47 protein-coding genes, 3 tRNA genes, 3 pseudogenes and 1 riboswitch (2 of these 54 cut by a window edge) are annotated in these 57,671 nt (G+C 34.8%); of the genes and pseudogenes, 24 read left to right on the forward strand and 29 right to left on the reverse strand.

The features are described 5' to 3' along the window. Window positions 1–648, reverse strand: partial view of a helix-turn-helix domain-containing protein gene (locus HMPREF0528_RS06960; protein ID WP_004896207.1) — the 5' portion only. The gene continues 279 nt to the left of window position 1, outside the view; the window shows 648 of its 927 coding nt (coding positions 1–648); it begins with the start codon at window positions 646–648; its stop codon lies beyond the left edge, outside the window. Between the two features lie 95 nt (window positions 649–743). Then, a riboswitch (TPP riboswitch) is annotated at window positions 744–834 on the forward strand. A gap of 49 nt (window positions 835–883) precedes the next feature. Between HMPREF0528_RS06960 and HMPREF0528_RS06965 the strand changes: the two genes are divergently transcribed. From HMPREF0528_RS06965 to HMPREF0528_RS06975, 3 genes are read left to right on the forward strand one after another with little or no spacing between them, the layout of a single operon-like run. Then, on the forward strand, window positions 884–1,447 hold the full coding sequence (locus HMPREF0528_RS06965; protein WP_004896208.1) for an ECF transporter S component: 564 nt from the start codon (window positions 884–886) through the stop codon (window positions 1,445–1,447). Further along, a complete protein-coding gene (locus HMPREF0528_RS06970) occupies window positions 1,422–2,768 on the forward strand; it encodes an ATP-binding cassette domain-containing protein (RefSeq protein ID WP_004896217.1) in 1,347 nt (448 codons plus the stop codon). Before HMPREF0528_RS06965 ends, HMPREF0528_RS06970 begins: the two co-directional genes overlap by 26 nt. 11 nt (window positions 2,769–2,779) lie before the next feature. Next, entirely contained in the window at window positions 2,780–3,433 is a 654-nt protein-coding gene (locus HMPREF0528_RS06975; protein WP_004896219.1) for an energy-coupling factor transporter transmembrane component T family protein, read from the forward strand. On the opposite strand, the gene rlmH is transcribed toward HMPREF0528_RS06975, so the two are convergent. From rlmH to yycF, 7 genes are all read right to left on the reverse strand, one after another. Further along, window positions 3,434–3,913, reverse strand: a complete 480-nt coding sequence (rlmH, locus tag HMPREF0528_RS06980) for a 23S rRNA (pseudouridine(1915)-N(3))-methyltransferase RlmH (protein ID WP_004896221.1) — start codon at window positions 3,911–3,913, stop codon at window positions 3,434–3,436. A 511-nt stretch (window positions 3,914–4,424) separates the two neighbouring features. Then, entirely contained in the window at window positions 4,425–5,645 is a 1,221-nt protein-coding gene (locus HMPREF0528_RS06985; protein ID WP_004896223.1) for a S1C family serine protease, read from the reverse strand. An 83-nt stretch (window positions 5,646–5,728) separates the two neighbouring features. After that, window positions 5,729–6,526, reverse strand: a complete 798-nt coding sequence (locus HMPREF0528_RS06990) for an MBL fold metallo-hydrolase (protein ID WP_034525301.1) — start codon at window positions 6,524–6,526, stop codon at window positions 5,729–5,731. A 5-nt stretch (window positions 6,527–6,531) separates the two neighbouring features. Further along, window positions 6,532–7,353, reverse strand: a complete 822-nt coding sequence (locus HMPREF0528_RS06995; protein WP_004896227.1) for a two-component system regulatory protein YycI — start codon at window positions 7,351–7,353, stop codon at window positions 6,532–6,534. After that, window positions 7,343–8,671 carry a two-component system activity regulator YycH gene (gene yycH, locus HMPREF0528_RS07000; protein WP_034525302.1) on the reverse strand — a complete coding sequence of 443 codons (1,329 nt, stop codon included), beginning with the start codon at window positions 8,669–8,671 and terminating at the stop codon, window positions 7,343–7,345. The genes HMPREF0528_RS06995 and yycH overlap by 11 nt, the downstream gene beginning before the upstream one ends. Next, window positions 8,661–10,511, reverse strand: a complete 1,851-nt coding sequence (gene walK, locus HMPREF0528_RS07005) for a cell wall metabolism sensor histidine kinase WalK (protein ID WP_034525359.1) — start codon at window positions 10,509–10,511, stop codon at window positions 8,661–8,663. The genes yycH and walK overlap by 11 nt, the downstream gene beginning before the upstream one ends. A 46-nt stretch (window positions 10,512–10,557) precedes the next feature. After that, window positions 10,558–11,265: a response regulator YycF gene (yycF, locus tag HMPREF0528_RS07010; RefSeq protein WP_004896231.1), complete on the reverse strand. Its 708-nt coding sequence runs from the start codon at window positions 11,263–11,265 to the stop codon at window positions 10,558–10,560. Between the two features lie 125 nt (window positions 11,266–11,390). Here yycF and HMPREF0528_RS07015 point away from each other — a divergent pair. The 10 genes and pseudogenes from HMPREF0528_RS07015 (at window position 11,391) to bsh (ending at window position 20,092) form a co-directional block, all read left to right on the forward strand. Beyond that, window positions 11,391–11,463: transfer RNA gene (locus tag HMPREF0528_RS07015), tRNA-Lys, on the forward strand. A 137-nt stretch (window positions 11,464–11,600) separates the two neighbouring features. Further along, window positions 11,601–11,673: transfer RNA gene (locus HMPREF0528_RS07020), tRNA-Lys, on the forward strand. A gap of 67 nt (window positions 11,674–11,740) precedes the next feature. After that, window positions 11,741–12,517, forward strand: a complete 777-nt coding sequence (locus tag HMPREF0528_RS07025) for a 1-acyl-sn-glycerol-3-phosphate acyltransferase (RefSeq protein WP_034525303.1) — start codon at window positions 11,741–11,743, stop codon at window positions 12,515–12,517. A gap of 1 nt (window position 12,518) precedes the next feature. After that, the gene (locus tag HMPREF0528_RS07030; protein WP_004896233.1) at window positions 12,519–13,343 is read left to right on the forward strand and encodes a glycosyltransferase family 8 protein; all 825 of its coding nucleotides are present in this window, start codon (window positions 12,519–12,521) and stop codon (window positions 13,341–13,343) included. Between the two features lie 25 nt (window positions 13,344–13,368). Continuing rightward, a complete protein-coding gene (locus HMPREF0528_RS07035; protein WP_004896234.1) occupies window positions 13,369–14,319 on the forward strand; it encodes a glycosyltransferase family 8 protein in 951 nt (316 codons plus the stop codon). 12 nt (window positions 14,320–14,331) lie between these two features. Then, entirely contained in the window at window positions 14,332–15,282 is a 951-nt protein-coding gene (locus tag HMPREF0528_RS07040) for a glycosyltransferase family 8 protein (protein WP_004896235.1), read from the forward strand. Beyond that, window positions 15,279–16,139: a lysophospholipid acyltransferase family protein gene (locus HMPREF0528_RS07045; protein WP_004896236.1), complete on the forward strand. Its 861-nt coding sequence runs from the start codon at window positions 15,279–15,281 to the stop codon at window positions 16,137–16,139. The genes HMPREF0528_RS07040 and HMPREF0528_RS07045 overlap by 4 nt, the downstream gene beginning before the upstream one ends. Window positions 16,140–16,388: 249 nt before the next feature. Beyond that, window positions 16,389–17,748 (forward strand): annotated as a pseudogene (locus tag HMPREF0528_RS07050) (conjugated bile salt MFS transporter). 23 nt (window positions 17,749–17,771) lie between these two features. Continuing rightward, window positions 17,772–19,127, forward strand: coding sequence for a conjugated bile salt MFS transporter (locus HMPREF0528_RS07055; RefSeq protein WP_004896244.1), 1,356 nt, complete (start codon window positions 17,772–17,774; stop codon window positions 19,125–19,127). Window positions 19,128–19,141: 14 nt separating this feature from the next. Beyond that, a complete protein-coding gene (gene bsh / locus HMPREF0528_RS07060) occupies window positions 19,142–20,092 on the forward strand; it encodes a choloylglycine hydrolase (protein ID WP_004896245.1) in 951 nt (316 codons plus the stop codon). Between the two features lie 153 nt (window positions 20,093–20,245). Here bsh and HMPREF0528_RS07065 read toward each other — a convergent pair whose 3' ends face one another. The 7 genes from HMPREF0528_RS07065 to HMPREF0528_RS07095 form a co-directional block, all read right to left on the reverse strand. Continuing rightward, entirely contained in the window at window positions 20,246–21,160 is a 915-nt protein-coding gene (locus HMPREF0528_RS07065; protein ID WP_004896247.1) for a prolyl aminopeptidase, read from the reverse strand. A 32-nt stretch (window positions 21,161–21,192) separates the two neighbouring features. After that, window positions 21,193–21,915: a bifunctional demethylmenaquinone methyltransferase/2-methoxy-6-polyprenyl-1,4-benzoquinol methylase UbiE gene (ubiE, locus tag HMPREF0528_RS07070; RefSeq protein ID WP_034525361.1), complete on the reverse strand. Its 723-nt coding sequence runs from the start codon at window positions 21,913–21,915 to the stop codon at window positions 21,193–21,195. Window positions 21,916–21,977: 62 nt separating this feature from the next. Beyond that, window positions 21,978–23,342, reverse strand: a complete 1,365-nt coding sequence (brnQ, locus tag HMPREF0528_RS07075) for a branched-chain amino acid transport system II carrier protein (RefSeq protein ID WP_004896253.1) — start codon at window positions 23,340–23,342, stop codon at window positions 21,978–21,980. Between the two features lie 90 nt (window positions 23,343–23,432). Further along, entirely contained in the window at window positions 23,433–25,283 is a 1,851-nt protein-coding gene (locus HMPREF0528_RS07080) for a flavocytochrome c (protein ID WP_004896255.1), read from the reverse strand. Between the two features lie 131 nt (window positions 25,284–25,414). Continuing rightward, window positions 25,415–26,341 carry a LysR family transcriptional regulator gene (locus tag HMPREF0528_RS07085; protein WP_004896257.1) on the reverse strand — a complete coding sequence of 309 codons (927 nt, stop codon included), beginning with the start codon at window positions 26,339–26,341 and terminating at the stop codon, window positions 25,415–25,417. 185 nt (window positions 26,342–26,526) lie between these two features. Then, on the reverse strand, window positions 26,527–27,954 hold the full coding sequence (locus tag HMPREF0528_RS07090; RefSeq protein ID WP_004896261.1) for an APC family permease: 1,428 nt from the start codon (window positions 27,952–27,954) through the stop codon (window positions 26,527–26,529). 121 nt (window positions 27,955–28,075) lie between these two features. Beyond that, complete coding sequence (locus HMPREF0528_RS07095) at window positions 28,076–30,730, reverse strand: mucin-binding protein (protein WP_004896262.1); 2,655 nt, start codon at window positions 30,728–30,730, stop codon at window positions 28,076–28,078. A gap of 256 nt (window positions 30,731–30,986) precedes the next feature. On the opposite strand from HMPREF0528_RS07095, the gene HMPREF0528_RS07100 reads away from it, so the two are divergent. The 3 genes from HMPREF0528_RS07100 (at window position 30,987) to guaB (ending at window position 33,880) form a co-directional block, all read left to right on the forward strand. Next, on the forward strand, window positions 30,987–32,000 hold the full coding sequence (locus HMPREF0528_RS07100) for a D-2-hydroxyacid dehydrogenase (protein WP_004896265.1): 1,014 nt from the start codon (window positions 30,987–30,989) through the stop codon (window positions 31,998–32,000). Window positions 32,001–32,076: 76 nt separating this feature from the next. Then, complete coding sequence (locus HMPREF0528_RS07105; protein ID WP_034525305.1) at window positions 32,077–32,652, forward strand: SGNH/GDSL hydrolase family protein; 576 nt, start codon at window positions 32,077–32,079, stop codon at window positions 32,650–32,652. A 73-nt stretch (window positions 32,653–32,725) separates the two neighbouring features. Beyond that, window positions 32,726–33,880 (forward strand): IMP dehydrogenase, encoded by a 1,155-nt coding sequence (gene guaB / locus HMPREF0528_RS07110; protein ID WP_004896274.1) that lies wholly within the window; start codon window positions 32,726–32,728, stop codon window positions 33,878–33,880. A 44-nt stretch (window positions 33,881–33,924) separates the two neighbouring features. On the opposite strand, the gene HMPREF0528_RS07115 is transcribed toward guaB, so the two are convergent. After that, window positions 33,925–35,259, reverse strand: coding sequence for a dihydrolipoyl dehydrogenase family protein (locus tag HMPREF0528_RS07115; RefSeq protein ID WP_004896275.1), 1,335 nt, complete (start codon window positions 35,257–35,259; stop codon window positions 33,925–33,927). A 208-nt stretch (window positions 35,260–35,467) separates the two neighbouring features. Next, on the reverse strand, window positions 35,468–36,517 hold the full coding sequence (locus tag HMPREF0528_RS07120) for an AI-2E family transporter (RefSeq protein ID WP_004896277.1): 1,050 nt from the start codon (window positions 36,515–36,517) through the stop codon (window positions 35,468–35,470). Window positions 36,518–36,647: 130 nt separating this feature from the next. Between HMPREF0528_RS07120 and HMPREF0528_RS07125 the strand changes: the two genes are divergently transcribed. After that, a complete protein-coding gene (locus HMPREF0528_RS07125) occupies window positions 36,648–36,881 on the forward strand; it encodes a DUF3923 family protein (RefSeq protein WP_004896279.1) in 234 nt (77 codons plus the stop codon). A gap of 36 nt (window positions 36,882–36,917) precedes the next feature. Here the strand turns inward: HMPREF0528_RS07125 and HMPREF0528_RS07130 are convergent, their stop codons facing one another. The 7 genes from HMPREF0528_RS07130 to HMPREF0528_RS07155 form a co-directional block, all read right to left on the reverse strand. After that, window positions 36,918–37,805, reverse strand: a complete 888-nt coding sequence (locus tag HMPREF0528_RS07130; protein ID WP_034525306.1) for an alpha/beta hydrolase — start codon at window positions 37,803–37,805, stop codon at window positions 36,918–36,920. Window positions 37,806–37,893: 88 nt separating this feature from the next. Next, window positions 37,894–40,743 (reverse strand): DEAD/DEAH box helicase, encoded by a 2,850-nt coding sequence (locus tag HMPREF0528_RS07135; protein WP_004896288.1) that lies wholly within the window; start codon window positions 40,741–40,743, stop codon window positions 37,894–37,896. Window positions 40,744–40,805: 62 nt separating this feature from the next. After that, window positions 40,806–41,633, reverse strand: coding sequence for an exodeoxyribonuclease III (locus HMPREF0528_RS07140; protein ID WP_004896290.1), 828 nt, complete (start codon window positions 41,631–41,633; stop codon window positions 40,806–40,808). A gap of 136 nt (window positions 41,634–41,769) precedes the next feature. Next, entirely contained in the window at window positions 41,770–42,036 is a 267-nt protein-coding gene (locus HMPREF0528_RS07145; protein WP_004896291.1) for a GlsB/YeaQ/YmgE family stress response membrane protein, read from the reverse strand. A gap of 39 nt (window positions 42,037–42,075) precedes the next feature. Beyond that, window positions 42,076–42,237 (reverse strand): CsbD family protein, encoded by a 162-nt coding sequence (locus HMPREF0528_RS09115; RefSeq protein WP_004898353.1) that lies wholly within the window; start codon window positions 42,235–42,237, stop codon window positions 42,076–42,078. A 326-nt stretch (window positions 42,238–42,563) separates the two neighbouring features. After that, on the reverse strand, window positions 42,564–43,838 hold the full coding sequence (locus HMPREF0528_RS07150) for an MFS transporter (RefSeq protein WP_004896296.1): 1,275 nt from the start codon (window positions 43,836–43,838) through the stop codon (window positions 42,564–42,566). A gap of 189 nt (window positions 43,839–44,027) precedes the next feature. Next, window positions 44,028–44,894 carry a helix-turn-helix domain-containing protein gene (locus HMPREF0528_RS07155; RefSeq protein ID WP_004896297.1) on the reverse strand — a complete coding sequence of 289 codons (867 nt, stop codon included), beginning with the start codon at window positions 44,892–44,894 and terminating at the stop codon, window positions 44,028–44,030. 100 nt (window positions 44,895–44,994) lie between these two features. Here HMPREF0528_RS07155 and HMPREF0528_RS07160 point away from each other — a divergent pair. Both HMPREF0528_RS07160 and HMPREF0528_RS07165 read left to right on the forward strand, forming a co-directional pair. After that, window positions 44,995–46,942, forward strand: a pseudogene (locus tag HMPREF0528_RS07160) (M13 family metallopeptidase). Between the two features lie 316 nt (window positions 46,943–47,258). Next, complete coding sequence (locus tag HMPREF0528_RS07165) at window positions 47,259–48,593, forward strand: ClC family H(+)/Cl(-) exchange transporter (protein ID WP_080545358.1); 1,335 nt, start codon at window positions 47,259–47,261, stop codon at window positions 48,591–48,593. Between the two features lie 253 nt (window positions 48,594–48,846). Here HMPREF0528_RS07165 and HMPREF0528_RS07170 read toward each other — a convergent pair whose 3' ends face one another. After that, window positions 48,847–50,766 carry a GTP-binding protein gene (locus tag HMPREF0528_RS07170; protein WP_004896304.1) on the reverse strand — a complete coding sequence of 640 codons (1,920 nt, stop codon included), beginning with the start codon at window positions 50,764–50,766 and terminating at the stop codon, window positions 48,847–48,849. A 209-nt stretch (window positions 50,767–50,975) separates the two neighbouring features. Here HMPREF0528_RS07170 and HMPREF0528_RS07175 point away from each other — a divergent pair, with 209 nt between their 5' ends. Together HMPREF0528_RS07175 and HMPREF0528_RS07180 are read left to right on the forward strand one after the other, a co-directional pair. Further along, window positions 50,976–51,161, forward strand: coding sequence for a hypothetical protein (locus tag HMPREF0528_RS07175; RefSeq protein ID WP_004896308.1), 186 nt, complete (start codon window positions 50,976–50,978; stop codon window positions 51,159–51,161). 119 nt (window positions 51,162–51,280) lie between these two features. After that, the gene (locus HMPREF0528_RS07180) at window positions 51,281–52,120 is read left to right on the forward strand and encodes a DegV family protein (protein WP_004896310.1); all 840 of its coding nucleotides are present in this window, start codon (window positions 51,281–51,283) and stop codon (window positions 52,118–52,120) included. Window positions 52,121–52,152: 32 nt separating this feature from the next. Here HMPREF0528_RS07180 and HMPREF0528_RS07185 read toward each other — a convergent pair whose 3' ends face one another. Beyond that, entirely contained in the window at window positions 52,153–52,860 is a 708-nt protein-coding gene (locus HMPREF0528_RS07185; RefSeq protein ID WP_004896312.1) for a YjjG family noncanonical pyrimidine nucleotidase, read from the reverse strand. Between the two features lie 131 nt (window positions 52,861–52,991). Here HMPREF0528_RS07185 and HMPREF0528_RS07190 point away from each other — a divergent pair, with 131 nt between their 5' ends. Continuing rightward, window positions 52,992–53,681: a DUF975 family protein gene (locus HMPREF0528_RS07190; RefSeq protein ID WP_004896313.1), complete on the forward strand. Its 690-nt coding sequence runs from the start codon at window positions 52,992–52,994 to the stop codon at window positions 53,679–53,681. 49 nt (window positions 53,682–53,730) lie between these two features. Here HMPREF0528_RS07190 and HMPREF0528_RS07195 read toward each other — a convergent pair whose 3' ends face one another. Beyond that, window positions 53,731–54,378 carry an NAD(P)-dependent oxidoreductase gene (locus tag HMPREF0528_RS07195; RefSeq protein ID WP_004896314.1) on the reverse strand — a complete coding sequence of 216 codons (648 nt, stop codon included), beginning with the start codon at window positions 54,376–54,378 and terminating at the stop codon, window positions 53,731–53,733. Between the two features lie 131 nt (window positions 54,379–54,509). On the opposite strand from HMPREF0528_RS07195, the pseudogene HMPREF0528_RS07200 reads away from it, so the two are divergent. Then, window positions 54,510–55,370 (forward strand): annotated as a pseudogene (locus tag HMPREF0528_RS07200) (1-acyl-sn-glycerol-3-phosphate acyltransferase). Between the two features lie 36 nt (window positions 55,371–55,406). Here HMPREF0528_RS07200 and HMPREF0528_RS07205 read toward each other — a convergent pair. Both HMPREF0528_RS07205 and HMPREF0528_RS07210 read right to left on the reverse strand, forming a co-directional pair. Further along, window positions 55,407–56,570: a GNAT family N-acetyltransferase gene (locus tag HMPREF0528_RS07205; protein ID WP_004896317.1), complete on the reverse strand. Its 1,164-nt coding sequence runs from the start codon at window positions 56,568–56,570 to the stop codon at window positions 55,407–55,409. A gap of 129 nt (window positions 56,571–56,699) precedes the next feature. Further along, window positions 56,700–56,772, reverse strand: a tRNA-Thr gene (locus HMPREF0528_RS07210). 335 nt (window positions 56,773–57,107) lie between these two features. On the opposite strand from HMPREF0528_RS07210, the gene HMPREF0528_RS07215 reads away from it, so the two are divergent. Then, a protein-coding gene (locus HMPREF0528_RS07215) for an APC family permease (protein ID WP_004896318.1) crosses the window boundary here: on the forward strand, window positions 57,108–57,671 show its beginning. It continues 789 nt past the right edge of the window; 564 of the gene's 1,353 nt are visible here — the first part of the coding sequence; the start codon lies at window positions 57,108–57,110; its stop codon lies off the right edge, out of view.

Raw genomic sequence — 57,671 nt, forward strand, 5'->3', positions numbered from 1 at the left:
TAGCGTAATGTCATTATAGTGCTGGTCAATGTACTGATCTAAGGTTTCATCCTTAAACTTATTTTCTCTTCTTTCACTCAATTTAAAGTTCTGCTCACGTAAATTGCGCAAAATCACTACTTTAAGTAACTCTAATCCAATTGTGCTATTAAATGCCGCATGATTAAGATCATCTTGCACTATCTCTCTGATACTTTGGCTACTCCACATTACTGACGTTGTTGTAAATAAAAAGGCTTTATCCTGAGATAAATTCTTTAAAAATAGGGTACTTATTTTCTCTTCAGTGGGAGTATCAATTGTTACGTTTTCTATTTGCTCTTCCCATGAAAAATCGCTACTCAGCTTAAATTTTATAATTACTGTATTCTTGTCACTAAGCTTGATTGCATAAGCGCTATCTTTTTCAATTAATAAGATGTTTCCACTTGTTAAAGAAAAGCTTTGCGTTCCTATCTTTACCTCGCATTTACCAGTAAGACAATATAGCACTTGACTGCTTCCGGACTGATATTCAATAAAGTCATAATGCATCCCCTCTAAATAAAGACGGTAGGACAAAAAATTCTGGGTTCGAAGCTCTACTTCACTAGCTTGATTATTTTGCATTAAACTTAATAAATAATTTTTTAATGTAGCTGTTGCCATCTCAATCAGTCCCCTTTGATTTTATTCTGTTTTAATTATAACCTTTTTATTATTTTTAATTGTCTTTTAGTCTTATTAAGCGTAAGCTTAGACTGTAAATACATCTGGGGTGCCCATCTGGCTGAGAATATACCCATTGAACCTGTTTGATTAATATCAACGTAGGGAAAATGATTATTTTTAGACTTTATTTAAGTCACCTCTTTGAGGTGGCTTTTTATTTTTGGAGGAAAAAATGAAAAAATTACATGTAAGAGATATTATCTTAATTGCCTTAATTGCTATTATTTTCGGTTTTATTTATTTAGCTAGTGACAGCCTCTATAATGCTCTAACCGCTCTCCTAACTCCAATTGGCTATGGGATGTTAGCAAATGATATTATGATGGGAATCTGGTGTATGGCAGGACCATTAGCCGGCTTTCTTGTTCGCATTCCTGGCTCTGCTTTCTTAGGAGAGTTCTTAGGTTCCTGCGTTGAATTGATTGCCGGAGAACAGTGGGGAGCTGTTAATTTAATTTCTGGTGCTGTTCAAGGGCTAGGTAGTGAATTAGGTTTTACCTTTACTAGCTACCGTCGATACGATTGGTTTACTCTTTTCTTATCTGCTACAACCACGACTATTGTCACTTATTTGTACGATTTCATAAAAAACGGCTATAGCTATTTTTCAACCTTTAATATGATTCTCTACTTTGTAGTTCGCTGGATCTCCATGCTCCTATTTACCTGTGTATTAGTAAAATTAATCGTAAACCTTCTAGAAAAAGCCCATGTCATCCAAACAAATCAAAATTAACCAACTTTCCTTTCAATACCAAGACAAATTAATTTTTAAGAATTTAGATTTTACTATTAACCAAGGCGATTTTGCCTTATTAACTGGTCCAAGTGGCTGCGGAAAATCTACACTTTTAAAATTAATTGCTGGCCTTGAGCCTACTTCTAACTGCAAAATTACTACTGGTTCTTTAAATCAGCCCTTTACTAATTGGGGGATGGTCTTTCAAGACCCTAATCGTCAATTCACGATGGCAACTCCAAGAGAAGAATTAATTTTTGCTTTAGAAAATAAACTAATTGATCGAGTTACTGCTCAAAAGATTATCGATGAAGTTAGCCATAAAACGAATATTTCGCATTTGTTAGACCGTCCCTTCCTTTATCTCTCAGGCGGTGAAAAGCAGCGTGTAGCCTTAGCCGTCTTAATTGCAATGCAAAGTGATCTCTTCTTATTAGATGAGCCATTTGCTAATTGCGACTCTCATAATCGAAACTTTCTGCTTAACTGTTTAGATTCACTCTATCAAGAAGGTAAAACGATTTTGATTAGTGATCATAACTTTGCTAATTATGAAAAAATTGATCCCAAAGTTTTTGCTATCAAAAATCAAAGAATTCAAACTACTCCTCTACCTTCTCAAGAAGAAGTAGTAACCAATTTTTCTCTTCCTCATACAAATCAAGAATCAGTATATTCTTTTAATTCTTTTTCCCTATCATTCCCAGAAAAAGAGTTACTTTCTTCAACTAATTTAAAAATCTATTCCGGAAAAGCAACCCTCCTAACTGGAGAGAATGGTAGTGGTAAAACTTCTTTATTTAAGGCCTTAAGCAAGGTTATTACTTATCAGGGAGAACTACTCTTTAAAGATAAAGAGGTTAAAAAATGGCGTCGCCGGCCTTATTTGTCAAAAGTAGGACAAATTTTTCAAAATTCAGACGATCAATTCTTAAATGTTACGGTAAAAGAAGAATTAGATTTTAGCTTAAAACACAATCAAAATCCTTCTCTCAATGAGTCTAAGCTTCAGTCTATCCTAACTAAACTCAATTTAGAAAATATGGATGAACAAGTTGTTTATTCTCTCTCTGGTGGTCAAAAAAGGAAGCTTCAAATTCTCGTCATGTTAATGGCCTATCCGGACGTTTTATTACTAGATGAACCATTTAGTGGTTTAGATCAAAAAAGCGTCTCAGAAGTCATTTTTTTACTAAAGAACTACTTCTTAGATGAAAAGCATAGCTTAATCGTAATTAGTCACCAGCTCGATCAGATTCAAAATCTATGTGACTATCATCTTGTTTTAAAAGGCCAACAACTTTTCTACGCTAAATAGAGGTAAATAAAATGAATCCCGGACTAAAATTATTTTTAATCTTAATTATTTCTCTGGAAATATCACTTGTGCCTAATTTAGGAGCAAATCTCATTATCATTGGGGTTTGCCTTCTCTATCTTCTGTTTAAGCACATTAACCTTAAGAAGCTGTTTTTATTATTTATCATTCCCTTATTCGCGGGTTCCGTAGTTTTTATTACAATTTACTACTTCACTCCTAGCCGTAGTCTTTATAAAGCTTGTGTCTTATTTACGAGAATTTACGCCTATGTCTTTTTAGGAGCCGCTTTCACTGAAACTACTTCTTTTCTTGCTCTAGCTCGCTCACTAGAACAAAATTTTAAATTACCTAGTAAGTTTGCTTATGGAACTCTAGCTGCCTTTAATGTTATTCCAAAAATTCATGTCGAAGTGAATCGAATCCGCCTAGTTGGGGATATGAGACACTACCACTTATCTTTCTACTCACCGGCCTTATATTTTAAAGCAATTTTAGCCGCAATTTCTTGGTCTAATAGTTTAGCTGATGGAATGATTTCACATGGCTATCGTGAAGACAAAGAAAGGAGTATAATTGTTCCGATCGCCTTAACAAAAAAAGATTGGCTTATTTTTAGTAGCATCATAGTACTACTTCAACCAATCTTGTTTCTTCTCAAATAATTATTTATGGTATGGACTGCCGCTATTAATCATAAATGCACGGTAAATTTGTTCAATTAAAACCAAGCGCATTAATTGATGAGGCATTGTAAATTTACCAAAACTGATTAAATCATCTGCTCGCTTATTTACTGCGTCACTTGTACCGAGACTTCCTCCAATAACAAAGGTAATGTCAGAATGCCCATAAGTAGTTAAATTCGATAGCTCTTTCGCAAAAGCCTCGCTAGTTCTTTCTTTCCCCTTAATCGCAGTTACATAAACATATTCTTTATCTTTTATCTTATCTAAAATTCTTTTTCCCTCGATTTCTTTGACCTGTTCCATTTCAGCAGGACTTAGTTTTTCGGGGGCTTTTTCATCTGGAACTTGAACTATTTTTACTTTTGCAAAACGACTCATTCTCTTTACATATTCTGCAATTCCATCTTTAAAATACTTTTCCTTTAATTTCCCTACACAGACAATTTTTATATTCATGCTAATTTATCCCTTTCACACATCTAGCTTTTTATTTTATCCCCTAATTGACATAGCGTCCACATGAGTTTTCCCCTGGCTGTGGATTACTAAAAACTATATTTAGTAGTTCGCTCAATTACTTCTCAACAAATTGTGGTTTATAAAAAAGTGGATAACTTTTTTATAAAATTTATTCCACATTTTTATAAATTTGATTAATTTTCCAAACTTTTCCCTCTATCCCTTACAGACTAGGCTTGAACAGCCGTTCAACTTTTATAAAATTAGGACTTTATTTACACACAATTCACAAGTTTTCCACATTTTTTATTTTTATTATCACCAACTTATGCACAATCCACAGAGTTTTCCACATTTTCCCACAACCTATTCGATAATTCTAAGATCTTGACAATTTTAAAATACGAACTTTATTAGGTTTCACACTTTAAATATTAAGAAAAAGCTATGATTACCGCTTACAAATCGTATAATCATAGCTTTTTTATCTCTATTTAATAATATTCAATTAACTTAAGGTAACTTTGATGTATTGTGATTTTCCATCTCTAACCACTTGAAGGGTTACTGTATCGCCAATCTTATGTGCATAAAGAGCTGTATGTAGTGAAACAACGCTATCCACATCTTTGCCATCAATCTTAGTAATTACATCACGAGCCTTGATACCAGCCTTCTCTGCACTACCATTCTTGGTCACACTAGCAACATAGACACCAGACTTAACACTGTCAGGCAAACCAAGTTTCTTGCGGCCATATTCTGTTAATTCATCAACGGATACAATTCTTATGCCTAATTTAGGACGCGTAATTTTACCATTCTTAACCAATTGATTAATAATTGAAACAACTTCATCACTAGGAATTGCAAAGCCCATTCCTTCAACGGCAGTCCCATCACTAGAAGAGGACAATTTCATTGAGTTAATACCAATTACTTGACCAGACATATTAACTAATGGACCACCTGAATTACCAGGGTTAATAGCTGCATCAGTCTGAATAACGGTTGCCTGGTTAGTTACTTGGCCAGATGAATTAGTTACATCTACTGTTCTATTCTTAGCAGAAATAATACCTTGGGTTACACTAGTTGCATATTCGCTCCCAAGTGGAGAACCAACAGCAATTACTTGTTGACCTGGCTCTAAGTTCTTAGAAGATCCAAATTGGGCAGTTTGAGTAACATATTTACCATCAATAGTTAAGACAGCCAAGTCTGTTTCTGCATCAGTTCCGACTTTTTTAGCCGTTACCTTTTTACCATTACTTAAAATAACTTGGATTTCATCACTTCCAGAAACCACGTGATTATTGGTTACAATGTAGCCTTTACCATTAGATTTCATGTAAATAACTCCAGAACCTTCACTGTAAGTTTCTAAATCTGATTTAGAATTCTTCTTTGAAGAGCTGGAACTATCAGACCCAAAAATACCAAATGGATCACTAGTTGAAGAAGAACTTTGTCTCTTCAAGTTTACAACAGAAACAACAGAATTCTTTACCGTATTAAAGGCATTAGTCATCTGACTGCTGTTCTTACTTTTAGACTTCTCAACCTTAGCTGTTGGCGCAACAGTTGTTTGTGGAGCATTCTGTCCGTTAATTTGTGACAAACCTGCATAAGCTACTCCACCACCGAGTAATCCTGCAACCACTCCTACAATACCAGTTTTAATTAGAGCATTATGCTTATTAGAGTTCTTAGTATTATTTTCTGCCATAAAAATTCTCCTTTTCTATTCACTCTAGCCTAATCACAAATTTTGAATTTTTTATGAATTCAAGTCAAATTATTTGCTAAAAATTATATTTCTGTGAGTGATCCGGCTTCTAGTGGATTGGTATCAATAATTTTAACATCTGCGGGCAGATTTGCATCCCCCGCAACCAATAAATCATGTGCAGTCTCATGAGCTAAATACTGAGTATTATTATGTTGACTACGGTGGGCCAAAAAGATGTTTTTAGTTTTTGGAGAAACAACATCAAGTAGCGTATCAGCTGCCTGATCATTTGAAAGATGTCCAACATCCGACATAATCCGATGCTTTAAAGACCAAGAATACGGTCCATTTCTAAGCATCATATCATCATAATTAAACTCCATTAAATAGCCATCTGCATCCTTAATTTCGCCTTTAACAGTGCTTGAAACATATCCTGTATCCGTTAAACAAGCAAATCTTTTACCGACACTGCTAAAAACATAATATTGGGGTTCAGCTGCATCATGACTAGTAGCAAAACTAGTCACATCTAAGTCACCAAAAGTTTTCGTTACCCCAGATTCAAAAGTATTGATCTGTTCAACAGGCAAGTTACCGATTTTCTTACTTTCAATTAAATAATTCCAGGTACCTGAATTTGCATAAGCTGAAATTTGTGGATACCGTCTCATTAAGACTCCTAAACCTCCTGAATGATCGGTATGGTCATGACTAATAAAAATCATATCAATATCTTTAATATCAACCCCGACTTGAGCTAGTAAGTCCTTGGTCTTTTTTCCAGATAAACCTGCATCCATCAAAATTTTGTGTTGCTCAGTTTCTATTAAAGTAGAATTACCTGTTGATCCGCTTGATAAAACTGATACTTTCACATTTTTCACTCCTTAGAATCATCAGTCGTAACATTATTTTGAATAATTGTTCCTGTAAATGCATTTACCCGCTTCAAAGTAACTGTCTTAGAAGTATTATTTTCAATTGCTGCTAACCAAGTTGGAATATAAATAGTATTTCCCTTAACTGTTAATAATTTAGTATAAACTTGCTTCAACAAGATAACCTTAGAATTATTTGGTAATTCACTGTAAGTATATAACGAGTCAACCGCTGCTTTTGAACTAATTGTATTTTGTCGCTCACGAACAGGATTTAAGTCATCAACATAGCTTTGGGAATAAGAGACAATTTGATTATCTTTTACAATAATATGAAGCCGAGCTGTTGCAGCAAAGAATTCTCCATATTTAGTTTTTTGGTTAAAAATATAATCGTCCCCCTCAAATAATTCTGAAAGGTAAGTATAATTTTTACCTTGATATACATTTTGGCTGTCATCCTTAAAACGCATCACTTGTCTCAGGGCTTCTTTTTTATTTTTAGATAAAGTAATTGGCTTATCTAAATGAACATAAATAAGATTTTCACTTGAATTATTTTCTACTTGTCCCTTTACCTGCTGAGTAGCTTTTTTGATCCAAGAATTATCAGTCTTGGCAGCCAAATAATATCCATCTTCTTGTTTATCGTTAACCTTTGGAATAGTAATTTGATCAGCACTTGTTTCGCTCTTAATATCAGTCTGAGCCGGAGTAGAACCAGCAGATAAGAGTGTTGGCGTTTGCCATAATTCAATTCCCAAAAAGATATTAATTCCGATAAATACAATTAAAAATATCCATTCAATTCTTTTAAAGTCCATCTACTAGTCCCTCCTTTCCTGCATTGTCTAACTGATTATTTGTATTAAGCCACTCATCTAAGGTCTTCCACTGCTTATTAATCTTTACATAGTAAGCAGGCTCTAAATCTACTAGTTTCTTATTTTTACTGTTAGAAGATTTAGCCGTATAGCCAATAATAATTCTTTCGATATCTTTTCGGTGATATCCCTTTTGGTATAACTCATCCATGGCTACAGTAGTTGGAATTAAAGTTTTCTTTTCTCCATTAGTTGGAATTGGAATCTGTAAGTCTAAACTATTGAAGTTAATCGTCATCCCATTAGATGCAAATTTCACCTGTGCTCGCATCTTATATTTTCCTGGTAAAAAGATTGGATATTCTTCGACATAATTTTGATAAATAACTGTATTATCATCCGCATCAAAGAATCTTAAATCTGGTTCTGATAAACCAATCTTTCGCACGAAATACAAACTATCATTTAATTTACGACTAATTGTCTTAGGAATTTGATCTTGTTGATAATCAGTATATTCATAGTTATGAGTATGTTTAGCAGCAATTAAACGCTCATATACTCCATTAGAGTATGTAATCGTATCGCCATTACTATGCTGGGTAGGATTGTTTGATCCTAACAAACGATAAACAAAATATGAATCAGATTCCTCATTAGTTAAGTAGCTATAAACTGGTAAGCTTAGATTTTTTTCATAGAAAGGTAAATAGTCATCATGCACCTTTTCAAGAGTGACTGGCATTTGAGTTTGAGCGTTTCTAATATGCCCAATTAGGGTCTTAAATGAAACATCGTTTAAACGAACACGATAGATTGTATGGTTCTCATCATTACCTAAATAAATGTAGTCACTAGAAGTCGTTGAGACAAAAAAGCGATTAAATTTCCAACTATCAGTTTTTCTTACATTAGTTAAAAATAATGAGATCGTTATTTGATCTGAGTATGTTAGCTGAATATAGTTTGGATTTCTCAACATTTTTTCATACTTAGTTTGACTAGACCAGATTCGGATTGGCAAAAGCGGTCTTAAAGACTGAGTTAATTTAGAAAACTCCAAAGGTAAATTATTCTTTGTATCATAGACTTGATACATCTGTTTATTTTTAAAATAAAAAGTTTGCGTTGGTAGATAGATATCTCTTAAAGAACGTTGACCCAGATCCTTAGTTTGCGTTTGATTAGATGTTTCTTCAATTCTAGAAAATCGAGCATCTGATCCCCAAATGACAGCCGATAGAATAATTGATAAGACAACCATTGCAATTAAGCTAACACGCAGTGCCACTCTAGAAACTTTATCTTTAAACCTCATCCCAGTTTTCTCCTTCCTCACTAATTGCTTCATATGGCAAAGAAATGTAGAAAGTTGATCCAGAACCTTCAGCACTATCTGCCCAAATCCGGCCATGGTGTGCTTCTACTATCTCTTTAGAAATAGCTAATCCTAGTCCAGTTCCACCTTGCTTACGAGAACGAGCCTTATCAACACGGTAAAATCTATCGAAAATCTTATTTAAGTCTTTTCTTGGAATTCCCAATCCTTGGTCAGAAATACTTAAGATGACATGCTTTTGGGCTTGAAGAAGGCGAACTGTTATAACGCCCCCATCAGGTGAATACTTAATCGCATTGTTCATAATATTATCGATTACTTGCATCATCTTATCAGTATCAATTTCTACCCATAAAGCTTGATGAGGAAATTCACGCTTGATTGAATACTTCTTTTTATGCATTTTATCTGTATCAGACTTCAGCATCATATCAAAACGGTTTAGAACATGGTTAACAAAATCATTTAAGTTAACCCACTCTAAGTCCATTTTGGCTACACCACGATCCATTCTTGATAAGCTAAGGAGATCATTAATCATCCTAATCATTCGCTCAGTTTCATCTTGGATAACATGTAAAAATTTCGGTGCAATATTTGGATCCTTCCATGCACCATCATTTAAGGCTTCAACATAGGCTCTTAAGCTTGTTAATGGGGTCCTAAGTTCATGTGAAACGTTAGACACAAATTGCTGTTGTTCCCGTTCATTTTTTTGCTGTTGCGTAATATCATGCAAAACACAAACTAGACCTGAAACAAAGCCAGTTACACGCTGAATTAAAGAAAAGTTAGCATGTAAAATCATTTCATCTCTTGTATTGTCATTTACCCGCACAACTAATTCTTGTTGCGTACTTAAAAGATCTTGAATTGTAACATCTTTTAAGCCAAGCAAATTAGTAATCGGTTTTCCAATAACATCTTTTTCAGTTTTGCCTAAAAAGTCTAAGGCAGTTTCATTAATGATAGTAATATTTCCGTGACGATCAGTCGCAATAACCCCATCTGTCATATGGGTCAAAACATTATCTAACCGTCTTCGCTCACTATCAGAAATCTCTTGAGTTCTCTCAATTCGTACCGACAAAGTGTTAAATGCTTCAGCTAATTGCCCTAACTCATCTTGCGCATAAACCCGGACGTGTCCCGAATAATCTCCATTTGCGACCCGTAAAGCTTGCTTACGCATTTCTTCAATCGGCCGAGTTATGGCCCGGGAAATTACCAAGGCAACTACCGCACCTAAGACAGCCGCAATTAACGAGGCAATCAAGAAGTAAAGAGAAACTTGCCGTAAGTTATTGAATACACCCTGTAAACTTGCTCTTACATAAATAGCTCCCACAGGCGTATTAGTTCCATTAGCAGATGTTAATGGCGAGATTTGTACCATATAGTTTCCATTATCATTAATTACTTTAGAAACTTGTTTTCCATTTGAAAGCACGCTTTTTATATCTGCATTACTGGTTCGTTGTCCAATTCGATTCTGATCATTAACATTTGAAACAGCTCGGATCACGCCTTTATTATCTACTACCATTAATTGACTAATATCGCCAAGATTATAATTTGAAATAATCTGGCTTAGTTGTTGATTTGCACTCTTATTATTTGCCCTACTCAATTGACTAGCAATTTGGTTAGTAATAATGTTTGGTACTTGAATTGAAGACTCAAAATTCTGAATTGAGTTTTGTTCAAGCTGTCTAGTAAAAGATGCCCCAACTACTTCAATCGTTGCTAGTAGTAGCAACATAAAAATTATTGCGATTTTAAAATTAATAGAATTAAATACACTTTTTATTTTCTTCATTGGTCCTAATTGCAAAAAAAGCCACTATCACTAGTGACTTTGATCCTTATTCATCTGATGGGTTTTTAACGTAATATCCTACTCCACGTCTGGTAACTAAAATTGTTGGTGAACTTGGATTGTCTTCGATCTTTTCCCGCAAGCGTCGAACAGTTACATCCACAGTTCTAACATCTCCAAAATAGTCATAGCCCCAAACGGTTTGCAGTAAATGTTCTCTAGTCATTACTTGTCCCATATGCTGTGCTAAATAATGAAGTAATTCAAATTCACGATGCGTTAATTCAATTTTTTCACCATTTTTTTCAACCATATAAGCTTCAGGCATAATCACAAGATTGCCAATGGTAATATTTTTGTCTTCATCATCTTCAGTAGCTTTTTGAGTCAAGTCACGTCTACGCAAGTTTGCCTTTACTCTAGCAACTAATTCTCGGTTAGAAAAAGGCTTAGTAACATAATCATCTGCTCCCATTTCAAGACCTAACACCTTATCAATCTCAGTGTCTTTAGCCGTTACCATAATAATTGGCATATCATGAGTTTGGCGCACTTCACGTGCAACCTCTAAGCCGTCTTTTTTTGGTAACATCAAGTCAAGAATCATTAAATCGGGATCATACTCCTCAACTTTTTTAACAGCTTCTTCGCCGTCGTATGCAGTGTCGACATCAAAGCCTTCCTTAGTCAGATTAAATTTAATAATGTCAGAAATTGGTTTTTCATCGTCAACGACTAAAATCTTCTTTGGCATACTGATGCCTCCTCAATATTAATAACTCTATTATACTGTTTTCCCCACTTTTTTTAAACTTATGCAAAAAAAAGCTTGCACTTTCTTTACTTTACTGGCATAATACTATTTGTTGGTTATCCAATGGGTGGTTAGCTCAGCTGGCAGAGCAACGGACTCTTAATCCGTGGGTCCAGGGTTCGATCCCCTGACCACCCATATTTTTAAAAGACATCGCATCTACGGTGTCTTTTTTGTTTCTAATTTTCTTCAATTTAATTTATATCAATTTTCTCAAAAAAAGTTCTTGCATTTTTATTTTTTTTTGGCATAATAGTATCTGTTGGTTATCCAATGGGTGGTTAGCTCAGCTGGCAGAGCAACGGACTCTTAATCCGTGGGTCCAGGGTTCGATCCCCTGACCACCCATATTTTTAAAAGACATCGCAATTGCGATGTCTTTTTTTGTTTCTAAATTTTTTCTATAATTAATATCATGAATACTAAACCATCTAAACATCATACTATCTACTACAATTCCACAACCGATGACGTTGTTGAAAGTAAAAGACAAGACTTTACCTTGCCAGACAATTACCAAATCATTAAACACACTCCACTTAATTATCTGATGCGTTTTTTAGCTGCTGGTTTTGCTTATCTTTTTACTTATGGCATAATGCATGTCAAAGTAATAGGTAAGGATAAGTTATCTAAATATAAAAATGAAGGATATTTTATTTACGGAAATCATACCCAAATGGTTAATGACGTCTTCATGCCCCTAACCTTATTTGGCTGGAAAAATTACTATGCCATTGCTAATCAAGCAAATTGGGGAATTCCAGTTATTGGGAAAACGCTCCTGCCCTATGGAGGTCTACCAGTCGGCAAAAATATTAAACAAGCTATTAAATTACTTAAAGCTGTTAAAACCTTAACTAAAGAAAATGCTCATATTGTAATCTATCCAGAAGCTCATGTCTGGCCTTACTATACCAGCATTCGGTCCTTTCCAGAAACTAGCTTTAATTTTCCAGTTCAGGCAAATAAGGCAAGTTTTGTAATGACGACAACTTATCAAAAACGCAAATTTGGCAAGCATCCCAAAATTACTGTTTATATTGATGGTCCCTTCTTCCCGGACTCTACCTTGACCAAAAAAGAGCAACAAAAAAAACTCCATGATCAAGTATTCGAGCAATTAAAAAAGCGATCTAAGAATAGCGACTATCAATATTATCACTATCAAAAACGAGAAATTGGAGACTAAAATGAATATTATGTTTTGCGGCGACTCTCACGCCGAAGATGGTATTTTAATTGCAACTCTATCTTTATTAAAAAATACCTCCGCTCCCCTGCACCTCTATATCTTAACTATGCAGGCAGAAGGATATGAAGCTTTTGATGAGCAAGCTTTTAACTTAATCAAAAAAATCATTAAAGAAAAAGATCCAAACAACACTGCTGAATTAATTGACTGTACTGAGTTGTTCAAAAAAGAACCTCCTCGCGCTAACATGGAAACTCGCTTCACACCTTATGCCATGCTCAGATTATTTGCGGACCAAATTCCACAAATCCCTGATCGCATCTTGTACTTAGATGACGATATTATTGTACGTAAGGATATTAGTGATTTTTATAACCAAGACTTAACTAATGTGGAATTAGTTGGTGTTTTAGATTTCTGGGGTCGCTTTTTCTTCCATAATCTTCACAGCCACAAAACTTTTGACTACCTTAACTCCGGAGTTTTGCTTTTAAATATGAATGAAATTAAAAAGACAAGATTATTTGCAAAAGTTCGAGAAAAAATGAGCGATAAAAAAATGCTCCTTCCCGACCAATCTGCCTTAAATAAACTTGCGACCGAAAAAAGAATTGCTCCTCGCTGCTACAACGAACAGTACCGGCTCCATTCTGATACAAAAATCCAACATTTTACTACTAGCTTTCGCTTTAAACCCTACTTCCACACTTTAACAGTTAAACCTTGGGATGTAGAACGTGTTCATAGCGTCTTGAAATTACATGAATATGATGATTTACTTAAGCAGTACACAGAACTTAAGCCGCTTTTAAAGCAGCGCTAAATTATTATATAGATGGAGTTTGAGAATGACTATTCCAGTTTTTTACACAATTAGTGATAATTACACACCTTACGCAGCTGTTTCGATTCAGTCTTTAATTGATCATGTTGATCCAAAGAAGGACTATACAATCACTCTTTTAGTCCAAAGTATTAGTGATGAACATAAAAAGAGTCTCGAAGATCTTTCAACTGAAAATGTTCATGTTAATATTTTCCATATCGATGATGAAATGGTAGCTCCAATTCACAATAGTGAAGAAAATTATTTACGAGCACAATTCTTTACCATGTCTATTTTCTACCGTCTCTTTATCCCTAATCTTTTCCCGCAATATGATAAGGCCGTTTACTTAGATGCCGACACAATTATCTGCACTGATATTGCTGAACTCTACAATACTGAAATTGGCGATAACATGTTTGCGAGTGTCCCTGATATGTCAATTAGATTTATTAAACCGCTACAAGTTTATATTAAGGAATGCCAAGGCATCTTCCCACCAGAAAAATACATCAATAATGGTGTGATTTTATTCAATATGAAAGAATTTAGAGATAAAAAATTCGTTGATAAATTCTATTCATTAATTGAAAAATATCATTTTGACAATATTGATCCTGACCAAGCTTATATGAATGAAATTTGTGAAGATAAGATCTATCACTTACCGCTTGAGTGGGATGCAATGCCTAATGAACATATGGATGAAATCAAAGATCCAAAAATCGTTCACTACAACCTTTTCTTTAAGCCATGGCACTTTGCAGATGTTCAATATGGTCAATATTTCTGGGATGTTGCTAAAAAATCCCCATACTATGATGAGCTAAAAGAACAATTGGACAGCTTTACTGATGAAGATCGTAAAAAAGCCCGCGCTGATCTTGATTGGATGATTAAAAAAGTCGATGAAATTAAAAATGAAGATGTAACTTGGGCAAAAGTTAAAAAGACTACGTCCGTAAAAATATAAAGAGGCACTAAAATGACTATTCCAGTTTTTTATAGTATTAGCGATGACTTTACTAAATACGCTGCAGTATCTTTAAATTCATTAGTTAAGAATTCTAATCCAGAAAATGACTACACAGTTATCTTTCTAAACCAAGATCTATCTAAAGAACACCAAGATCAATTGGCAGCTTTGGGTAATGACCATGTACACGTTGAATTCTTCCACATTGATGAGAAATTAGTAAAGCCGATCCAAGATAGAAAAGAAAATTATCTTCGAGCTGACTTTTTCACCATGTCTATCTTTTACCGCCTCTTCATTCCTGATCTTTTCCCGCAATACGATAAGGCAATCTACATCGACAGCGATACAGTAGTCACTGATGACATTGCTAAGCTATACAATACAGAATTAGGCAATAATTTATTTGGCGCATGTACTGATTCTTCTATTCAATATGTAGATAAAATGGTGAAATATATCAAAGATGTCCTAGACCTTGATCCTAAAAAGTATATTAACTCTGGAATGCTCGTCTTAAATTCTAAGGCCTTTAGAGATGAAGGCTTTATTCCTCATTTTATGGACTTGCTTGAGAAGTATCATTTTGACTGTATTGCTCCAGATCAAGACTATTTGAATGAAATTGGCGATGGCCGAATCTTGCATCTTGATCCTCGCTGGGATGCAATGCCTAATGAAAATACAGAACCCCTTCCTAATCCAGGTTTAATTCACTATAACTTATTCTTTAAGCCATGGCACTTTGATAATGTTCAATATCAAGATTACTTCTGGAAGTACGCTAAAGAAACACCCTTCTATGAAGAATTACATGCTGAATTAGATAATTATACTGATGAGGAACGTACCGAAGATCGAGCTAAGTTAGATCATATGCTTGAAAAAGAAGATAGCACCGTCGTTGATCCCAATAATTGGGCTCACGTAAAAGCGAAAGGCGAAAGGATTAAACTATGATTATCGGCGAAAATCGTGCACAAGTTATCGAAAATATCAAAGCAGCCGTTAAAAAAGGTAAAATGCACGCTAAAGTTGAATTGGGCGATCCGATTCTTACTAAAGATGAAAGAATCAAACTAGTTAACGATTATTGGAAACAACAAAAAAAGCTGAGCCATAAATTTAAAAATATTATCGCCCAAACTATTATCAATCTTGATACTTTAGTCTTAATGGCTCATACCCAAATCAAAGACAAACAAAGAGCTAAAGGACCGCAACATGGTGCAATTGTAACGACTAATCACTTTAAGCAAACTGATAGCCTGCCAATTAAAAAATTAGCTAATCGCTGCCATAAAAAGCTCTATGTTGTAATTGAAGACTCCAACCTAAAATTGCCAGGTTTCTTCGGCTTTTTAATGAATAACATTAATGCTATTCCAATTGTTCAAAGCTACCAATACTTGGGGCGAGAATTTCCAAAGCACTTGCAGAAAGTCTTTGATAAAAAGGGATGGGTCTTAATCTACCCTGAACAAGAAATGTGGTATGACTACCGTAAACCTCGCCCCCTTCAAAAAGGTGCTTATTACTACGCAGCTAAGGCTAAGGTACCGATTATCTCCTGCTTTGTAGAAATTCAAGATCTTCCAGAAATGGAAAAAAATAGTAGAGAATTCCACAAGACACGCTATATTCTTCACGTCTTACCGACAATCTACCCAGTTGATCGCCTGACAGTTGATCAAAACGCTAAAAGAATGCGGGACATTGATTATATGCAAAAGAAAAAGGCTTATGAAAAAGCCTATGGTAAGAAATTAACCTATGATTTCGACTACGATGATATTGCGGGTTATGTAAAAGAATAAATATTTAAACAAAAGATTGATGTACGAATGCTATACAAAGCTAAGAACATCAATCTTTTTTAATGTTTTTATTACAATCACTTTCCTAAGTATTGTATTACATTAATTAAATAACATAATAAGTCGTTATTTTTTTGATTTATTCAATTAAGTAGACTACAATATGACTGGCTATAGTCAAAACTCACTTGTTTAATAATATTTAAGTTATAAAGTTAATAGTATTTTATCAGAAAGAAGAGAGATACGATGTCAAACGATCTATCAAGTGATAGGCACAAGGTGGTCAGTAAAGGCTACAAATACTTTATGGTGTTTCTCTGTATGTTAACTCAAGCAATTCCTTACGGAATTGCTCAATTAATTCAACCTTTATTTGTTCACCCTCTGGTTAATACTTTTCACTTTACATTAGCTTCTTATACCTTAATTTTTACTTTTGGGGCTGTCGTAGGATCTCTAGTTTCACCAATGGTTGGTAAAGCTTTGCAAAAAGTTAATTTTAAAACTTTGTATTTGATTGGTATTTGCCTTTCAGCCGGAGCATATGTAATTTTTGGAATTAGTACGAAGCTACCTGGTTTCTATTTAGCCGGAATTATTTGTATGGTTGGTTCAACCTTTTATTCTGGTCAAGGTGTCCCTTGGATTATCAATCACTGGTTTCCATTCAAGGGCCGCGGGGTTGCCCTTGGATTAGCCTTTTGCGGGGGATCCATTGGGGATATTTTCTTATAACCTATTACCCAGGCAATTTTGAAGCACTTTATGACTGGTAATACCAAGACTGGTCATTTAACTTCCATGGCTCCATTCTTCATTTTTGCCGTTGCTCTTTTAGTTGTTGGTCTAATAATTTCCGCTTTTATTAGAGTACCAAAGAAAGATGAAGACGTAGCTTCTGCCGAAGAAATTAAAAAGAATCGACATGAAGCTGCTCAAAAACATGCTCATGAATTTCAGGGTTGGAACGGTAAACAAGTTCTTCACATGAAGTGGTTCTGGATCTTTAGTATTGGATTTTTAATTATTGGCCTAGGGCTAGCTTCATTTGAATGAAGACTATGCGGCCTTTTTGGATACTAAATTATCCTTAACAGAAGTCGGAATGATTGGTTCAGTATTCGGAATTGCTGGTATTATCGGCAATATTTCTGGCGGTTACTTATTTGATAAGTTTGGTACCGCTAAATCCATGGCTTATGCAGGAATCATGTTGATTATCGCTATTTTGATGATGATCCTAATTAGTACACATCCCTATGGAGATCGTATTAATTTATACGCTGGTATGGGCTGGGCCTTTACTAGCGGGTTATCGGTCTTTAGTTATATGTCTGGACCTGCTTTCATGGCCAAGAGTTTATTTGGTGCCAAAGCACAAGGGGTTAACTTAGGCTACATTAGTTTAGCCTATGCAATTGGTTTTGCTATTGGTGCCCCACTCTTTGGCGTTATCAAAGGTGCTACTAGCTTTACCGCTGCTTGGTGTTTTACTATCTTCTTTGTTGCAATTGGTTTTATATTATTAATTTTTGCAGCTGTTAAAATTAAACAAATTCAAAAAAATATTGTCGTGAAAAAGCCTAATATTATTTTAGATAAGTAATTAGTTAGAAAGAAGGTAATTACATGTCTACTGATGCCGCTACTAAAGATAAAGTAGTAAGCAAGGGCTATAAGTACTTCATGGTTTTCCTGTGTATGTTAATCCAAGCTATTCCTTATGGAATTGCTCAAAACATTCAGCCTTTGTTTATCCACCCTTTAGTTAATACTTTCCACTTTACCTTAGCATCGTACACATTAATTTTTACATTTGGTGCAGTTTTTGCTTCAGTTTCTTCTCCATTTATTGGTAAGGCATTAGAAAAGGTTAACTTCCGACTAATGTATCTAATTGGTATTGGTCTTTCTGCCATTGCCTACGTAATTTTTGGAATTAGTACAAAGCTAGCAGGATTCTATATAGCCGCTAGTATTTGTATGGTTGGTTCAACTTTTTTCTCGGGACAAGGTGTACCATGGGTTATTAACCACTGGTTCCCAGCAAAAGGACGTGGAGCTGCTTTAGGAATTGCCTTCTGTGGTGGTTCTATTGGTAATATCTTTTTACAACCAGCAACTCAAGCCCTTTTAAAGCACTACATGACAGGTAATACTAAGACCGGTCATTTAACCTCTATGGCACCATTCTTTATCTTTGCCGTAGCTTTATTAGTAATCGGTGTAATTATCGCCTGCTTCATTAGAACGCCTAAGAAAGACGAAATTGTCGTTTCTGATGAAGAACTAGCTGAAAGCAAGAAAGCTGAAGCCGCAGCTAAAGCTAAAGAGTTTAAAGGCTGGACTAGTAAACAAGTGTTACAAATGAAATGGTTCTGGATTTTCAGCCTTGGTTTCTTAATCATTGGTTTAGGCTTAGCTTCTTTAAATGAAGACTATGCAGCCTTCCTTGATACTAAGCTTTCTTTAACCGATGTTGGTTTAGTTGGATCAATGTACGGTGTTGGTTGTTTAATCGGAAATATTTCTGGTGGTTTCTTATTCGATAAATTTGGTACAGCAAAGTCAATGGCCTATGCTGGTTGTATGTATATTTTATCTATTCTAATGATGATCTTTATTAGCTTCCAGCCATATGGCTCATCTATTAGCAAGGCTGCTGGTATTGGCTATGCTATCTTTTGCGGCTTAGCTGTATTTAGTTACATGTCAGGCCCAGCCTTCATGGCAAAAGACCTCTTTGGTTCAAGAAATCAAGGTGTCATGCTTGGATACGTTGGTTTAGCTTATGCAATCGGCTATGCAATCGGCGCTCCACTCTTTGGAATTATTAAAGGGTCTGCAAGCTTTACAGTTGCTTGGTACTTTATGATTGCCTTTGTTGCAATTGGTTTTATTATTTTGGTATTTGCCGTTATCCAAATTAAGAGATATCAAAAGAAATATATTGTAGAGCAAGCAGCAAAAACTAATGCTAAATAAGGAGGATTTTAGAAATGTGTACTGGTTTAAGATTCACAGATGATCAAGGAAATTTATACTTTGGCCGTAATCTAGATGTTGGACAAGATTATGGCGAAGGCGTTATTATCACGCCGCGTAATTATCCTCTTCCATATAAGTTCTTAGATAACACCACTACTAAAAAGGCAGTTATTGGAATGGGTATTGTGGTTGATGGTTATCCATCATACTTTGACTGCTATAACGAAGATGGATTGGGGATTGCCGGTTTAAACTTCCCACATTTTGCTAAATTTAGTGTTGGTCCTATTGATGGCAAAATCAACTTAGCCTCTTACGAAATTATGCTCTGGGTTACTCAAAACTTTACTCATGTTAGTGAAGTAAAGGAAGCCTTAAAGAACGTTAACTTAGTCAATGAAGCTATTAACACATCATTTGCTGTTGCCCCTCTTCACTGGATCATTAGTGATAGTGACGAAGCCATTGTTGTTGAAGTTTCAAAGCAATATGGAATGAAGGTCTTTGATGATAAAGTTGGCGTTTTAACTAATAGCCCTGACTTTAACTGGCAGCTTACTAACCTTGGTAACTACACCGGTTTAAGCCCACATGACGCTACAGCCCAAAGCTGGAATGGTCAAAAAGTTGCTCCTTGGGGTGTAGGAACTGGTAGCTTAGGCCTGCCAGGTGACAGTATTCCAGCCGACCGTTTTGTTAAAGCAGCTTACTTAAGCGTAAACTATCCAACTGCCAAAGGTGAAAAAGCAAACGTTGCTAAATTCTTCAACATCTTAAAGTCTGTTGCCATGATCAAAGGCAGCGTGGTCAACGATCAAGGCAAGGACGAATATACTGTCTATACTGCCTGCTACTCTTCTGGAAGCAAGACTTACTACTGTAATTTTGAAGATGATTTTGAATTAAAGACTTATCAACTAGACGATAAAACAATGAATTCAACTGGTCTTATTACTTACTAATTTTTATTATTTATATCCTATATTCCCAACAAATTTACTAAAAACAAAAAAGCCACCTATTTCAGGTGGCTTTTGTCGTATACAAGTGTTTAATTTTAGAAAGGACTGTTATTATAGCATGATATGTAGCTACGGTCAATATAATTTTCTTTTTTATTCACCTTTAAAACTGCCATCTTCAACTTCACGAATAAAGTCAGCCAAATGTTTGTAGTAAACATCTGGATTATCAACCATATGATGGTGACCTCCATCAGGAGTAGTAACTAGGCGTGAATTTGGAATTTCTTTTTGCATAATTTTAGCAGTAGAAATTGGCATAGTTTCATTTTCACCGAAAGTAATTAAAGTTGGTACTTTAATATTCTTAAGTTGGTCTCTAAAGTGCCAATCTTTAAGCTTACCAGTAATAACAAATTCATTATCACCTTGGAAGACATTATAAACATCACTGCCACCAAGATCCTTTAAGTGATAAAGCTTTGAAGGTTGCTTTCTATCAACAAAATTAATATTTAAAATTTGTACATCATCTTGGTAGCGTTGATTATCATAATCATTATTTTTTTCACATTCATGCATGAAATCAATTTCTGTTTGAGGAAGAACTTCTTGCCTTCTTCTATTTACAGAATCAACATACTCATCAATTTCATCAACCATTGAAGAAATAATGGCTCCCTTTAAATGTTGGCCATATTTAACCGCATATTCTTGCACTAAGAGGCCGCCCCAGCTTTGGCCAATTAAGTAGAAATTATCTAGGCCAAGCTTTTCACGCACTTCATCAACTTCATCTAAAAAATATTCATAAGTCAAATACTTCTTAGCAATTTCTGGATCTGAGTAGTCTGGTTGATCAGAGTAAAGTGACCCTAGTTGATCATACATAGTTACTTGAACATTAAGTCCCTGTTTCTTTAATTGTTCTGCAGCATCTTCCCAATATTCATGATTTCCACCAGGACCACCGTGAAGTGCTAATAAATGAATGTCACCTTCACCTTGAGTATTAGTCCACAAGTGATAACCGTTGTCTAAAGTAATAATTTTAGTGCCAGTTCTCATAAAATTCTCCTTTTTAGTTTTTATTTTATATTTTATCTCATTTTCTTTTTAATTCCGATATGAATTGCACCAGCACCTAAATTTAATTTGGTTATTGTTACATTTTTAAAGCCATCTTGCTCAAGCATTTCCTTTAAACGCGTAGCTGAAATAAATTTAGCCGTAGTATGTGATAAGTACTTATAATCGTCAACATTAGCACCCAATAACTTAGCAAAATTAGGAAATAGTTTGAAGTAACTCTCCCACCCTAACTTAATAATTCGATTAGTTGGCTGTGAAGTCTCTAGAATTCCAACTTTTCCACCTGGCTTTAAAACCCGATAAATTTCCTTCAAAACTTGATCTGCATCAGGAACATTACGTAAACCAAAACCAATTGTTACAATATCAAAGCTTTGATCTGGATAAGGCAAATGCATTGCATCCCCTTGCTTTAACTGAATTTCTTTTTGTAAATTTTGCACCCTGATCTTTTTATCAGCTAAGTCGAGCATTTTTTGATTAAAATCTAGTCCAATTACATTGCCAGAAGGGCCCACTTGTTTTGCTAAGGCAATTGTTAAGTCACCAGTCCCGCAACATAGGTCTAAAGCAAAATCTCCGGCTTTTATTTTTAATTTTTTAAATAACTTTTTCCGCCAACCATTTTGTGTTCCTAAGCTAATCAGATTATTCATCTGATCATAATGCGGAGCAACTCGTGTAAATAAATCATGTACGTCTTTTTCCGGTACCTTATTAGTTAAACTCATTTTTATCACCAAACTTATTATCCCAACAAAAAAGCTATGATTCAAATGAACCATAGCTTTCCTTAAATTCGATTAGATTTACGACGCCAAATGTGAACTAAACTCCCAATAACTAACCCTAAGATTGTCGGTACAACCCAGGCTAGGCCAACATTAGCAAATGGCAAATACTGAAGTCTAATACGACTAACAGCATTGTAGAATGACGTTTCAGCAATTGGTGCTGGCAAGTTTGTAATTAAATCAAAAGTAGCTGGTATTAAAGTTAATGCCATTGTTATTTGATAGATTACCCTATCTTTTTTGAAAAATGGTGAGAATAAAGACAAGATAATCAAAACAATTGCTAAAGGATACAAAAACATTAAAACAGGAAGCGACCAGTGAATAATTTTATCTAGTCCTAGATTTGCAGTTGCAAATGATCCAATACAAGCGATGGTTAACCATCCCTTATAACTAAATTTTGTATAATGAGCTGCAAAATCTAGTGCAAAAGCTGCTAAAACCCCAACCGCTGTCGTTAAACAAGCTAAAAATACTAAAACAGCTAATAAAGCTTGACCAAAGATGCCAGCATAATATCTAACGATATGGGATAACAGAACCCCGCCATCACTAGTTATTCCAAAATGTCCTAATGACATTGCTCCGACCATAATTAACAAAGTATAAATTACTCCGATAGCAATAACTGCTATTAAGCCAGACTTTGCTGTAATTTTTGCTGTTTCAATTTCATTGTTACCAATTAATTCTTTAATAGCTGTTACCACGGTTACGCCAAAAGCAAGACCGGCTAAAGCGTCCATCGTGTTATATCCTTCTAAAAATCCTTTTACTATTGTTCCTTGAGCATAAGCTTTGCTAACGGGAACAGTTCCTAAATTACCTAACGGACGGGCAAAGGCAATAACAAAAACTAGAAATAGTAAAACTAGAAAAATAGGATTTAAAATTTTACCTAAAGAAGACAGGATGTCGCTTTCGTTATATGCAATAACAAAAACGATTGCAAAAAAGATAGCGGTAAAAACAATCAATCCGCCGCCTTGAAATTGCTTAGGAAGAAGCGGGGCTACCCCTACCGTATATGCAACGGTCGCATTTCTTGGTGCTGCAAATAACGGTCCCATTGTTAATTGGATCAAAGTCATAAACAAAAGAGCAAAAACTTTTCCTACTGGTAATCCAATTTGATAAATGCCATTACTACGAGTAATTGCAACGGCTAGGAGTGAAAGTAGCGGTAAAACTACCCCAGTAATTGAAAAACCAATTGCTGCTGGTCCCCAATTTTTACCAGCAAGCTGGCCTAAATGAAGTGGGAAAATTAAGTTTCCTGCACCAAAGAATAGTGCAAAAATCATTGATGCTACAATTAAATATTGTTTTGTCGTCAGCTTCTTTTCCTGCGCTTCTTTCAATTATATTCCTCCAAAAAATTAATTATTTTTAGTATTTTAGCAAAAAAACGCTGTAAACTCTAGTGTTTACAACGTTTTAATCGATTAATACTATTTTTCTAATTCATCATTTGCGCTATTTGCGGCAATTCTACCAAAAGTAAAGATATCAGCAAGCGAATTTCCACCTAAACGGTTACCTGCGTGAATTCCGCCGGCTACTTCTCCAGCAGCATAAAGACCAGGAATTTGCTTATCATCTTTATCTAAGACATGAGCACCTGTATCAATCTTCAAACCACCCATAGTATGGTGGATGGCTGGCTTTCTCGGGGTTGCATAGAATGGAGCAACTTCGCATTTTAGATTAAAGGCTGATTTTTCAAAATCTGGATCTTTTCCTGCTTCAACATAAGAATTATATTTCTCAATGGTCTCAACTAAAGTATCAGGATCCATTCCAACTTGCTTAGCTAAATCTTCTAAACTATCAGCTCTAAACAAGGTACCGGCTTTAACCTGTGCATCAATTGATTCTTGAGTTGTGTTATAAGCAGTATCTTTGATCTTATCGTCAGCAATTAAATAGAACAAGCCACCATGATCGATAGCCGCCTTGGTTAAGACATCACGTTCTGCAAATTCATTTACGAAACGCTTCCCCTTTTGATTAACCATAATATAGTTTTCTGGTGGAGTTTGTAGACCAGTAAATAGTTCACCAGTCTTTGGATCAGAAACGGGCATCATCTGAATAAAGCCCATTCCAACTAAGTCTGCACCTGCCTCTTTACCAAGATTAATTCCGTCCCCAGTAATTGCAGGAGAATTAGTAGTGGCAATATTATCATCAATATGCTTCCAGTAAGTATTGTATTTTTGAACCATTGGTGTATTTGCCCCAAATCCACCAGCAGTTAAAATTACAGCCTTAGCATTAACAGTGATTGTACTGCCATCTGGTCTTTTAGCAATAACGCCTTTAACTTGACCATCTTCAATAATCAAGTGCTCAGCTCGAGTATCGGTCAGAATTCTTCCACCATGATCCTTTACCCAATCACCTAAAACATGAATAAAGGCATAACCCATTGGTTCAACTGGCTTGTGCCCTCTTCTCCATAAGGCGCCTACTGGCATTGTTACTTGACTGCGATCGAATTTGACTCCTAAATCGCTTAACCAATGCACTGAGTACAAGGCATTATCGATTAATTCTTTGACTAAAGCATAGTTACCATGAATTTCATTTCCATTTAAGTCGGTTCTCTTACCACCTAAATAGGTTTGAATTTCATGAAGTAATTTTGAATCAAATAGATAGTCAGCACCAGAAGCTACATATCCTTTTATTTGTTTTTGTAATTTTTTAAAGTCTTCTTGATACTCTGGATCGATCTCTTCAAGTGGAGTTGCTGCTAGTTCTTCTAAGGTTTCTTTTTCACCGGCTAAAGCTTTAAATTTATTTTGCCAATCTGGTTCTGCAGCATTCATTGGACCACCAGCACGACTAGTATTTCCTCCAATTTGTGGGAACTTTTCAAGTACAATGACATCTTTACCATGTTGAATACTTCTAGCAGCGGCAGCTAGACCTGCACCACCAGCTCCAACAACTAAAACATCAGTTGTATAAGTCTCATTTTTAGCTCTTTGTTCCTTTGGTTTAGCTCGGTTTTTCCACTCATCTGGATCTCCACCAGCTTCACTAATTGCCAATGCTACTCCATCAATAACACCATGACTAGAGATAGTAGCACCACTAACTGTATCAACATTTAAAGTCTGATTTTCAACAATTTCTTCAGGCAAACGTCTAAATACTTCGTCAGCTACTCCCTTAGTTTCACCTTTAGCGTCTACCTTAATATCTTCAATCTTATTTTCGGAAAGAGTAACTTCCATAGGCATGAAACTTGCACCATGTCCTTGAGCTTTTACGTTATATTTTCCTGATTTCATAATTTCCCTACCCTTTCTTAAATATTTTCACCTAAATTATAAGTTATTAAATCTACAGGCTTAAATATCTTTTTTACAAATTACTAATAACAAATTTGTTATAGCGGACACAGTATGACGTTTCATTTACCTTATCTAATAATGGGCTGTAAATTTTTCTTTTTAAATTCTTCAACTAAATTTTTTAAAGCTTGCGATTTTGTTTTTTCAGCTTTTGTTGCAATAAAGAAAGTAACGTTAATTAAGTCATAGCTTAAGGGAAAAAGGTTAATTGGCGTTTCACCAATTTTTTTAATGATGCTAGCAGTGGAGATAGTTAATCCCATCCCATGAATTGCTAGACTAGTTGCAGTAATAATGTTTTTAGATTCTAAAACAACTCGTGGTTCTAAATGAAATCGTTGGAAAACTCCATTGACTTGGTGCCGAATAGCCGAACCAGGAACACTTAAAACAAAAGGTTCTTGTAATAAGTCTTTTAGGTTTAAGTCATCTGGTTTAAGAATGAATTTTCCTTCCTGGTAATACGGAGATGAAGGTGAAATTACTACATAGTATCTTTCACCACCATTACTTACAATATCTAAGTTTGAATCAATTGCCTCTGGAGTTTGACCAATATAGCAATCAATATTTCCACTTAGTAAATTTCTTTCACTTTCTCTTGGGAAATTTTCAAAAAGTTGTATTTCTACTCGAGGATTTTTCTTTAAAAAATCTGGCAGTATTTCTGGTAGTAAATAAGTGCCTAGACTCTCTAAAATTCCAATTCTGATGATTTCTTTATTAGGATGTGTATATTGGGCTAATTTTTTATTTAATTGTTGTTTGTTATAAGAAATATTTTCTAAATATTGATAATACAGTAAGCCTGCTTGAGTCAATGCATAGGGCTTTTTATCCCGATCAATAATTGGCGTTCCTAAACGGTCTTCTATTCTTTTTATTAACTGGGTGAGATAGGGTTGAGAAATGTAGAGCTTTTTTGCTGCTTTCACAAAACTATCTTCTTTGAGTAATACATCAATAAAATGCTGTATTTCTTCTGGGTTATTCATTGTTTGTTTCCTTAATATAGTTTTTATATTATAAACAAAAGAGCTATGGATACCTCAAATTTACCATAGCTCTTTTGCTTTACATATTAACTTGAATACAATTTGAATGTAATATTATTAGTTATATTTTACAAGTAAAAATGTTTAATTTATTAATTTTTTTGCTTTTATTTAGTCTGTTTAAATCAGTGATGATAATGATAAATTACCAGTGGCAAAATTGTAACGATAAGGCACAGACCAATCATTGTCCAAACATAAACGCCTTTTAATTCAGTCGGTGTTCCCTGCGCCGGGATAAAGGAAATAAAGAAGGCTACTACAGTTATTACCAGGGCAATAATTGCGATTATTACCCCTAAGCCCTTGCTCCTTGTCATATAATAGCTGCGCTTTAGATTTCCATGTTTCACCTTTAAAACGATGTAAGAGACCAACATTAAAATGTAGACCATCAAGTACTGAGCAGTCGTAGCAGCTAAAGAAACATTAAAAGCAAAATCAGAGTTCTTACCACTAGTGAAAGTAATTAAAATTGCAGATGCAGTTACAATCAAAGTCTGTAAAACAATCAACCGCATCGGTACGTCACGATCAGTAGATTTAGCGAAGAACTTAGGCATATAGCCTTCTTTAGCAGCTTCAAACATCCCCTGACTAGGACCAGCAAGCCAATTTCCAAGTTCTCCAATAATACCAGCTGCCAGTAACACACCGATAAACTTCTTAATAACATCCCCTGGTAAGCCAATTGAATCTAAAATTTTTCCAAAGGCATAGACAAAACCAGTTGAATTTTGAATTTGATTTTTCGGAATTGTCATTCCAATTGCGGTACTACCAAGTAAGTCAAAAGAAATAGCAGTCACAGCTAAAGCGAGCATAACAGTGGAATACTTTTTAGGATTTTCCAAATATTTTGCATGCGGAGCAGATGCTTCCCCACCACAAAATGCCAACACAAATGGCACAAAAGCTACTAAGGTAGCCCCAGTTAAGTGATGTGGAAAGATATTATTCCAGCTTAAATGCATATATAGGGGACGTCCTTGAAAGAGATATACAAAGAAGGTAATAATTAGCAAAATTACCGGTAAAGCTATTCCAAGTCCAAATAACCACTCTGCAATATGGCCTATTTTCTTAACTCCTACCATTTCGACAAGAGTAATTGACCAGATAATTACCATCATCAATAGAAATCTAATACTTGGTGTTGTGTTAAACCAAGGAGTATCAAAGGTAATAGATAAGACACCAATAATTACGTACATCATTGTGTTCATCCCAACAGTAATGTGAATCCATTGATAAAACATAGCTGTCCAGCCAGCTCTATCTCCTAATGACCCCTTTACCCAAGTAAAAATTCCACCCTTATCCCAGCCGTCAACTGAAGCCACTTCTCCTGCCATTTGCGTAATTGGTACAAACCATATTAAGCCTGCTAATAGCAAATAAAAAACTGCTGTTGGACCAGTTTTTCCAAATGGAGCCAACTCATTAACTGAGATAACCATTGATGAAGTCATGGCGAATAACTTCAATACTGTTAACCGATTATACTTTTCGTCTTCTTCTAATTTGGTCAAAGACTCGCCTTTATCAGACACAATTTTTCCTCCGAAAAAGTTTTTTCGGAAATTAATTATACACTTCTTCCTCAAAATTGGTCTAAAAACTTTAAAAATAAAAAAGCTAGATTTACTTAATCAAATCTAGCTTTTTTATCTCCTATTTCATCCATGGAAAAATATGCCTTAAAACTTTACGCTCTTGTTCATTTTGTCCATCTACCTGTGTAGCTTCTTTCTTAGAAGCCATCTCCGCTTTCTTTTCTTCCTCTGTTTTTAATGACTGCTCTTCCTCCTTTGCACCTTTTTCTTCCGCTTTCTTCTTAGGTTTTATATCTTTGCTTTTTTCTTGCTCTATTTTTTTAGATTCTACTTTTAATTCACTCATCTCATCAAAAGTATAATATTTAACCGGTGTATTTTCGCTAGTATCTTTTACCGTAATTGTTGCTCGATCTGGAATATAATTCATAATTCTCGGTACACCTTGTGTTTTAATCACTTTAGTTGCATCGCTTGGATCGGTTACATATGGTGGCTGTTCTACACCAATTAAAACATTTCCTTTTGTATCAACTGGTACTATCCGCCCATTGGCTTTATAAGTTACCGTGAAGTTTAGATCGGCTTTTTTTACTTTTTCTTCATCAATTATATTTTTGTCTGCATGATAACCATCAATGACTGGTGTTTTTACGGATATATATTGCTTCTTGTCTACCAACCATCCTGTTGTATACTTACCGGCATCTACTAATTCACCCGTATTATCATCAACAGTCAAAGTTCTCGTCCAATTAGCACCCTGAATTCTAGTAATTGGGGTCTGGTCTCCAGCTCCCTGATATTTAATTATTTCTTTAACTGGGACACTATACAAAGTTGGTTTAATCGGACGATAAGGATGTTCGCTATTCACAGGAATATAGCGTGGTTTTAAGGTATAGGCCACCTTAATATCCGTAAAAGGATCATTGACAGAAATTGTATTTTTAACTGGTGCATATCCTGGCACTTCTGGTACTTCTTCAGTAAAGAGGACACGCACAGGATCATATGGATCATTAACATATGTTGGGTGCATAGCATTTTTAATTTCATTTCCATGCTCATCAACCGGGATCATCTTTCCAAGCGGAGTATAGGTAATTGTAGCCATTAAGTCAGTTTCCGTAACTGGGTGTTCGCCAATTAAGCCAATATTTGCGGCGAAGCCCTTAATTACAGGTGTAGGAGTTGCTTCAAAAATATCTTTATCATCTACCCAGTCGGTCGTATACATACCGTTTTCAATAATTTCTTTACTTACTTCATCATAAGTAATTGTTCTTGTCCAACGCACTGTTTGTTCGGCATCTGGAGGAGTCTGGTCTCCAGCTCCTTGATAATGAACTCGGGCGGTAACAATTCGGCGGTAATATGCCGGACTTATTACTTCTTGGGGATGTTTTTCATCGACTGCAACATATTTATGAACTAATAAATATGGAATTTCATAATTACGACTTGGGTCTGCAATTTCCACTTCTTTAATTTGTTTTAAGACAATATTTTTTAGGTCTAATTCCGGTAAAACGACCTTAGTTGGATCAATTGAATTGGTAATTAGTTGCTTTTTATCTATTTCTGAAAATTCATTATGATTTACATCAACAGGAATTAAATATCCGTTTGAATAGTATTTAACTTCTTCAGTTACATCTTGTTTTTCTACTGGTGAGGCTACTACTTCACGAATCCTAGTATGATATCCCGAAACTACAGGCACGGAGACTGACGGGTAAGTTTCACTACTATGCCATTGACTTGTGTATTCTCCTGGAATAATTTTTTTAGTTACGAGATCAACTGTTAGGTTCCGTTTTAAAATAGCTGTTTGAACTACATCATCTAGCTTTTTATTATCTATTCCTGAAAAACGAATTTTTCTATGAACTTCTTTTTCGTACAAACTTGCATCAATTCCTGAAAATGGATGTTCAGAATTAACAACTTGTTTTTTATGCTTTAAAACCATAAAAAAGATTTGAACATAGTCTCTACTATTTCCAAAAACAGGCTTCTGTTCCTCAGAATCAAAATCATTAGTAACAACTTCATATCCCTTAGCTGTTAAATTTTTCAAAACCTCTGCGGTATTATAAGGTATTTCTTTTCCAGGTTTTCCTTTTAATTCTCCAGAAGTTGCTAATTCGCGGTTGTTATCATCAACGTCAATAAATTTTATTTCAGCTTTTTGCCTTCTAGCATTTTTCTTATTGGGTGAATAAGTGACTACATATTCATACTTCGGGTGTTGAATAGTTGCTGTCTCTCTACCAATTACTGCCTTATCAGGTGTATAGTTCATCACAGTTGGGCTTGCAACTAAAGGAAAGGAATACTTTTCTGGTTGCCAGGTATTAGTTAATAATTTTTTCTTAGTGACTTTGTCATAAATAATTTTTCTATTACAAGCAACCTCAGTAACCTTGTCAGGAATACTTTGATCGAGTCCAACATAGTGAACTACTTGTTCACCTTTCATTTGGACATCCTCTAAATGGCAACCATACTTTAAATTTTTGGCAGTTATTTCTTCTTTACCATGTTTAAAAGTAAGTGTGAATTCTTGAGAGTCTTCATTAAAGAAATTTACTTTATCATTTGGATCAAAAGGATTATTAATCAGTACATAACCAGCAGCTAGTATTTTTCTTATCTCATCTTCTGTCCTGTAGTCTATTCTTTCTCCTACTTTTCCCTCTAACTCTCCTGAATTTGCAAGTTCAACCAAATTATTGTCTAGGTCTACATATTTAACAACAACTGACATTACTTATTCCCTCATCTATCTTGATCAAATCTTAATAACATATAGTAGCTTACTTATCATTCTTTTTCCCTAACCATTATCATAAGGCACCCTATATTGATAAGCAAAAGAAAATATATTTTTTATAGCATTAACAGTTTCACATGAAACATCTGCAAAAGAAGTTTCAAAAAAATCAGATTTTGTGTTTTTATTAACAAACTCAAGTGTATAATAAAAGACGGTCATACTATTAATTTTGACGGAGGTTTAATTTATGACAAAGATTTTTGCTTACGCTATTCGTAAAGATGAAGAACCTTTCTTAAACGAATGGAAAGATGCACACAAGGATATTGAAGTTGAATACACTGATCAACTTTTAACTCCTGAAACTGCTAAATTAGCTAAGGGTGCTGATGGTGTTGTTGTTTACCAACAATTAGACTACACTCCAGAAACTCTTCAAGCTTTAGCTGATGCTGGCGTAACTAAGATGTCATTACGTAACGTTGGTGTTGATAACATCGACATGGACAAAGCTAAGGAATTAGGCTTTGAAATCACTAACGTTCCTGTATACTCTCCTGACGCAATTGCTGAACATGCTGCAATTCAAGCTGCTCGCGTACTACGTCAAGATAAGCGTATGGATGAAAAGATGGCTAAGCGTGACTTACGCTGGGCACCTACTATTGGTCGTGAAGTTCGTGACCAAGTTGTTGGTGTTGTAGGTACTGGTCACATCGGTCAAGTATTTATGAAGATTATGGAAGGCTTTGGCGCAAAAGTTATTGCTTACGATATCTTCAAGAACCCAGAACTTGAAAAGAAGGGTTACTACGTTGACTCACTTGATGACTTATACAAGCAAGCTGATGTAATTTCACTTCACGTTCCAGATGTTCCAGCAAATGTTCACATGATTAATGATGAATCAATCGCTAAGATGAAAGATGGCGTTGTAATCGTAAACTGCTCACGTGGTCCACTTGTTGACACTGACGCTGTTATCCGCGGCTTAGATTCTGGTAAGATCTTTGGTTTCGTAATGGACACTTACGAAGGTGAAGTTGGTGTATTTAACGAAGATTGGGAAGGTAAAGAATTCCCAGATGCTCGTTTAGCTGACTTAATCGATCGTCCAAATGTATTGGTAACTCCACATACTGCTTTCTACACTACTCATGCTGTACGTAACATGGTAACTAAAGCATTTGACAACAACTTAAAGATGATCAACGGTGAAAAACCAGATTCTCCAGTTGCTTTGGACAAGAACAAGTTCTAAAAATCAAATTATGATGATCAAAAAGATCTTGAGATTTTCTCAAGGTCTTTTTTCTACCCTAAAGGATTTTTTATTAATGAAATTACTTCTTACCGGCGACAGTATTATTGCACGCTCTGAAAATCATTCTATTCCAGAAATTAACTTTCAATTGCAAAAACTAAATTCGTATCAGATTTACAATACAGCTATCTCGGGAATCAATTCTGGTGGCCTTGGCCTCTCTTTACCCAATTTGGTATTCAATCAGCCAAAATGCGATTATCTGATTATTTTAGTTGGCACTAATGACCTAGCAGTACACAAGCAAGTCCCTGTGCAACAATTTGAAGATAATCTAAAATTAATTGCTTCTAGCATTATTTGGCTCTATTACCCAGAAAAGGTTATCTTTGTTACCCCACCTGCAGTTGATGAAAATAAGCAAAAAGTGCGAAATAACCTCTTAGTGCAGGAATATAGTAACATAATCAAACACGTTACAAAGAAATATAAATTTTTATTTATTGATCTGGCAAGTAAGATGCAGGCAAGTAAAAATTTCCCAGAAATTTTCAATGGTAAAAAGAATGATGGACTCCATTTTGGTGTTAAGGGTTATGAGCTCTTAGCAAAATTAATTGTCCAAAAATTAAATCAAATTTCTAATTGACTTCTGCCAGATATTCGAGTAAAGTTTAGCTAATTTAATATTAAAACGTTGCTTCTAAAGAAAGGACTTTACAATGAGTTTGTGGGAAACAAAATTGGCCAAAAAAGGATTAACTTTTGATGATGTACTTTTAATTCCAGCTGAAAGTCATGTGCTGCCGAATGAAGTTAAACTAGATACTAAATTAGCGCCCAATCTTCAACTTCATATTCCACTCATTTCCGCAGGAATGGATACCGTTACCGAAGGAAACATGGCAATTGCCATGGCCGAAAATGGTGGCTTAGGGGTTATTCATAAAAACCTTTCAATCGAAGCCCAAGTTGAAGAAGTTAAAAAAGCTAAAGGTAAAACTGTAGATCCTAACTTACCTCACCCTGCAGTTGATAATCAAGGTCGTCTCTTAGCTGCAGCTGCTGTTGGCGTTACAAGTGATACTTTTGAACGTGCTGAAAGTTTACTTGAAGCTGGTGCTGACGCAATTGTTATTGATACAGCACACGGTCATTCTGCTGGCGTTTTACGTAAAATTAAGGAAATTCGTGAGCATTTTTCTAATGCTACATTGATCGCTGGAAATGTTGCTACTAGCGAAGGAACTGCTGCGCTATTTGATGCCGGAGTAGATGTTGTTAAAGTAGGAATTGGACCTGGTTCAATTTGTACTACACGTATTGTTGCTGGTGTGGGCGTTCCACAAATTACAGCTATTTATGACGCTGCTAGTGTTGCACAAAAATATGGCAAGAAAATCATTGCTGATGGTGGTATTAAATATTCTGGCGATGTTGTTAAGGCTTTAGCTGCAGGAGGAAATGCTGTAATGCTTGGTTCAATGTTCTCAGGAACCACTGAGGCTCCAGGAACAATCTTTACTAATGAAGGCAAACAATTCAAATCCTACCGCGGTATGGGTTCAGTTGGCGCTATGTCTCAACAACATGGATCATCTGACCGTTACTTCCAAGGTGGAGTTAATGAAGCAAATAAATTAGTTCCTGAAGGTGTTGAAGCCTTAGTTCCTTATAAAGGCGATGTCTCAAATATCATCTACCAAATTGATGGTGGTCTACGTGCAGGTATGGGATATGTAGGTGCAGGTACAATTGAAGAATTAATTGAAAATAGTCAATTTGTTCAAATTACTAATGCTGGTTTACGTGAATCTCATCCACACGATGTTCAAATGGCAAAAAAAGCTCCAAACTATGGCGGTAGCGACTTATAAAATTTAGATTTGTAATAAAAAAAGCACCACGAGGTGCTTTTTTTCTATCTCAAAATTCCTTCAATTTTATCGGCCAGTGCAGGATAAATTGGCAATACATTTCGATGCCACTCATTTTTATTAATTCTTAGACCAATAATTGGTACAAAATAATTTATGTCGTTAACTGCACTCATACTTATTTCACTAACCCCAACAATGTAATTGGCTTTATCATAAACGACAGTTAACAAGCCCCTCTCCTTTTGACCAGCATATAAACTACTTTGGCTTAGTTCGTATTCTCTAATTTCGAAATTATCTCCATCTTCAAGAACACTATCAGGATTGATTCCGGCTTGAGCTAGTTGCGGAAAAGCAAATACTCCTGTTCCCATAGCTGGATAATTAATCGTTTGAGTAAGCCCCTTTTCAAGAGAATTAAAGAGGTATTGTGCTTGAAATTCTGCAACCGGTGTTAAGTTGGGCACATCTTGGCTTGTAACGTCTCCAATTGCATAAATATTCTTAACGTTTGTTTGAAGGTGGAGGTCTACATCAATACCTCGAGTTGAATAATTAATTTGAGCAGCTGATAAATCCAGTTTTTCAATATTCGGCATCCGTCCACTCGCATTCACTACATAGTCAGTTACAATTGGACCGCCTTGATTCAATTCAACAACATATTTATCGCTTAATTGAGTAATCCGAGTTGGCTCCGTTTCAAATTCAAATTGAATACCTCGTTGCTTCATTCTAACTACTAATTCACGACTATATTTTTGATAAAAATGGCGTAACACCCGATCTCCTCTGACTAAGATCGTTACTTGACTACCAGCAGCAGCTAAAAATGTCGCTAATTCTATTGCTACATAACCACCGCCAATAAAAGTAGTGTGTTCAGGTAATGTGCTTAAAGATAAAACATCAGAACTATCGTGTAAGAACTTCGCTCCTGGAATTGAGAGCTCATGGGGCCTTCTTCCGGTAGCAATTATAATTCTATTTCCCTGGAAATATTGTCTATTTACTTCAATTGTTTGTCGATCAACAAAATGCGCACTTCCGCTAATTACATCACTGATTTTGCTAATATTTTTTCTTGTTTCATTTGGCCAGCTTGCAAATCGCGCCTTTTTGTCTTTCATTAGTTGAGCCCAATTTAATTTTCCGCCTTGAGAAATTATTCCATCTTTTTCAAATTGCCAATTAGATAAAATGGTTTGAGCTGCTCCATCTAAATATATTTTTGGTTCACAGCCAACATTCGGGCAAGTCCCACCAAACAAACCACTTTCGACGGTTAAAATAGACTTATGTTGTGTATCTAAGAGCTTAACTAATTTATAAGCTGCAGGCCCAGTTCCTAAAATTATATAATCATATTTTTTCATAACGTTGCCTCATATCTTTCTTTTATTTTCAGTTTATCAAAAAGTTGTATGAGACCGCTATCATAAGTACTCGGGATTTTTATAAAAAAACAAAAAAACAATTATTTGCGTAATTAATAGTGTATTGTGAATAGCCAAACTCCATTCATAATCTCATATATCCTACAATCATATTTACAATACACAAAAAGCAGCTTTTACAGCTGCTTTATTTTTTATCTTCAATTTTCAAAATTTGTGGCTTTTTCTTTTTAACTGATTTTACCCCGAGGATATCTAGTAAAAATGTAAAGATCGGCACACCAACAATTAGACCCCAGGTTCCCAAAAAGTGTTCTCCGACTAGTAAAACAACGAAGGTATAAAAGATTGGTAATTCTGTTTTGCTTGCCATAAACTTTGGATTCAAAATATAGGCTTCAATGGCATGAATAATCATAATCACAATAAAGATATAGATTACATACCTCAGTCCCCCAACTGAATAAGCAACTAAACTTAGGGGAATTAAGGAAATAATAACTCCAGCAACCGGAATTAAGCTAAGAATAAATACCATCAATCCTAAAGCTATAATTTGCGGCATTCTCATAATAATTAAGCAGATTATTGTCATCGCGGTATTACATAAAGCAATAAAAAATTGTGCTTCTAAGACAACACCAAAAGTATTAACAAACTTATTGCCAAAATATGCTACATCTTCAAATAACCATGATAAGTGACGGCTCTGCAAAAAAGTATGAGAGAATTCAATCATGGAATTAAGCTCAATCGTATAGAAAAAGCTCATGATCAGCGACATAAAGAACGCTATAGTTAATGTTCCAAAATTAGTTAAAGCATGAACTAAAATAGTTACACCATGTTTTGCCTGTGTTGTAATTTCACTATTGCTAATGTAATGACTTAAGTAACGTGATACCCAGTTCATATCATCTGATTGATAGAATTTGATCAGAGAATGACTCATTTTTATAATTTGCTTAATTAAAATCGGCACATAGATCGTAATCGCAAAGTAAATAAGTGCAATTACTAAGAGATAAGCAAGAACTACAATTACCTGCGCGGGTAAGCTAGGTATTTTCTTTTGAGTAAATCGAATTAAATGCACAATTAAATATGTAAAAATAAACGTCAGCAATATGGTGTTCATCATCGAGCGAGCTGCATATAAAACGAGAATAATTAAACAGAGGGCCACAAGACGATGTACAGTTGTATTTTCTTTAAATTTATCCCACGCTTGTTCCATTTAGTTCACTTGCCTCTCTATTTTCTACTTATTATACACTTATCTTTCTCCTAAGAGCCCGGCAGCAAACTTTTAATTAACTATAAGAATGCTATAATATCTATATATAGGAAATGAAAGCGGTATCTAAATGAGAAAATTATGGTGGCTAGCAAATATTTATTGGATAATTTTGATTATGTATGGCGGCGGTAAACTCTTTACATATGGTTTTGATACCTCTGAATTAGGTGAAACCGCTAGTTATGCATTGATTCTCTTAGTGCTCATCTCTGCTAGCGTGTTAATTATCGAATTTCAAGCTGCCTGGGGTATCTGGCTTCACAATTTTGATAAAAAAAATCATCATGATAATAAGATTTAAAAAAAGAAGATGTTTCAAACATCTTCTTTTATTTTGCTATTGTAGCCATAAAAAATTAATAATTTGTTTCTCTACCTGTTTATTATAAGTTAATTGCCCATGTTCCGCATTCTTGCCAGTTATTGTGACTACGCGATAGCTTTTAGCCATAGGAGCAACTAAATATTCTAATGAAAGAGATGAAGCATTTTTTACAATCCCATCGGAATTTCCACCAATATTACCAATAATGTTCAAGACGTCTATTTCTTTGGTTGGATAAAGAGTTCGTAATTTTGCCATTTCACGGTAGGTGGCATTCATTTTATTTGGCTTTCCTTCATTATTAACTCGAAGATTAGCAGGCTGTCTAATAGCAATTGGCAGCTGCTTAAAATCAAGCCCATCAAAATGTCCACCAATTGAGACTTGCTTATTTAATCTTGGTAAATTTGGATTGTGAGCAGCTTGCAGGAGATAATACATAATTGAAGTATTTCCCAGGGAATGTCCCACCATATTTACCTTTTTAATTCCATACTCATTTTGTAAAGTCTGGACTACATTTCTGGCGTAACATCCATTTTCTTTAAAATCAAGTTGAACGTTATTTCGATAGTTTACCTCTACAATTGGATTAACAGCGTTATTTGGAATAGTACCAATCAGTTTAACCTTTCCATTGGCATCTACATCGGCTCTAATGACAGAATTAGTCACTCCAGCTTCTTGAGCAGCTTTTACCATATTCTCTTCTCCACGATAATTACTTAGTCCACCATGGAAAAATAATGTTGGAATTACATTAAGATTGTTTTTCGGCGTTTCACTTTTTTCAACATAGTATTTATGTGCTGCATCAGCTCTATTAGGTTTGTTTTGAAAACTGCATCCAGTCAAAACTAACGCTACTAGAGCAATTAAGGAGACTAGTTTAATTTTCACTCTTATCTCATCCTCCATTTTCGCAACTTAAAATTTACCAAATAATTATTATGAATTTCTATAATTTATTCTAAACTATGCTTAATTCTTAACTAAAAAGCAAATCATAGATGGCTTGATTTAACGGATGCTTGAGAATCAGATTCATTCCAACTGTACTCTTTTGCTTTAAACCTATTTTTTCTTCTTTAACAGAATCTCTTTGGATATCGGCAGTACCTAAGTAATAAAATTCCTTTCCTGCTGCATCGCTTTGCTTAACAAATAGGTGTAATTTCATATCTTTTGTATTAAGCAGCCGTTTTACCTCATCTGAATCAATGTGACGCGGCGTACGGGTATACCAGCGCAGACTATGTCCATTTTCTAAAGTATTATGATAGCGGGCATTTCTCTTCTTCTTTGAATCTTTTTGGTAAGTGATAAAAATTGGCGTTTCTTTTTCACCAACCCGATAACCATACATTGGTGCTGAAACGTCCTTAGGCCAGTTTAAGAGACGACAAACGTCCTTACGATCATATTGCTTATACAAAGTAAATTGTTGATCAGAATCATATTCTTTTGAAAGCACCAAGCCTGTTTTTATAACATCGTTAAATAGGTTTTTAAATTGCTGATTAGCCCGTAAGTTCTGTGAAAGTTGACTTGAAAATAGATAGTGCTTTCCTGTCTTTTCAATTAATGGAATATTTCCATACTGCTCTTTTTTCGTTGTTTTTCCTTGTTTCACGTCAAAAAATTCTAAGGATAAAACTTTCCCAATTGAATCTAGTACAGCATCATTTACATAGCAATTTTTTCCTTCGAGTAATTGCAGATAGGATGCTTCACTTACCTTTTCCTTAACTAAACAGCTTTCTAAGAGCAATAATTCATGCGGTCTTTTGCCAAATAGCAACTCCTTCGTTACAAAAGATAAAACAGAACTTTGATAATCTGTTAGCTCGACTTTTTCTCCCATTTTCTTTAAAAAATCGCCATAGTGGGCTAAAAGGTGATTTTTAGCAAAAACAGTTGGAGCGGTTGTTCCATATTGGTAAAAGTCATATAAAAGAGGGGCGCGCCCCAGTTTTGCCTTTAAATCTTCATAGGACTTTTTCAGCTCCCGCATGCTATCTAGTTTTATTTTTTCAAGTGAATCTAAAATCCTTTGTGAAGCTACCTCAGTAAAGTTAATTGTTGAAACATCGATAACTTGCGGTACTTTACTTTCTCTAATAACTTGATCTTTGTCACGACTCTTATCACCATTTAAGGCAATTGGAATTAGATAGTTATTCTTATAATTACCCAGGAAATCAATTACAGTTACATAGTCTTTTCCCGGAAATTTACGCAGCCCACGCCCTAGTTGTTGAATAAAAATAATACTCGATTGGGTATTTCGGAGCATCACAATCTGATTTAGGGATGGAATATCGATTCCTTCATTAAATAGATCTACGGTAAATATATATTCTAATTCACCATTTTCTAACTTCTTAGTTACTTTTACTCGCTTCTTCTGACTGTCCTCATTAGTCAGAGCCTGTGCAAGGTGTCCATCTTGCGTAAATAATTCTGCTAACTTTCGTGCTTCTTCTTGCCGACTGCAAAATACTAAACCTTTAGCTTTTTTACCGCAATAGCCATAGTAATCAAGCTGTTTAAGGACATAATCAACTCGCTTTTCAGCAACTAAGTTTTTTAATTTACTAGTTTCAGTAATTACCTCATCGCCTACCGTATAATCTTCTACTCCCACATAGTGAAACGGTGTTAACATCTGCTCATTCAAGGCATCCTTTAGCCTAATTTCATAAGCTAAGTGATAATCAAATACTTCATAGATGTTTTGCTTATCCATTCTTTCAGGTGTAGCAGTCATTCCTAGTAAAAATTTAGGCGTAAAGTGTTCTAAAATTTTTTGATAAGTTGGAGCGGCCACTCGATGGGCTTCATCAATTAAAATATAATCGAATTCTTTTGGATCCAATTTCCCTAAAACTTTGTCCTGACTTAAAGTTTGAATGGTTCCAAAAAGATACTTTTTATTAAAATCATGCTTATTTCCAGTTAATAAACCATAGTCCTCACGACTTCCGCCAATTATCTTATAAAAACCCTCTAAAGATTTTTTAGCAATTTGTTCTCTATGTACTAGATAAAGAAACTTTTTAGGGTTATATTCTCGAACTGCAAATGCTCCCAAATAGGTTTTTCCCGTCCCAGTGGCAGAAACAACCAGGGCTCTTTTTGCATCCTCATTTACTAGAGCAGTTAAATTATTTAGAGCAGCTTTTTGCATTTTATTAGGCAAAATATCTTCTTTTCGATCAGTTGCCAAATGCATAGCTGTCTTTTTGACAGACTGCCAATTTTTCTCATATTCTCTAATCCAGGAATTGGTAAGTGGAAGGCTAGTAGTCAACGCAATCTGAATTTGATTGTTAACTTCTTGAAATAAGTGACCATTTTCATGAGATGTTACTTTTAATCCCCACTCGCAATTTTTCAATAAAGCTGATCTAGTAAAATTTGCACTCCCAATTAAAATAGTTTGATAATCTTCATGATTAAAAATATATCCCTTAGCGTGAAAACCAGCTTCTTCACTTAGCCGAACTTTCAGGTTCGGTATTTTCATTAATTCCTTGAAAACTTTCGGACTATTAAAGCCAAGATAAGTACCTGTAATTAACGTACCGCTAATTCCTTTTTTAGCTAGTTCCGACATCACTAATTTAAATGGAACAAGCATATTTTCAGAAATAAATGCAACTGCCCAAGTAAAAGAAGTAGCTGACAATAATTCTTGCCGCAAAGTAAACCAGATCTTGTTCTCCTTATCATTACTTACTAACTGGGGACTCAAGAATTCATTGCCATTATTTTTATCCTTATCGTATAACCCATTCAAAATTGCTTCTTTTAAAACGTTATCCACAGCCTTCACTTCCCATCTAAATTAAAAAAGAAGACCTAAACGATCTTCTTTACTTATCCACAAGTGGATAATTATAAATTAATTTCTAGCATAATTGGACAATGATCTTTACGATCTCCGGTATCGATCATTTCTGATTTAGTTACCTGATCAGCAATTCTATCAGAAACAATGTAATAGTCAATTCTCCAGCCCGAGTTATTGTCTTTACTAGTTCGTACCCTTTGAGCCCACCATGAGTAAACACCTTCTACATTACCGTGGACCTTTCTAAAAGTATCAGTAAAGCCAAGCTTCAATAATTTATCAAAGCCTTGACGCTCTTCATCAGTAAAGCCAGCGTTATGGTGGTTATTTTCGGGGTGTTTCAAATCAATTGGAGTATGGGCAACATTATAGTCACCACTCGCAATTACTGGTTTACTTTTATCTAATTTTTGTAAATATTCTGTATACTTTTCATCCCAAATTTGGCGATCTTTTAATCGCTTCAATTCATTACCAGAATTAGGAGTATATACTTGAGTAACATAATAATTATCGAATTCTAAGGTTAAAATTCGTCCCTCATAATCCATTGTATCCGGTGCGCCAATAGCTGGCTTGGTTACCTCAGGCGTTAAAGTGTTTTTATATAAAAACATCGTCCCGGCATAGCCTTTTCTTGCTGGCTCTTCAGAAGAACGCCAGACATAGTCATAGTTAGGGAATATCTCTGCAAGAACTTCTTGGTGCTTCTTCGTTGGACCAGTAGAACGTAATTTTGTTTCTTGAATAGCAATAATATCGGCATCTTTTTCTTTTATTGTATTTAAAACGCTACGCGTAAGTTGGGCACGCGGTGAATCACTGGTTAAAGCAGCATTAAGGGAATCAATATTCCATGAAATTAAACGCATTGTTATCTCTTTTCTTACCTAGATTTTTATATCATATCCATTATACTATGAAAATTTAAAAGGCCGCCCATAGAAAAAAGCAGTCGACTAAGACTGCTCTTTTGAGAGAGAATTTTTAAATTGTGTTAAATATGATTTATGAATGAGCTTTTGACCCAAATAGCATAGTCATAATCCATGAAACTAAGATAACTAAAATAATAGCTCCTAATAACGATGGAATAATTGCCATTCCCGCAACCTGCGGACCCCAGGCACCCAGCAAAGCCTCACCTAAGGATGAGCCTACTAGCCCAGCAATAATATTTGCAATCCAGTTCATTGAGCCGCCTTTATGAGTAATGGCTCCTGCAATCAACCCGATTACGCCTCCGACAATCAAAACCCAAATCCAGTGAAGCATGGGGATCGCCTCCTATTTCTAAAATATACAATGAGTAGATTATTCTAAGTCTTCTTTTACTTCAGTAGCTTTAGATTTCACCTTTCCTTTAGCTTGTTGAGCTTTTCCTTCGACCTCACGAGCTTTATCACCAGTGATTTTTCCTTCTACTTCTTTAAGCTTACCTGCTACCTTGTCTTTAATTCCATGTTTATCTTCCATCATAATTAGGCTTCCTTTCCTAAAAATACATAAAAGATTGATTTAGCTAGCTATTTTTAATCTTTGTATGACTTACGATTGATTAACTTAATCATATCAAGTCCTGATGAATAAAGATATTCTACTGCCTACAGAGCAATAAGCTTAAGACTTCCTTAATAACTTATTATGTATAGTATACAAATACGTTAATTTAGCTTATAAAGAATTCTATTAAATCAAAGTACAAAATAAGATTTAATAGGATTTTTTGACAAATATCCCTAAGATCTTGAGAGAATTGATTCACAAGTGCTGCGTCATTAGTTGAACATTAATTTTATAAGCTATTTATTTACTACAACAGCGGATTTAACTTCTTCTGTGTTTATTTTAGTTTTAACACTCAATTTAACTGCGACAAACAAAATAATAATTTCTACTGCTAAGAGTGCAAATAATGCATATCTAACATCGCCTAAGCCTGAAATAGTAGTTAATACTGTAGTCATTACTGGTGAAGTTGCCATGATAATTGTATTAAGCAAGCCTACACTTGAAGCTAAAATCTTACGATCAATTGTCGTAACTAACCATTGTTGCATTTTAAGTGAAGCAGTACTTACTATTAAAGCTAATAAGAAGTAAAATGGCATAATTGCAAAAATATTAGCAAACACTGCAGCTACTGTAGTGGCTACACTTAAATCAATAGCAACAATAACCATAAAGAAAACAGATTGCTTTTTAAATAATTGTGGTCCAAAAGTACTACCTAAGATTGCACCAACACTTACTACCAAACCAATTACTGCAAGAGTAAAGCTGTAAGTGGAAATAATCATTGTTGAGCGATTACCCGCCATAATAATTGGTAATAAGGAACCCATAGAAGTTAATGCACCGTTAAGAAGTGCAATTACTAAAACTACTGATAACAAGCCTGAAGCCTTCTTGATTTGAGTATATGAAGTCTTCATTGTCGCAAAGAATTTTTGCTCATTTACTTCTTGTGGTTCAATAGGCTGATTATCTTTCTTATGACGAACTCCTACACTAGCATATAACAGGCCAGCTGCTAAGAAGGTAAATGCATTAACGAAAGCTAAGTTTGAGTAATACAAGAAAAGCAAGAGACCTGATCCAACAAACTGAGCTACAGTAGTAATCACTTGACTAATACCATTGGTAAAGCCTTCTGCTTGTGCAAATTCATCTTCTCCAACTAAATCAACAATTAATGGAGCACTCAAGCCTCCAGCATAAGTACCAGCCATATCAGAGATAAAGTTAATAATTACTACTGCGATTACTAAGCCCCATTGAGATACATTAGTAACAAACAATATCCCAACTAAACTATAGAGGGCAAATCTAACTAGAGACATTAAGAAGATGTTCTTAAACTTTTTTCTTGTTCTATCAGCTAAGTAGCCACCAAAGATATCAAATAATCTTGGCAGTGATTCAGAGATTGCAATTAATGATAAGGCAAGAGAATAATTTTGTAATTTACTTGCATAAGTCATAAACGCTAAATAAAAAAGAATGTCACCAGCACTAGATAAGAAACTAGCGACTGAAAATCTTCTGTAATCTCTGTTCTTCAAAAATACGTTCATAATATTTAACTCCGTTTTTCATATGTTTTAATGTTGTTTTAATATTATCAAGGAATTAAAATTATTTTTAAAATAGTCGTATTTGAATTTTTTTTGGAAGAAAGAGAGTTTTTCACATATAACATCTAATGAAAAAATTATGGTATCTAAAAACCTCTTGAGTCGTACTGATTCAAGAGATTTTTAGACTTATTGATCTTTATATTCATCAAAAAATTTTTTCATTTCTTCACCGTATATCTGCATCCCTCCCCATTCACAGCTTTCTAAAATCAACTTACATTTTCTTATATGCTCTTGTTTTTTATCAAAATGATATGCAATCAATTCTTCATAAAAAGTCAGCATTTCACGATAAAAAAAGAAGTCGGGGATTACTTTTATTTGATTTATTAAATTAATAATTTCATCTGTCTTATCATACTTTTTCTCTTTAATAGCTTGCCCCAATACGTTCAATACAATTGCAAATAGAATCTCTTCTTGCCTCTCTATTGGTTTTCTTTCTAATACCTTATTTATCTGTCTTATTATTTGTAAGTTGCTATCAAAATCATATAAATCTATAAAATTAGCATAAAGAGACAGCTTATGTGTATTATATTCTGGCATCATAAATATCTTTTCTTTTAACTTAGTTCTCAACTTTTCATCAAAAGTTTCTGGATCATCTTTTTCTAATTCTATAAATCCATCAATTATTAATAGAGCCTCTTCTTTTAATTCTGGATTCAAATCTAACTTTTGCGCCTTTTCCCTGATTTTTCTTATTTGATCTATTGCCTGCTCCGAATAACTAGCTTCAGTTATTTCTTCCATGAGTTTATTAATTTTATCAATCTGCCATTGATTTGGATCAATTTCTAATTTTTCAAAAAATTCTTTAACTGGAATTCCGTTATGATTTAAAATTTCCAACAAATCATCTGCGGTAATTCGATGTATATCCTTTTCAACTTTTGAATAATATGACTGACTAACAATTCCAGCAATAAATTCTCTTTGATTTTTACCTTGTTTTATTCGATAGTCTTTAAGCAATTCGCCAATAGTCATCTTTTACACCTCAAAATAATTCGAATACGAATTTTATTAAAATAATATTAACTATTTGTTAAATTTAATTCAACAATTAAATTTAAAGGAGTAATTAATTATGAATACTTTTAAAATTCGTGGTGGCTTAGGTGATTCTGCTGTAGCAAATACCAATGTTAAACTTCAAGACAACTTATACTTAGCTACTAATTCACAGTGGCTTGAAAAAGCAAAAATTCCAGCCGATCGTCCACTTATGGACAGTTTCGTAGAATTAGACACTAAAATTAGAAAACAAATTCTGAAGAATTTTGATAACTTCGCTTTTAATAAGAAGAAGTTGCCGGACTTAGATAATTTGGACAAAGCTATCACTTTGTATAAGCTAACTTTAGATTTTGATAAGAGAAATGCTGATAGTGCTCAACCAATCAAACCTGATCTCCAAAAGCTGCTTTCTTTATCTAGGTTCTCTGATTTTAACCAAAATTTAGCTCAATTAATTAAAGATGCTTTTTCCTTACCCCTCTATTTTTATGTAGATGCAGATATGAGGAATACTTCTCAAAATTCCTTGTATTTTGCTTCACCAAATTCATTTTTACCAGATGCCTCCGCTTATAAGGATCCTTCTTCCGAAGAACTATTGAACACTTTCGAAAAGCAATCGGCTAAGCTCTTAACTCTAGCCGGTCTTAGTTCTGAAGACAGTAAACAAATTGCCACTAATGCAGTTCGATTTGATAAAAAATTAGCCAAACATAAAAAATCTCAAGAAGAAATAAATGATTTTGCTAGCATGTATAATGCTTATTCAACTCAACAATTTGCTTCTTCTTTCGAATTTTTAGATATAGAGCAGCTCTTAAATAGCCTTTTCTCTAAAGTACCTGAAAAAATTATTGTTATCGAACCAGATTATTTAAAGCACATTAATGAACTTGTTAATCCCGAAAACTTCGAAGAACTTAAAAGTTGGATATTAGTAAAATTTGTCAATAGTTCCGCTGACTATCTTTCGGAAGAATTTCAAAAGGCTGCTTTTCCCTACAAGCAGGCGGTAGAGGGTGTTAGAGAATTACCTTCTACAGAAAAACAAGCTTACAGGATTGCTAACAGAGTATTTGCGGAAGTCATTGGTATTTATTACGCCCAATCATATTTTGGCTCAACCGCAAAAGCTAATGTTGAGCAAATGATTAATAAAATGCTTGAAACTTATAAGCAAAGATTGCAAGATAACAGCTGGCTTAGTGAATCTACTAAAAATGAAGCACTTAAAAAACTCGATCATATAACCCTAAAAATTGGCTATCCCGATAAAATTAGTGACGTATATAATGACATTCAAGTTTCAGCAAATAAATCATTATATGAAAATATATCTGCTGCTAATAAGACATGGGTACAGTATAGTTTTAATGAGTTATATAAACCAGTTGACCGGACTCTTTGGGGACCAGATGTTCCAGCAAATTTAATCAATGCTTTCTATGATCCAACAAAAAATGATATTACTTTCCCTGCTGCAATTCTGCAAAAGCCTTTTTTATAGTTCAGATAATACCTTGAGTGAAAATCTAGGTGGTATTGGTGCAGTCATTGCTCATAAAATTACCCATGCTTTTGATCCCAACGGGTCCAAATTTGACGAATTTGGTAATATCCGTAACTGGTGGAGTAAAGAAGATTACAACAAATTTACTGAACTTTCACAAGCTGAAATAGAATTATTTGATGGTATTATTTGTGGTGGCCTTAAGACTAATGGTAAGTTAACCGTTGGAGAGAATGTAGCCGACTTAGGTGGATTAACTGTTGCTGTAGAAACCGCAAAAAAGGAAAATGGTAATCTACAAGAGTTATTTCAAGCATGGGCTAAAATTTGGTGTGGTAAGATGATGCCCCAATTTAGAAAATCAATCATTGCCTATGATTCTCATGCCCCAAGTGAACTCAGATCAAATGTACCTGCTCAGTGCATTGGTGATTTCTACCAAACTTTTAATATCCAGCCAACCGACGGAATGTGGCTTGATCCCGAGAAGAGGGTTCATATTTGGTAAGAAAAGTAAATTTTACTGGGAATTTTTGGTTAGGACAAAAAAACAAGGAAGATTTAGCTAAAAATTATATTTAAATAGAAATTACGTATTGAGTAGTTTCAGATCTCACTCTTTAACACATCAACGTACCTCTTTTTTTGACCTACACGTACACTTAGACTGGTCATTCAGGAATACAGGTGATTCAGTGCAAAAGAGCCTTATTAGATCAAAATCATTGGTCTAGTAGGGCTCTTTTGCCATCTATTATTTGTTTTCTTTTCTTATTTCGGCATACAATAAACCTAACAACGTATATATGAAAGAAGTCACAATTATGAAGCCTGCTAAAGATTTTCTTAGACGTCCCTTCACTACCCGAGTGCCCCAGCTTTTAGTTCAAAGCATCATTATCGGATTAATTATAGGGATGATTGTCAGTATTTTCCGTTTTGTTATCGATAAAAGCATTCATTTTTTATACTTTCTCTATCCCTATCTCGCAGCCCATCCCCAATGGATAAGCCTATATACCATCTTTACATTCTTTATCTGTATCCTTGTGAGCAAAATTATTAAACCATATTTACTAGACTTATCTGGTTCAGGTATTCCTCAAGTCGAAGCAACCTTAATGGGAGAACACGAAGTTGATTGGTTCCCCGTCTTATGGCGAAAATTCGTAGGCGGCCTCTTAGTAAGCTCAATGGGACTTTTTCTTGGGCGAGAAGGACCGTGCATCCAAATGGGGGCTTTAGTAGGTCAAGGTTTTGCAGAAAACATTTTTGAATGTAGTGAAGAAGATAGACGCTTACTTCAATGCGCTGGAATTGCGGCTGGCCTTAGTGCAGCGGTCTCAGCCCCACTTGCAGGTGTATTTTTTCTTGTTGAAGTCATTACCCATTCTTTTAAACCTAAAGAATGTATCAGTGCCTTAGGAGCCGCTGCTTCAGCTGACTTAGTTACCATTATATTTTTTGGAACGCGGCCCTGTCTTTATCTTCCAATTGCTAAAAAATTACCCGTTCACTCCTACTGGTCCTTAATTACAGTCGGAATTGTAGCAGGTCTAATGGCATATGGATATCAACGGTCTCTTTTAAATACTAAATGGCTTTTCAACAAGCTAAAAATTATTCCGATGCAATACCACAGTATTGTTCCCCTTTTATTAGTTATTCCAATTGGTCTTGCTTTTCCTCATGTTTTGGGCGGATCACATTACTTAATCGATTCACTCTTTCACAATCCATTAATTATCCAAGAAGAAAAACTAGGGCAGCTTTCATGGATTTTAATCCCAGTTGTCTTCTTTCTACTAAGACTAATTTTTTCTATGATTTCTTATTGTAGTTCTATCCCTGGCGGTACTTTTATGCCTATTTTAGTTTTAGGGGCTTTAATGGGGACGATTTTTGCGACTGTCTTTATCCACTTAGGCCTCATTTCTACTGACAACTATACTAATATCATTATTGTCTCTATGGCAGCCTACCTGGGGGCAATTTTGCGAGCCCCATTTACCGCAATTATTTTGTTGACAGAAATGATCGGAACCGTAGAACAAGTTCTGCCAATGATTATGAGTGTCTTTATTGCTTATCTAATTCTAGCTCTCTTAGGTGGAGAACCAATCTACACGGTCCTACGCAAGCAAATGGAATTCAAATAATTACTTTACTTACATTTTTATTAACACCAAAAAAGGAAGTTCATTAATCAGAACTTCCTTTTCTTATAAAATATATTTATGAATTGCAATAGCTAGAGTATCGTCGACTTAATAAAAAATATAAATATTAACAATCCTAATCGTGACTTCTACTAGAGCTATTTCACACTTTTAATATAGCACCTTTTCATAAATAATGAAAGCGTTTTACTATAAAATTATTTAGCTTAATCTACCAAAATAGTGCAGCAATTTATCCTAAATATGGATACTGGGCATGACTTGGTACCTCATTCCAAACAACTGTATGACCTGCGCCATGGGAGCAGAAAACTGAGTTAGGAGTATTGTTAATGTCAGATAATGGATCATAAGCCATTTCTTCAATAATATCAGCACTATCTTTACATTCTCGATAACCCAAGAATAAACATTCTAGCTGTCCACTACCATGCGTGTAGTTTCTAACTTCAGTGGCATAATCCTGCATCTGAGCTACCGGTGCTTGACCGGTAATCGTAGTGACGTTCCCACTACTTTCTCCGAGTTCAAATTTTCCACCCATTCTCTCAAAATCATTAATTGCCCGACCAACTTGATCCTGATTAATTCTTAGAGTGAATTGGTACCAAGGTTCAAGTAAATAAACTTGTTTTCTAGCTTTTAGCTCCATTAATCCTTGCCGCACTGCACGATAAGTTGCCTCACGAAAATCTCCGCCAACTGTATGAACATTGCTTCCCCGGCCTCCAACCAGAGTAATTTCAAGATCGGTAATAGGCGCCCCAGTTAAGACACCTAAGTGTTCTTTATTAGATAAACTCTCCATCACTTGATCTTGCCATTTTTTAGGCAAAACTTCTAAACTACACTTATTTTTGAAAACTAAGCCGCTTCCGTTTTTACCAGGAGTGAGTAACAGGTGAACTTCTGCATAGTGCCTTAAAGGTTCAAAGTGACCAACCCCTTCAACTGAAGCTTTAATACTTTCTTGGTAAAGAATCTTGCCCTGAGTAAATTCAACTTCTAAATTAAAGCGATCGAGTAATAGTTGCTGGAGAATTTCTAATTGAATCTTTCCCAAAACATCAATACTTATCTCTTCTGTCTGCTTGTTCCACTTAACATGGAGTTGAGGGTTCTCATCTTCAAGCTGTTTTAATGCTTGCAAGCAAGCATTTGTGTTAGCTGAATCAACTTTTACTGCATAAGTTAGAACCGGCTGAACGGTAAAATTAGTCTGATCATTTTCAAAGCCTAATCCTTGTCCCGGGTAGGTACTTTTCAAGCCACTAACAGCAATAATTTTGCTAGCTTCTGCCTGGGGAATAACTTGATACTTAGTGCCGTTATAGCGACGAATTTCATTTACCTTTTCATCGGGAAATATTTCGGTCTTGGCTTTTAAACTACCACCCGTAATCTTTACCCAAGTTAATCGTTCGCCCTTTTCATTATAAGAAACCTTGAAAATCCTAGCTCCAAAGTCATTAGGATACTTTCTTCCATCAGTCCACTTATCTAAGCCTGATAAAAATTCGTCTATTCCAATTAATTTTAAAGCTGCTCCAAAATATACTGGAAAAATCTTTCTTTTATTAATTAATTTTTTGACTGCATTATCTTCTATTTTTCCAAGTTCTAGATATTGATCTAATGTTGTTTCATCTACAGTAGCTACTTTTTCATAAAAATCTTCATCTTGATTGTCAAACTCAATAAAATTGTCATCCAGCTCATTAAGTTGCTTAAGAATATTCTCCTTATCAGCCTTCAAGGTATCCATTTTATTAACAAAGATAAAAACTGGAATTTGATGCTTTTTTAGTAAGCTCCAAAGAGTGCGGGTGTATCCAGTTACCCCTTCACTGGCTGATACAACTAAGATGGCATAATCTAAAACACTTAACGTCTCTTCCATTTCTTGAGCGAAATCAATATGGCCTGGCGTATCTAAAATTTGTAATTCACTATTACCGGTTTGAATACACGCAACATGGGAAAAAATCGTAATCCCTCGTTTCTTTTCTAAATCATCACTGTCTAAATAGGCAGTTCCTTTATCAACTGCACCTAATTTTCTCAATGTGCCACTTTTGTAGAGCATCCCTTCTGACAAGGTAGTTTTTCCAGCATCTACATGGGCTAAAATTCCTGTTGTTAGTTTTTTCATTTTTCTAGTTTTCTAAATGTAATCAGTTCGTATATTAGTGTTTATTATACTATGATAGTCTTGTACAAGTAATAAGTGAGGTTGTAATGTTATTTATCTGAGAAGAAAAATCCTAACCATTCTTAATAAAAACTTATCTACCCTTTCTCCTTAATTCGTAATATGATTAATATCAAAAGATAATTGATTTTTATAAGAAGGTTCGAAATATGTTTTCACTTTTATTAGCCTTATTAATTATTTGGCTGTTCTGGAAACTAGGAATTGGCATTTTGAAGATCGTCGGTTTCTTAATCGTGATCGGCCTGCTATTTGCCTTCGTTTCTTATCTAGTATTGCCTCTTCTGGCTTTAGTAGCCTTAGGCGGCTTATTAGGACTAGTATTTTCACATTAACCAAGAGCGGCCTTATGGCTGCTCTTTTTTGTACCTATAGCATTTTCTTTGACTTTACTATCTATAGTATTTTAGACTGAAAGAAAACAGCTTAATATATTTAATTCGAGGTAATCTATATGCCGATAAAAATTATTACAGATTCAACTGCGAATATCACAGCTGATCAAATCGATGGAATTGATCATGTTACTGTTCCTTTATCACTTCACGTTGATGGCAAGCTTTGGCTCGATACGCCTGATATTGATTTAGATAAATTTCTCTACACCTTAAAGCATACTAAAAACAAATCAACTTCTGCCTGTCCAAATGTAAATGACTGGCTTAAGGCCTTTGAAGGCAGCGACGCAATCTTTGTCATTACTTTAACTAGCGCACTCTCTGGTAGTTATAATTCAGCTACCCAAGCTGCTAAGATTTATCATGAAAAGAATCCAAAAGCTAAAATTTTAGTCTTTGATTCTCGCTCAGCTGGTCCACAATTAAGACTACTTGCGGAAAAGATTGCTAGTTTGGCAAGTGCTGGAAAATCTTTTGAAGAGATTGTTAAAGCAACGGAAGAATACCAACACCACCTTGATTTAATGTTTACCTTACAAGATTTAACTAACTTAGGTAACAATGGCCGAATTCCACCAGCTGTCGCAAAGATTGCTGGTTTACTGAAGCTATTTGTTATTGGAACAGCAAACAATAAAGGTGAGTTTGAACTTTTAGGGAAAGCTCGCGGCGCTAAGAAAGCTAGAAGAAAATTATTAGATGATATGGTTAAAGCTGGCTATCGCGGAGGCCGCGTTCAAATCGACCATGTACAAAATGAAGGCTCTGCTTTAAGCATGAAAGAAATTATCTTAGATAACTTCCCAGATGCTAAAGTTACCATTGGCGAATGCGGCGCACTTTGCAGCTTCTATGCTGAAGAAGGCGGCTTAATGGTTGGTTTTGAAAAAGAATAGGGTAATACAAAAGGAGTGCCTAAGCACTCCTTTTAATATACTTTCTTAAAATCATTTTGCATTAATTTAACAAATTCTGGATATGTTTCAACTTCAAATAAGGGATGAAGTCCAATATTATCCTTACGGTGACGGTGATTATACCAAATACTATCAAAGCCATATTTTTCAGCACCTAAGATATCTGACTGCAATCCATCCCCAAAGAATAAAGTCTCATTTGGTCCAATCTCTGTACGACTAAAGAAATAATCAAAAGCATGCGGATTTGGCTTAGAATAATGAGCTTCTTCAGACGTTACAATCAAATCAAAGTAGTCTTTGATACCTGCTAATTCTAAGCGATGACGCTGCATAAACTTTTCACCATTACTTAAGACTGTTAACTTATAGCCTTGTTTTTTGGCAAACTTCAGCGTATCTTCCACACCTGGTAGCAACTGATGAGCTTCACCAAAGTAAGAGCGATATTCATTCATCCATTCATTTCCATCTACTTCTAGACCGAAATGTTCCTTAATAAAATCATGAAATGTCATCTCGCTTAATTCTTCATAAGTAATTTCACCCAATTCAAGTCTGCGCCAAAGTCCTTGATTGTAAGTATGGTATTGTTTCTGCAAGTCAGAGGAGAGAGGCAGCTTATGCGATTTAAACAATGCATGCAGGGATGAATCTTCCGTAGCAGCAAAGTCAATTAAAGTATCATCAACGTCAAAAATTAATTGTTTATATTTCATGAGCAACCCTTCTTCGATTTAAGTTAGTATTTCGATTATAACAAAAGTTGAGAAATTTTAATTTTATTCATCTTCACAGTGATAAGATAATATGGACGTATATTTAATATATTATTGGAGGGAAAGCAATTATGACACGTGCACAAATGAAACAAGCGTCTAAAGACCAACTACGTGGCAATTGGGGCTGGGCTATTTGTCTAACTATTTTTGCCTGGTTATTTAACGCCATTATCATGGATATTAATCGTTGGATCTGGACTGGAAAAGATTTTACCTACTCAATCCTTCGCTATAACAATGAAACATTAATTCAAGGTTATAAGCCTGGTTATGATCTCTCGACATTTATTGTCGGCTTAATTACTGGTTTAGTTTTATGGGGAGTTGCTTATACTATCCTAGATTTCGTTGAAACAGGAAATATGGAAACTTGGTACACTGGTATTTTTAGTGCCTACAGCAATGGACGTTTCAAGAACAGTTTATTTACTCTCTTCATGGTTAATATTTTTACTGCATTATGGACGATCCTACTCATTATTCCTGGCATTATTAAGGGATATTCTTATGCCATGACGCCATATATCTTAAAGGATAAATTTGCTGCCGGACAAACTGATATAGGAGCAACCGAAGCGATTACTGAAAGTCGTCATTTAATGGACGGCCACAAGATGGACTTATTCGTTTTAGACTTAAGTTTCATTGGCTGGGGCTTACTTGGTATCATTACTTGCGGAATTGGATTCATCTGGATTACTCCTTACTACCGTCAAACTAAGACTAACTTCTATCATTCATTAGTTGCTAATAATTAAAAATTGCCCAATAAAACCGTTATAGTACAGATACTATAACGGTTATTTTTTATTCATCAACTAAAGTAATTCTTTCTTTATGGTGCTTTGGATGAACAATTTCATTTACAACCAAGCGAGCCATTGTTCCAGAAGTTACTTTAGATTCATTGTTGTTATTAAAGAGAAGAGTATTGTTACCTAGCATATAACCTGCAGCCTCTGGACCCGCTTCAAAGGTCAATGCTGGTGAAATTCCAAGCCAATCTACATCTTCAACTTGCTTTAAGTAGTTTAATTCGTTTAATTGCTCTTGAGGAGTATTAATCCAGTTTTCTGAACCAGTTAATTTCTTAATATCTTCCACTACCAAGTGGTTATCAATTCCAGTTCTAAGACTACCTGCACCTAAGATAAAGATCACTCTAATATCCTTGTTCTTAGCTAGACCACATAATTTAGTTGCTAGCTTTACTTGATCCTTTGCCTTTTCAGGAGTTGTACCAAAGGCATCAACAATCACATCAAAGTTTTCTAGTAAGCTATCATTCATTGTTAAAACATCGTCAATTAAAAGGTGAGCATCTTTACCAAGAACTCTTTCGGCCTTTTCTTTATCTCTGACAATGCCTGTAACTTCGAGATCTTTATTTTCACTAGCTAATTTATAAATAGCACTTCCCGCCATTCCAGAAGCACCAATAATACCTACTTTCATTTAGGGATTCCTCCTTTTATATTTTATTCTTTCACCTTAGCTTAGCATGAATGAAGATAAGTGGGATAATATTTGGTTTTAAAAAATAAAATAGAGCCTGGAATCTACCCTAAAAATTTGTAGAACTAGTTATGATTATTGGTAAAAAGCGGCAAGAGGTTATTTTTAATATTAAAAGATGTGTTAAGGAGAAAAAATTTAACGCAAAAGTTGAACCAGATGATCCAGTTTTAAGTAAAAAATATTGCCTAAAATTAGTAGAAAAATTTTGGGCTAATCATAATAGTCCCTTTTCTAAAGCTATTAATATACTTGCACGCAGAATCCTTAACGTCGGAACGCCCCTTTTAACCTTAAATACCAAAATTGATAATCCTAAATCTCTTGGCAAGATTTCTTCAGCTATTATAACTTGTAATCACTACAACCAATTTGATTGTCTCCCTCTTAAACGGCTTGCTATGAAATATCATAAGCGATTATATTTTGTTATCGAAGATACTAATTTAAAACTACCAAACTGGATTGGCTTTTTAATGAGGAATATTGATAGCATCCCCGTAACTGCTAGTTTTCGCTATTTAGGACGTGAACTACCAAAATACTTAAATAAAATCTTTTCTAAGAAAAATCACTGGGTTGTGGTATATCCAGAACAAGAATTATGACTTAATTATCGAAAACCTCGTCCTCTGCAAAAAGGCCCCTATTATTATGCAGCTAAAATGAATGTTCCAATTATTTCATGCTTTGTAGAAATTAAGGACACTAACAAGCAAGAAAAATTGCATCCTGAATTTAACAAAACACGTTGGATTCTTCATGTTCTACCTACTATTTATCCTGATCCCAAACTCTCACTTGCTCAAAATATAGAAAAAATGCGTAAAGTTGACTACCTTCAAAAGAAAGCAGCATATGAAAAATATTATGGGAAGAAGTTAGATTATACTTTTACAGATTGGGACATTGCTAGCTATAAGAAAAAATAGATTTTCCGCTTCTAATAACAGAAAATCTATCTTTAATTAAAAGTAATCATAAAACGAAACTTCACCCTTTATAAAATCATTATCTACTGGATGATGTTCCTTAATAAATCCTAATCGAACAGCTTGTTTCAAAGTTAAGTGACCTAATAAAACTTTTGTCCAATTAGTTAAAGAGCCGCTATAATCGGGATCTTTTTCATTTTTTCTCACTTTGGTCTCTTTGTTTATCTGATCAATCTCCCAAGTCCCATTATTTTCAGCAACTATTTCATCATCAGTTATTTCGATATTAATTTTACCGCTATTAGTTAAGTGCAAGGCCTCTAATACTTGTTCAACATTAATTATTCGAGTCATCATGTAAGGTAAAATTTGCACTTTTAATCCTTCCTGCTCTGGGAAAAATTCGCCTAGTAAGCTTGATTCTGGCATTTTCACATAGTATTTCAAATCACTTGAAGAATGACTAGCAATAATGCTTAATAAGGCTTTCGCTGCTTGAGGCGTTTTATAGTACAGCTCTTCCACCCTAAAGTCTCTATCCCGAATGCGATAGAACATATAACCAGCTGGCTGATTATTTTTATCAAAGTAGACACAAATAAATCTGCCAGGATAATAGGTATCTAGACGATCCCACCACCACTCTTCACGATCAACAGTATTTCTTTGGTTATTTTGATTCAGCTTATCTTGATATAACTTTATGACTGCTTCTTTTAAGTTGAAATCTTTCCATTTTCCTCGGACAATTTTTCCTTCTTTAATTGGTTTAAAAAAGCGCAAATAAGCCGGATTTAATTCATACATTTTTTCATAAATAGCATTTTCATAACCATAACGTCGATAAAAACTTTCAGAAAATGGTGCTAGATTAGAAATAGCGTAGTTCTGCTTGTACAATTCCAAAATAATTTCATTCATCAAGCGATTAATATCACCTTGACCGCGATTTTCCGGATATGACGCTACATAACCAACTCCACCCATTTTCACCTTTTTAGCAAAGATTCTACTTTCAAATTCATTGACCATGATGTAACTAGCTAGTTTTCCATCTTTATATTCGCCAAAGCCCATACTATGATCATATCTGCTTAAAAAGTTAGCATCTTGGCGAAGGTCATTAGTTTTTAAAAAAGAATATTCAACTAATGGAGCAATTTGATCTAAAGTTTGACTATCTTTATTTAGTTTCATCGACTTTTACCTTTTCTAAGATTTTTTTGAAATATCAATTTATCAGATAATATACGTCTATATTTTCATTATACTAAGATAAAAGCGCAACAAAAAAGTCCTAACCACCTGGTTAGGACTTTTAAATTGTGCTGACTAAAGGATTCGAACCTTCGACCTCATCATTACTAGTGACGTGCTCTGCCAACTGAGCTAAGTCAGCGTTTCTCACAACGTTAACTAGTATAGCAGATGATTTTGGAAAAAGCAAAACTTTTTTACACTAAAATTAATTACTTAATTAAAGATGTATTTATTATTTGCTTTTTAATAATATCATGATATTCTAATATAAAATCATTTAGGAGTTAAAACCATGAAATATTTACACCGCACTAATTTAAATACTTCTTCCTCCTCATCTTCCACCTCCAGTGGAACATGAGTGATTTTGTGTGGCCAAATATTTCCAAAAAAGCCTAGATTCGCTTAATCACTTTTATAGCAGAGTGATTTTTGTGAATCTGGGCTTTTTTTCTTTTAGAAAGGATTATCAAGATGAAACAACAAAACCATCTTAAGCGTTCATTAGGCTTCTTTTCAGCTATTTCAATTGTTATTGGGACAATCATTGGATCAGGTATCTTTTTCAAACAAGCCTCAGTTCTTCAAAGTGCTCATAATTCAACCTTAGCTATTAGTGCTTGTATCTTTGGTGGTGTTATTACACTAGCTGCTGGTTTAACAATTGCTGAAATTGGAGCTCAAATGCCATATACTGGTGGATTATATGTTTACATCGAGAAGTTATATGGTCGAATTCTTGGTTTTCTAGTCGGATGGATGCAAGTTATCGTCTATGGCCCTGCAATTATTGCAGCCGTAGGTGGTTTTACCGGTATTCTTATCGCCAATTTCTTTAATCTAGATGATTCCTGGCGCATTTCTCTATCAATCGGGTGCATGCTTTTTATCACTATTATTAATTTTTTAGACAATAAGGTAGGGGCAGCATTTTCTTTTATTACTACAATTGGAAAAATGATTCCGATTGCTGCAATTATTATTTTTGGTATCTTTTGGGGTCAAAATAACGCCCTCGGTCAGACTACCGCTGACGTT

Origin of the sequence: Lactobacillus johnsonii ATCC 33200 (genome assembly GCF_000159355.1) — a bacterium.
GTDB classification, from domain to species: domain Bacteria; phylum Bacillota; class Bacilli; order Lactobacillales; family Lactobacillaceae; genus Lactobacillus; species Lactobacillus johnsonii.

Bases quoted from the DNA above. Each gene is read 5' to 3' on its own strand.
- HMPREF0528_RS07095 (WP_004896262.1), bottom strand. From the start codon at position 30,730: ATGTCAGTTGTTGTTAAATATGTAGACCTAGACAATAATTTGGTTGAA.
- rlmH (WP_004896221.1), bottom strand. From the start codon at position 3,913: ATGAATATAAAAATTGTCTGTGTAGGGAAATTAAAGGAAAAGTATTTT.
- HMPREF0528_RS06975 (WP_004896219.1), top strand. From the start codon at position 2,780: ATGAATCCCGGACTAAAATTATTTTTAATCTTAATTATTTCTCTGGAA.
- HMPREF0528_RS06970 (WP_004896217.1), top strand. From the start codon at position 1,422: ATGTCATCCAAACAAATCAAAATTAACCAACTTTCCTTTCAATACCAA.
- HMPREF0528_RS07100 (WP_004896265.1), top strand. From the start codon at position 30,987: ATGACAAAGATTTTTGCTTACGCTATTCGTAAAGATGAAGAACCTTTC.
- HMPREF0528_RS07085 (WP_004896257.1), bottom strand. From the start codon at position 26,341: ATGAATAACCCAGAAGAAATACAGCATTTTATTGATGTATTACTCAAA.
- HMPREF0528_RS06965 (WP_004896208.1), top strand. From the start codon at position 884: ATGAAAAAATTACATGTAAGAGATATTATCTTAATTGCCTTAATTGCT.
- HMPREF0528_RS07115 (WP_004896275.1), bottom strand. From the start codon at position 35,259: ATGAAAAAATATGATTATATAATTTTAGGAACTGGGCCTGCAGCTTAT.
- HMPREF0528_RS07185 (WP_004896312.1), bottom strand. From the start codon at position 52,860: ATGAAATATAAACAATTAATTTTTGACGTTGATGATACTTTAATTGAC.
- HMPREF0528_RS07155 (WP_004896297.1), bottom strand. From the start codon at position 44,894: ATGACTATTGGCGAATTGCTTAAAGACTATCGAATAAAACAAGGTAAA.
- HMPREF0528_RS07140 (WP_004896290.1), bottom strand. From the start codon at position 41,633: ATGCGTTTAATTTCATGGAATATTGATTCCCTTAATGCTGCTTTAACC.
- HMPREF0528_RS07030 (WP_004896233.1), top strand. From the start codon at position 12,519: ATGAATATTATGTTTTGCGGCGACTCTCACGCCGAAGATGGTATTTTA.
- guaB (WP_004896274.1), top strand. From the start codon at position 32,726: ATGAGTTTGTGGGAAACAAAATTGGCCAAAAAAGGATTAACTTTTGAT.
- HMPREF0528_RS06995 (WP_004896227.1), bottom strand. From the start codon at position 7,353: ATGGACTTTAAAAGAATTGAATGGATATTTTTAATTGTATTTATCGGA.
- HMPREF0528_RS07040 (WP_004896235.1), top strand. From the start codon at position 14,332: ATGACTATTCCAGTTTTTTATAGTATTAGCGATGACTTTACTAAATAC.
- HMPREF0528_RS07105 (WP_034525305.1), top strand. From the start codon at position 32,077: ATGAAATTACTTCTTACCGGCGACAGTATTATTGCACGCTCTGAAAAT.
- HMPREF0528_RS07205 (WP_004896317.1), bottom strand. From the start codon at position 56,570: ATGAAACTAAATAAAGATAGTCAAACTTTAGATCAAATTGCTCCATTA.
- HMPREF0528_RS07165 (WP_080545358.1), top strand. From the start codon at position 47,259: ATGAAGCCTGCTAAAGATTTTCTTAGACGTCCCTTCACTACCCGAGTG.
- HMPREF0528_RS07045 (WP_004896236.1), top strand. From the start codon at position 15,279: ATGATTATCGGCGAAAATCGTGCACAAGTTATCGAAAATATCAAAGCA.
- HMPREF0528_RS07025 (WP_034525303.1), top strand. From the start codon at position 11,741: ATGAATACTAAACCATCTAAACATCATACTATCTACTACAATTCCACA.
- HMPREF0528_RS07125 (WP_004896279.1), top strand. From the start codon at position 36,648: ATGAGAAAATTATGGTGGCTAGCAAATATTTATTGGATAATTTTGATT.
- yycH (WP_034525302.1), bottom strand. From the start codon at position 8,671: ATGAGGTTTAAAGATAAAGTTTCTAGAGTGGCACTGCGTGTTAGCTTA.
- bsh (WP_004896245.1), top strand. From the start codon at position 19,142: ATGTGTACTGGTTTAAGATTCACAGATGATCAAGGAAATTTATACTTT.
- HMPREF0528_RS07190 (WP_004896313.1), top strand. From the start codon at position 52,992: ATGACACGTGCACAAATGAAACAAGCGTCTAAAGACCAACTACGTGGC.
- HMPREF0528_RS09115 (WP_004898353.1), bottom strand. From the start codon at position 42,237: ATGGAAGATAAACATGGAATTAAAGACAAGGTAGCAGGTAAGCTTAAA.
- HMPREF0528_RS07065 (WP_004896247.1), bottom strand. From the start codon at position 21,160: ATGAGAACTGGCACTAAAATTATTACTTTAGACAACGGTTATCACTTG.
- HMPREF0528_RS07055 (WP_004896244.1), top strand. From the start codon at position 17,772: ATGTCTACTGATGCCGCTACTAAAGATAAAGTAGTAAGCAAGGGCTAT.
- walK (WP_034525359.1), bottom strand. From the start codon at position 10,511: ATGAAGAAAATAAAAAGTGTATTTAATTCTATTAATTTTAAAATCGCA.
- HMPREF0528_RS07035 (WP_004896234.1), top strand. From the start codon at position 13,369: ATGACTATTCCAGTTTTTTACACAATTAGTGATAATTACACACCTTAC.
- yycF (WP_004896231.1), bottom strand. From the start codon at position 11,265: ATGCCAAAGAAGATTTTAGTCGTTGACGATGAAAAACCAATTTCTGAC.
- HMPREF0528_RS07145 (WP_004896291.1), bottom strand. From the start codon at position 42,036: ATGCTTCACTGGATTTGGGTTTTGATTGTCGGAGGCGTAATCGGGTTG.
- HMPREF0528_RS07120 (WP_004896277.1), bottom strand. From the start codon at position 36,517: ATGGAACAAGCGTGGGATAAATTTAAAGAAAATACAACTGTACATCGT.
- ubiE (WP_034525361.1), bottom strand. From the start codon at position 21,915: ATGAGTTTAACTAATAAGGTACCGGAAAAAGACGTACATGATTTATTT.
- HMPREF0528_RS07175 (WP_004896308.1), top strand. From the start codon at position 50,976: ATGTTTTCACTTTTATTAGCCTTATTAATTATTTGGCTGTTCTGGAAA.
- HMPREF0528_RS07195 (WP_004896314.1), bottom strand. From the start codon at position 54,378: ATGAAAGTAGGTATTATTGGTGCTTCTGGAATGGCGGGAAGTGCTATT.
- HMPREF0528_RS07180 (WP_004896310.1), top strand. From the start codon at position 51,281: ATGCCGATAAAAATTATTACAGATTCAACTGCGAATATCACAGCTGAT.
- HMPREF0528_RS07150 (WP_004896296.1), bottom strand. From the start codon at position 43,838: ATGAACGTATTTTTGAAGAACAGAGATTACAGAAGATTTTCAGTCGCT.
- HMPREF0528_RS07170 (WP_004896304.1), bottom strand. From the start codon at position 50,766: ATGAAAAAACTAACAACAGGAATTTTAGCCCATGTAGATGCTGGAAAA.
- HMPREF0528_RS06985 (WP_004896223.1), bottom strand. From the start codon at position 5,645: ATGGCAGAAAATAATACTAAGAACTCTAATAAGCATAATGCTCTAATT.
- HMPREF0528_RS07080 (WP_004896255.1), bottom strand. From the start codon at position 25,283: ATGAAATCAGGAAAATATAACGTAAAAGCTCAAGGACATGGTGCAAGT.